This window comes from Bradyrhizobium sp. CAR08, assembly GCF_052871955.1.
Map to the genome: position 1 here is coordinate 112973 of NZ_JBIXJX010000017.1, position 40503 is coordinate 153475.

General features: G+C 63.9%; 34 protein-coding genes and 3 pseudogenes (1 of these 37 running past the window's edge). 24 read left to right on the top strand and 13 right to left on the bottom strand.

What is annotated here, in order from left to right:
• Window positions 1-307, bottom strand: partial view of a uroporphyrinogen-III synthase gene (locus tag ACIPUD_RS30410; RefSeq protein WP_446482142.1) — the 5' end (the start) only. It extends 533 nt beyond the left edge of the window; only the first 307 of its 840 coding nucleotides appear in the window; it begins with the start codon at window positions 305-307; its stop codon lies off the left edge, out of view.
• A gap of 141 nt (window positions 308-448) precedes the next feature.
• Between ACIPUD_RS30410 and purU the strand changes: the two genes are divergently transcribed.
• Entirely contained in the window at window positions 449-1312 is an 864-nt protein-coding gene (gene purU / locus ACIPUD_RS30415; protein WP_446482143.1) for a formyltetrahydrofolate deformylase, read from the top strand.
• Window positions 1313-1350: 38 nt separating this feature from the next.
• On the opposite strand, the gene ACIPUD_RS30420 is transcribed toward purU, so the two are convergent.
• Complete coding sequence (locus ACIPUD_RS30420; RefSeq protein ID WP_446482144.1) at window positions 1351-1635, bottom strand: hypothetical protein; 285 nt, start codon at window positions 1633-1635, stop codon at window positions 1351-1353.
• A gap of 525 nt (window positions 1636-2160) precedes the next feature.
• On the opposite strand from ACIPUD_RS30420, the gene ACIPUD_RS30425 reads away from it, so the two are divergent.
• From ACIPUD_RS30425 to ACIPUD_RS30450, 6 genes are all read left to right on the top strand, one after another.
• Window positions 2161-3351 (top strand): ABC transporter substrate-binding protein, encoded by a 1191-nt coding sequence (locus ACIPUD_RS30425; protein ID WP_446482145.1) that lies wholly within the window; start codon window positions 2161-2163, stop codon window positions 3349-3351.
• A 165-nt stretch (window positions 3352-3516) separates the two neighbouring features.
• A complete protein-coding gene (locus tag ACIPUD_RS30430) occupies window positions 3517-4386 on the top strand; it encodes a branched-chain amino acid ABC transporter permease (protein WP_007601971.1) in 870 nt (289 codons plus the stop codon).
• 8 nt (window positions 4387-4394) lie between these two features.
• Window positions 4395-5423: a branched-chain amino acid ABC transporter permease gene (locus tag ACIPUD_RS30435; RefSeq protein WP_085348722.1), complete on the top strand. Its 1029-nt coding sequence runs from the start codon at window positions 4395-4397 to the stop codon at window positions 5421-5423.
• Window positions 5420-6175, top strand: a complete 756-nt coding sequence (locus tag ACIPUD_RS30440; RefSeq protein WP_085394522.1) for an ABC transporter ATP-binding protein — start codon at window positions 5420-5422, stop codon at window positions 6173-6175. The genes ACIPUD_RS30435 and ACIPUD_RS30440 overlap by 4 nt, the downstream gene beginning before the upstream one ends.
• Window positions 6168-6884, top strand: coding sequence for an ABC transporter ATP-binding protein (locus ACIPUD_RS30445; RefSeq protein WP_247361668.1), 717 nt, complete (start codon window positions 6168-6170; stop codon window positions 6882-6884). The genes ACIPUD_RS30440 and ACIPUD_RS30445 overlap by 8 nt, the downstream gene beginning before the upstream one ends.
• Before the next feature lie 19 nt (window positions 6885-6903).
• The gene (locus ACIPUD_RS30450) at window positions 6904-8022 is read left to right on the top strand and encodes a cobalamin-independent methionine synthase II family protein (RefSeq protein WP_446482146.1); all 1119 of its coding nucleotides are present in this window, start codon (window positions 6904-6906) and stop codon (window positions 8020-8022) included.
• Between the two features lie 41 nt (window positions 8023-8063).
• Here ACIPUD_RS30450 and ACIPUD_RS30455 read toward each other — a convergent pair whose 3' ends face one another.
• The gene (locus tag ACIPUD_RS30455) at window positions 8064-9197 is read right to left on the bottom strand and encodes an acyltransferase family protein (RefSeq protein ID WP_446482147.1); all 1134 of its coding nucleotides are present in this window, start codon (window positions 9195-9197) and stop codon (window positions 8064-8066) included.
• Window positions 9198-9738: 541 nt separating this feature from the next.
• Window positions 9739-11452: pseudogene (locus ACIPUD_RS30460) on the bottom strand (caspase family protein).
• Between the two features lie 171 nt (window positions 11453-11623).
• On the opposite strand from ACIPUD_RS30460, the gene ACIPUD_RS30465 reads away from it, so the two are divergent.
• The 4 genes from ACIPUD_RS30465 (at window position 11624) to ACIPUD_RS30480 (ending at window position 17403) form a co-directional block, all read left to right on the top strand.
• Complete coding sequence (locus tag ACIPUD_RS30465; protein WP_018457294.1) at window positions 11624-12979, top strand: hypothetical protein; 1356 nt, start codon at window positions 11624-11626, stop codon at window positions 12977-12979.
• 60 nt (window positions 12980-13039) lie between these two features.
• Window positions 13040-14236: a methionine adenosyltransferase gene (gene metK, locus ACIPUD_RS30470; protein ID WP_204511798.1), complete on the top strand. Its 1197-nt coding sequence runs from the start codon at window positions 13040-13042 to the stop codon at window positions 14234-14236.
• Between the two features lie 126 nt (window positions 14237-14362).
• Entirely contained in the window at window positions 14363-15784 is a 1422-nt protein-coding gene (gene ahcY / locus ACIPUD_RS30475; RefSeq protein ID WP_007601979.1) for an adenosylhomocysteinase, read from the top strand.
• Between the two features lie 158 nt (window positions 15785-15942).
• A complete protein-coding gene (locus ACIPUD_RS30480; RefSeq protein WP_446482148.1) occupies window positions 15943-17403 on the top strand; it encodes a flavin-containing monooxygenase in 1461 nt (486 codons plus the stop codon).
• Between the two features lie 19 nt (window positions 17404-17422).
• Here the strand turns inward: ACIPUD_RS30480 and ACIPUD_RS30485 are convergent.
• A pseudogene (locus tag ACIPUD_RS30485) lies at window positions 17423-18660 on the bottom strand (YbfB/YjiJ family MFS transporter).
• Between the two features lie 33 nt (window positions 18661-18693).
• Window positions 18694-19404, bottom strand: a complete 711-nt coding sequence (locus ACIPUD_RS30490; RefSeq protein WP_247386237.1) for an SDR family NAD(P)-dependent oxidoreductase — start codon at window positions 19402-19404, stop codon at window positions 18694-18696.
• A 214-nt stretch (window positions 19405-19618) separates the two neighbouring features.
• Between ACIPUD_RS30490 and ACIPUD_RS30495 the strand changes: the two genes are divergently transcribed.
• The 3 genes from ACIPUD_RS30495 to ACIPUD_RS30505 all read left to right on the top strand — a co-directional run bounded on the left by ACIPUD_RS30495 (window position 19619) and on the right by ACIPUD_RS30505 (window position 21907).
• A complete protein-coding gene (locus tag ACIPUD_RS30495; protein ID WP_446482149.1) occupies window positions 19619-20542 on the top strand; it encodes a LysR family transcriptional regulator in 924 nt (307 codons plus the stop codon).
• A gap of 146 nt (window positions 20543-20688) precedes the next feature.
• Window positions 20689-20844 (top strand): hypothetical protein, encoded by a 156-nt coding sequence (locus tag ACIPUD_RS30500; protein WP_007612486.1) that lies wholly within the window; start codon window positions 20689-20691, stop codon window positions 20842-20844.
• Between the two features lie 133 nt (window positions 20845-20977).
• Entirely contained in the window at window positions 20978-21907 is a 930-nt protein-coding gene (locus ACIPUD_RS30505) for an aspartyl/asparaginyl beta-hydroxylase domain-containing protein (RefSeq protein ID WP_446482150.1), read from the top strand.
• Window positions 21908-21913: 6 nt separating this feature from the next.
• On the opposite strand, the gene ACIPUD_RS30510 is transcribed toward ACIPUD_RS30505, so the two are convergent.
• Entirely contained in the window at window positions 21914-22456 is a 543-nt protein-coding gene (locus ACIPUD_RS30510) for a Spy/CpxP family protein refolding chaperone (protein ID WP_446482151.1), read from the bottom strand.
• A 131-nt stretch (window positions 22457-22587) separates the two neighbouring features.
• Between ACIPUD_RS30510 and ACIPUD_RS30515 the strand changes: the two genes are divergently transcribed.
• Together ACIPUD_RS30515 and ACIPUD_RS30520 are read left to right on the top strand one after the other, a co-directional pair.
• Window positions 22588-23046 carry a YybH family protein gene (locus ACIPUD_RS30515; protein WP_446482165.1) on the top strand — a complete coding sequence of 153 codons (459 nt, stop codon included), beginning with the start codon at window positions 22588-22590 and terminating at the stop codon, window positions 23044-23046.
• A gap of 140 nt (window positions 23047-23186) precedes the next feature.
• Entirely contained in the window at window positions 23187-24527 is a 1341-nt protein-coding gene (locus ACIPUD_RS30520) for an MFS transporter (protein ID WP_247378041.1), read from the top strand.
• 65 nt (window positions 24528-24592) lie between these two features.
• Here the strand turns inward: ACIPUD_RS30520 and ACIPUD_RS30525 are convergent, their stop codons facing one another.
• The 3 genes from ACIPUD_RS30525 to galE form a co-directional block, all read right to left on the bottom strand.
• Complete coding sequence (locus tag ACIPUD_RS30525; protein ID WP_446482152.1) at window positions 24593-25294, bottom strand: fumarylacetoacetate hydrolase family protein; 702 nt, start codon at window positions 25292-25294, stop codon at window positions 24593-24595.
• Window positions 25295-25329: 35 nt separating this feature from the next.
• Entirely contained in the window at window positions 25330-27132 is a 1803-nt protein-coding gene (locus ACIPUD_RS30530; protein ID WP_446482153.1) for an ABC transporter ATP-binding protein, read from the bottom strand.
• A 118-nt stretch (window positions 27133-27250) separates the two neighbouring features.
• A complete protein-coding gene (galE, locus tag ACIPUD_RS30535; RefSeq protein ID WP_446482154.1) occupies window positions 27251-28264 on the bottom strand; it encodes a UDP-glucose 4-epimerase GalE in 1014 nt (337 codons plus the stop codon).
• 125 nt (window positions 28265-28389) lie between these two features.
• On the opposite strand from galE, the gene ACIPUD_RS30540 reads away from it, so the two are divergent.
• Window positions 28390-29427 carry a glycosyltransferase family 4 protein gene (locus ACIPUD_RS30540; protein ID WP_446482155.1) on the top strand — a complete coding sequence of 346 codons (1038 nt, stop codon included), beginning with the start codon at window positions 28390-28392 and terminating at the stop codon, window positions 29425-29427.
• A gap of 176 nt (window positions 29428-29603) precedes the next feature.
• Here ACIPUD_RS30540 and waaF read toward each other — a convergent pair whose 3' ends face one another.
• The gene (gene waaF, locus ACIPUD_RS30545; protein ID WP_446482156.1) at window positions 29604-30674 is read right to left on the bottom strand and encodes a lipopolysaccharide heptosyltransferase II; all 1071 of its coding nucleotides are present in this window, start codon (window positions 30672-30674) and stop codon (window positions 29604-29606) included.
• Window positions 30675-30847: 173 nt separating this feature from the next.
• Here waaF and rfaD point away from each other — a divergent pair, with 173 nt between their 5' ends.
• The 5 genes from rfaD to ACIPUD_RS30570 all read left to right on the top strand — a co-directional run bounded on the left by rfaD (window position 30848) and on the right by ACIPUD_RS30570 (window position 37612).
• Window positions 30848-31828, top strand: a complete 981-nt coding sequence (gene rfaD, locus ACIPUD_RS30550; RefSeq protein WP_446482157.1) for an ADP-glyceromanno-heptose 6-epimerase — start codon at window positions 30848-30850, stop codon at window positions 31826-31828.
• Window positions 31829-31839: 11 nt separating this feature from the next.
• A complete protein-coding gene (gene rfaE1 / locus ACIPUD_RS30555; RefSeq protein ID WP_446482158.1) occupies window positions 31840-33324 on the top strand; it encodes a D-glycero-beta-D-manno-heptose-7-phosphate kinase in 1485 nt (494 codons plus the stop codon).
• On the top strand, window positions 33321-34607 hold the full coding sequence (locus ACIPUD_RS30560; RefSeq protein WP_446482159.1) for an O-antigen ligase family protein: 1287 nt from the start codon (window positions 33321-33323) through the stop codon (window positions 34605-34607). The genes rfaE1 and ACIPUD_RS30560 overlap by 4 nt, the downstream gene beginning before the upstream one ends.
• 97 nt (window positions 34608-34704) lie before the next feature.
• On the top strand, window positions 34705-36615 hold the full coding sequence (locus ACIPUD_RS30565) for an SDR family NAD(P)-dependent oxidoreductase (protein ID WP_446482160.1): 1911 nt from the start codon (window positions 34705-34707) through the stop codon (window positions 36613-36615).
• A gap of 49 nt (window positions 36616-36664) precedes the next feature.
• Window positions 36665-37612, top strand: a complete 948-nt coding sequence (locus ACIPUD_RS30570; protein WP_446482161.1) for an NAD-dependent epimerase/dehydratase family protein — start codon at window positions 36665-36667, stop codon at window positions 37610-37612.
• On the opposite strand, the gene ACIPUD_RS30575 is transcribed toward ACIPUD_RS30570, so the two are convergent.
• Together ACIPUD_RS30575 and ACIPUD_RS30580 are read right to left on the bottom strand one after the other, a co-directional pair.
• Window positions 37600-38619: an MraY family glycosyltransferase gene (locus ACIPUD_RS30575; RefSeq protein ID WP_446482162.1), complete on the bottom strand. Its 1020-nt coding sequence runs from the start codon at window positions 38617-38619 to the stop codon at window positions 37600-37602. The genes ACIPUD_RS30570 and ACIPUD_RS30575 overlap by 13 nt on opposite strands.
• Window positions 38616-39575 carry a lysylphosphatidylglycerol synthase transmembrane domain-containing protein gene (locus tag ACIPUD_RS30580; RefSeq protein WP_446482163.1) on the bottom strand — a complete coding sequence of 320 codons (960 nt, stop codon included), beginning with the start codon at window positions 39573-39575 and terminating at the stop codon, window positions 38616-38618. Before ACIPUD_RS30580 ends, ACIPUD_RS30575 begins: the two co-directional genes overlap by 4 nt.
• A gap of 209 nt (window positions 39576-39784) precedes the next feature.
• Here ACIPUD_RS30580 and ACIPUD_RS30585 point away from each other — a divergent pair.
• Window positions 39785-40054 (top strand): annotated as a pseudogene (locus tag ACIPUD_RS30585) (UDP-glucuronate 5-epimerase); the annotation flags it as partial.
• Window positions 40055-40061: 7 nt separating this feature from the next.
• Window positions 40062-40503 (top strand): sugar phosphate nucleotidyltransferase (locus ACIPUD_RS30590; RefSeq protein ID WP_446482164.1); only part of this gene is annotated, 442 nt, incomplete at its 3' end.

Below are 40503 nucleotides of genomic sequence, written 5' to 3' on the forward strand. Positions count from 1 at the left end.
TCGGGCCGCGGGTGAATTTTCGCGATCGGGCGAGGGAAGCAACCAAGGTTTGGTCGAGACCACGGGTTCGCGCGAGCTTCATGATCCGCCGCAGGCCTTCGCCGGTCATCAGCACGAGATCGTCGAAGGGCTTGTCGATGGCGCGGCGGATCCAGGCCTCGACCGGGGCGGGGTCCGGTGCATCCTGGATGGTGAACATCGGGCATTGCACGACCTCGGCGCCTTGCTCGGCCAGCAGCTTCGAAAACTGCGCCTCCTCGCGCGTTTCCAGGATCAGGATGCGGGTGCCGTTCAAGCGGTCGGCCATGAGCCTACTCCGGTCAGTCAAAGCAATCGTACGTTCATCCTGACTCCACCGTCGGGATTGGCGCAAGGTGGGGTCGGTGATAGAGCAGGGCGCAAATCGCGGGGCGTTCCGCAGCCGCTGCCCAAACCTTCATCAAGGCCGATGCCAGATCATCAATATGTCCTGACCCTGTCCTGTCCGGATCGTCCCGGCATCGTCTCGGCGGTGTCGACCTTCCTGGCGAATTCCGGACAGAACATTCTCGACGCCCAACAGTTCGACGACATCGAGACCCACAAGTTCTTCATGCGGGTGGTGTTCACCGCTGCCGATCTCGCCGTGGAGCTGTCGGCGCTCCAGACTGGCTTTGCCGCGATCGCCGAGCGCTTCGGCATGGAATGGCAGATGCGCGATCGGGCTGCGCATCGCAAAGTGATGCTGCTGGTGTCGAAGTCCGATCACTGCCTGGTCGACATCCTCTATCGCTGGCGCACCGGCGAGCTGCCGATGACTTTGGCCGCAATCGTCTCCAATCATCCGCGCGAGGTCTATGACGGGCTCGATTTCGGCGGGGTTCCGTTCCACTATCTGCCTGTTACGAAAGAGACCAAGCGCGAGCAGGAAGCGCAGATCCTCGATCTCGTCGCCAGGACCGGGACGGATCTCGTCGTGCTCGCCCGCTATATGCAGATATTGTCCGACGATCTCTCGGCAAATCTGTCGGGACGCTGTATCAACATCCACCACTCGTTCCTGCCGGGTTTCAAGGGCGCAAAACCCTATCACCAGGCCCATGAGCGTGGCGTCAAGCTTATCGGCGCCACCGCGCACTATGTCACGCGCGACCTCGACGAGGGCCCGATCATCGACCAGGACGTCGAGCGCATCAGCCATCGCGACACGCCTGAGGATCTCGTCCGAAAGGGCCGCGACATCGAGCGCCGCGTGCTGGCGCGCGCGATCCGCTACCATCTCAACGACCGCGTCATCCTCAATGGCCGCAAGACCGTGGTGTTCGTGGATTGATTTCCTTCACTCTCGCCGCAAGCGGCGAGGGGGCGCGACTACCGCACCGCGCTGCCGGACGCCGAGCCCGTTGCGCCCTTCTGCGCCTGCTCTTCCTTCTCGCGATCCGCTGCCGGCATCAGTCGCCTGCGCTCGCGCTCCTTCATGTAGGCATCGTATTGCGGCGTGCCCGCCCGCGGCGGGGCGTCCGCCGGCAAGCCGCCGGCCCATTGCGGGACGTAGTCGCCCATGCCGGAGGAGAGCTTTTCGTTGACTGTGCCGCAGCCGGACAGGCCCGCGGAGAGCGCGAGGAGGATCAGGAGGGAACAAGAGGATCTGGTCATTGTAGGGAGGCGAGGTCAGTCGTGTTGGACGCCAGGTCAGGCTGTCGCCCGGAGAGTAGTCTTCAACAAGGTAAAAGAGACTTATTCGAGGTGGGTAATTGGATACCGGATTGTGCCGGCGCCAAGCCTTGCTATGTTCAAATTCTGCAAACAAAAGACGAAATCCTCCATCCACGCGACTGGCAGCGTTTCTAGACTGCGGCAAGGGGCTCGCGACAAAGTGGCTTGGTCGGAGAGGGGGGCTTTCTCGTTGACAGGTCCATTTTGTTTGTACAATCGTACAAAAGATAGCGATCGCAGTCACGATCCCGGGGTTACCCAGATGTGACCCGATATCGCTTCTGCCGTCGGCAATCGGAACGCTCGGCTTGCGCCGAATGGTCGCCAAACGTCCGATTGACAATAAGGGCGCGAAAGACGCCATGTTGCGCGCGGCATCACGCGTGCGTGAGCTAAAACTAAAGCCAAGGATCGGGCACTCGGTCCGGCGCACAAGAGATCAGGAATGAAGGGGAGGGACATCTGATGTTCGAACGGAAACAACTGTCTCGTAGGACTATTTGGGCCGCAGCAGCTACCGCCATCGCAGGCCTTGCGACCTTCGCTCCGGCCAAGGCCGAGGACAGTGTCAAGGTCGGCCTGATCCTGCCGATGACCGGCGGTCAGGCTTCGACCGGCAAGCAAATCGAGAACGCGATCAAGCTCTACATGCAGCAGAAGGGCGACACCGTCGCCGGGAAGAAAATCGAGATCATCCTCAAGGACGATGCTGCGATTCCCGACAAGACCAAGACCGCCGCGCAGGAGCTGATTGTCAACGACAAGGTCCATTTCATCGCCGGGTTCGGCGTGACGCCGGCCGCGCTCGCGGCGGCGCCCCTGGCCACGCAAGCCAAGATCCCGGAAGTCGTGATGGCGGCGGGCACCTCCATCATCACCGAGCGCTCGCCCTATATCGTACGCACGAGCTTCACGCTGGCGCAGTCCTCCACCATCATCGCCGACTGGGCGGTGAAAAACGGCATCAAGAAGGTGGCGACGCTGACCTCGGACTACGCGCCGGGTAATGACGCGCTCAACTTCTTTAAGCAGAACTTCACCGCGGGTGGCGGCGAAGTGGTCGAAGAGGTTAAAACGCCGCTTGCAAATCCTGATTTCGCACCGTTCCTCCAGCGTATGAAGGATGCCAAGCCTGACGCGATCTTCGTGTTCGTGCCGGCTGGCCAGGGCGGTAACTTCATGAAGCAGTATGCCGAACGCGGGCTCGACAAGGCCGGCATCAAGGTGATCGGACCGGGCGACGTGACGGACGACGACCTCCTCAACAACATGGGCGACGCCGTGCTGGGCACGGTCACCGCGCACCTCTATTCGGCGGCGCATCCCTCGCAGATGAACAAGGATTTCGTCGCGGCCTACAAGAAGGCCTACGGAAACCGGCCGGGATTCATGGCGGTGAGCGGCTATGACGGCATTCACCTGATCTACGAAGCGTTGAAGAAGACCAATGGCGACACCGACGGCACCAAGCTCGTCGAAGCCATGAAAGGCCAGAAGTGGGAGAGCCCGCGCGGCCCGATCTCGATCGACCCCGAGACCCGCGACATCGTGCAGAACATCTACATCCGGAAGGTCGAGAAGGTCGACGGCGAGCTCTACAACGTCGAGTTCGCGACCTTCGAAGCCGTCAAGGATCTCGGCAAGACCAAGAAGTGACGCACGAAAGTGCGTCATCTCGGCGCGCGCATTAGCGCGCATCGGGGATCTCGCCCTCCACTCTCGTCATGCCCGGGCTTGACCCCGGCATCCACGCGAGAGCCGAGCCAAGAACGTGGATGACCGGGACAAGCCCGGCCATGACGATAACGCCAAGCTGAGACGATGACCTCAATCCTCACCAACCTGTTCGATGGCGTTGCCTACGGCATGCTGCTGTTCGTGCTGGCTTGCGGGCTCGCAGTCACGCTCGGCTTGATGAACTTCGTCAACCTCGCCCATGGCGCCTTCGCCATGGCCGGTGGCTATGTCTGCATGGTGCTGGTCAACCGGATGGGCTGGCCATTCTTCGCGGCATTGCCGCTTGCATTCGTCTCCTCCGCTGCGATCGGCATCGTGCTCGAGCGCACGTTGTACCGACACCTCTATGCGCGCAGCCATCTCGACCAGGTGCTGTTCACGATCGGCCTCACGTTCATGTCGGTCGCGGCCGTCGACTACATCCAGGGCTCGTCGCGGGTCTTCATCAACCTGCCGGCGGCGCTCCAGGGTCAGTTCGACCTGTTCGGCGTTGGCATCGGCCGCTACCGATTGATGATCATCGTGATCTGCGGGCTGCTCACCATCGGTCTCCAAATGGTGCTGGCCAAGACGCGGTTCGGCAGCCGCCTGCGCGCCGCGGTCGACGATCCCCGCGCCGCGAGCGGCCTCGGCATCAACGTGCCGCAGGTGTTCGCCTTCACATTTGCTTTTGGCTGCGGCCTGGCCGGTCTCGGCGGCGCGCTGAGCGCCGAGATCCTCGGCCTCGACCCGTACTTTCCGCTGAAGTTCATGATCTACTTCCTGATCGTGGTCACCGTCGGCGGCTCGTCCTCCATCACCGGCCCGTTTCTGGCCTCGCTGCTGCTCGGCATCGGCGACGTTGCCGGCAAATATTACGTGCCGAAGATGGGACCTTTCGTGATCTACACCATGATGATCGTGATCCTGATCTGGCGCCCGAACGGTCTGTTCGGCCGCACGGCCGCGCGTTGAGTTCGCCGATGAGCGCCTCCTCCGACGTCGGCTATCACGCCCAGCGCCAGGCACGCTGGCACTATGGCGAGGCCGCTTTCTGGCTGATCGTGCTGGCCTGCGGCTTCGTATTTCCCTCGCGCTACTTGATCATGACGGATATCCTGCGGCTCGCGCTGTTTGCGATGTCGCTCGATCTGATCCTCGGCTACGCGGGCATCGTCTCGCTCGGCCATGCCGCCTTCTTCGGCGTCGGCGCGTACGCGGCGGGGCTTCTTGCGCTGCACGGGATCATCAACGAGCCCGTGCTTGCGCTTGTCGTCGCCGGCGTTGTCGCGATGGTGCTCGGCTTCGCTACCAGTTTCCTCGTGATCCGCGGCGTCGATCTGACGCGACTGATGGTGACGCTCGGCATCGCCTTGCTGCTTGAGGCATTGGCGGAACGCTTCTCCAACATCACCGGCGGCACCGACGGTCTGCAGGGTATCGAGATGCAGCCGATCTTCGGTGAGATTCCGTTCGACATGTTCGGCAAGACCGGCTTCTTCTATTCGCTCACCGTTCTGTTCCTGTTGTTCCTGTTCGCCCGCCGGGTCGTGCATTCCCCGTTCGGGCTGTCATTGCGCGCGATCAAGAACAATCCGCTGCGCGCGGCCGCGATCGGCATCCCCGTCAACCGCCGCTTGATTGCGATCTACACGCTCGCGGCGTTCTATGCCGGCATCGCAGGCGCGCTGTTCACCCAGACTACCGCGATCGCCTCGCTCGATGTGTTCGCCTTCGAGCGCTCGGCGGACCTGATGCTTGTGCTCGTGATCGGCGGCACCGGCTATCTCTACGGCGGGCTGATTGGCGCGGTGCTGTTTCGCATGCTGCAGGAATTGTTCTCGACCATCACTCCGCAATACTGGCAGTTCTGGATCGGCCTCGTGCTGGTCGTGATCGTCCTGGTCGGCCGCCAGCGCCTGCATCGCTGGATGCTGTATGTGCCCAATCTGGTCATCAGGCAGATAGCGGGGCGCAAGGCCGTCGTCGCCGTGCCGGAGAGCGACGCATGACCATCGTGCTCGAAACCCAGAATCTCGAAAAGCAGTTCGGCGGTCTGCGCGTCACCCGCGACTTGTCGCTAAAAATCGAACAAGGCGCCCGCCACGCGCTGATCGGCCCCAACGGCGCCGGCAAGACCACGGTGATCAACCAGCTCACCGGCGTGCTCAAGCCGAACTCGGGCCGCATCCTGCTCGAAGGCCAGGACGTCACGGATCTGCCCGTGCACAAGCGCGTGTTGCGCGGCCTGTCGCGCACCTTCCAGATCAACCAGCTCTATCCCGACCTGACTCCGCTCGAGACCATCGGTCTCGCTGTCTCCGAGCGCCTCGGCCATGGCGGCGACTGGTGGCGGCGGATGGGCACGCGCAGCGACGTCAACGGCGAGATCGCCGACCTCCTGACGCGCTTCCACCTGCTCGACGTCATGAACGAACAGACGGTGACGCTGCCTTACGGCAAGCAGCGCCTGCTCGAGATCGCGGTCGCGATCGCCGCCAAGCCGCGCGTGCTGCTGCTGGACGAGCCCGCCGCCGGCGTGCCCGAGAGCGAGCGCCACGACATTCTCGCCGTCGTCGGCAGCCTGCCGCGCGACGTTACCGTGCTACTGATCGAGCACGACATGGACCTCGTGTTCTCCTTCGCCGACCGCATCTCTGTCCTGGTCTCCGGCGCGCTGCTCACCGAAGGCCCGCCCGAGCAGGTCGCGCGCGACCCGCAGGTCAAGGCGGTCTATCTCGGCGAGGAGGCGGTCAATGTCTGACCTGCTCGCGATCGACTCGCTTCGCGCCGGCTACGGCGAGGCCGTGGTGCTGCCGAACATGTCGCTGCGTCTCGCCGAAGGCCAGGTGCTGGCGCTGTTGGGGCGCAACGGTACCGGCAAGACCACGCTGATCAACTCGATCGTCGGCGTCACCCGTCGCTTCTCCGGAACTGTCAGGCTCGCCGGTACCGACGTCACGACCTTGCGGCCCGACCAACGGGCGCGCTCCGGGATCGGCTGGGTGCCGCAGGAGCGCAACATCTTCCGCTCGCTCACGGTGGAGGAGAATATGTCCGCAGTGGCCCAGCCCGGTCCCTGGACCGTCGAGAGGGTCTACGAGATGTTCCCCCGGCTGAAGGAGCGGCGGAGCAATTTTGGCAACCAGCTCTCCGGCGGTGAGCAGCAGATGCTGGCGATCGGCCGCGCGCTGACCCTCAATCCGAAAGTGCTTCTCCTGGACGAGCCGACCGAGGGCCTTGCCCCCATCATCGTCGAGGAGCTCTTGAAAGCGATTGGGACCATCACGCGGGCGGGCGGCATCTGCTCGATTATCGTCGAGCAAAATGCCCAAAAGATTCTGGGGCTGGCCGACCGTGTTGTGATATTGGAGCGCGGAACGATCGTCCACGACGCCCCGAGCGCCGCGCTGAAGGCCGACCCGTCGGTCCTCGAGCGCCACCTCGGCGTTGCAGGGGCGGCGGCCCACTAAAAAAAACTGGGAGTAAGAAATGCAGCGAACCAAAGCCCCCTTCCGCGCCGACGAGGTCGGCAGCCTCTTGCGTCCCGCCAAGATCAAGGAAGCCCGCGCCAGGCTGGAGAAGGGCGAGATCTTGGCCGACGATCTGCGCAAGATCGAGGATTTGGAGATCGAGAAGGTCGTGCATAAGCAGGCTTCGCTCGGCCTGAAGCTCGCAACCGACGGCGAATTCCGCCGCTCCTGGTGGCATTTCGACTTCCTGGCCAAGCTCACCGGCTGTGAAATGTTTCACCCCGACACCGGCATCCAGTTTGCGGGCGTCGAGACCCGGCACGACGCGGTGCGCGTGATCGGCAAGCTCGGTTTCCCCGATGACCACCCGATGCTGGATCACTTCCGCTTCCTGAAGAAGGTTGCCGACCAGGCTCACGTCACCGCCAAAATGACGATCCCGTCGCCGGCGGTGCTGCACTTCCGTGGCGGCCGCAAGGCGATCTCCAAGGACGTCTATCCCGATCTCGATGCCTTCTACGAAGACCTCGGCAAGACCTACCGCAAGGCCGTGAAGGCGTTCTACGACGCCGGCTGCCGCTATCTCCAGTTCGACGACACCGTGTGGGCCTATCTCTGCTCGCCGGACGAATTGCAGAAGGCGCGCGAGCGGGGCGACAATCCCGAGGGTCTCCAGCAGATCTATGCGCGCGTCATCAACTACGCGCTGGCCGAGAAGCCCGCCGACATGGTGGTGACGACGCATGTCTGCCGCGGAAATTTCCGTTCGACCTGGATTTCTTCAGGCGGCTACGAGCCGGTTGCCGAGACCATGCTCGCCGGCACCAATTACGACGGCTATTTCCTCGAATACGACAGCGACCGCGCCGGTGGTTTCGAGCCGCTGCGCTTCCTGCCCAAGGGCAACAAGGTCGTCGTGGTCGGCGTCATCACCTCGAAGTTCGGTGAGCTCGAGAACAAGGACGCGATCAAGCGGCGTCTCGAGGAAGCCGCCAAGTTCGCCCCGCTGGAGCAGCTCGCGCTCTCCCCGCAATGCGGCTTTGCCTCAACCGAGGAAGGCAACATCCTCTCGGAGGAGGAGCAGTGGGCCAAGCTCAGCCTCGCGGTCGAGATTGCGAAGGAAGTGTGGGGGCAGTGATCGGGTGCAGCCGCGTCTTTGCGTAAGCGAGACGCGTTGTGTCAAAGCTGCTCGATCCGCGACATCAGAGCGGGGCCGGACTTGTCCGCCCCGCTTATTTTTTGCGTCGAAGGGTACTGCGGATCAGGCGCTGCGCCGGCGCCTCGAACCAGCGATAGGTAAGGTGCGAGGCCACGAGTGTCGGCAGCACGAAGGCCACCCAGAACAGATGGTCGCCGTAGGGAATCGGTCGCTGCATGGCCACGCAGGCGAGTGCGATGGCGAGCTGAATCGGGAAGTGCAGAAGATAGCAGGAATAGGTCATATTGCCGGCCATCTCGAGTAGTGCCTGGACCCGCCGCGGCAAGGTGAGTTGGCCGGAACAGCAGAAGGATCGGTGTATAGATCAGCAGCAGCGGTCCGGCGGCTGGGGCGAGCTCGATGCCCGCCAGCCAGATCGCCGCCGGGACTGCGATGGCGGCGAACGCGGCCGTTGCTTCCAATGTCCGCCGATGCCCGGAATCGACGACGGCCTGCCGGGCCATGGCGGCAAGTCCGCCTGCATAGAAGAAGGCGAGGCTGGTCCCGACCTGCGTTCCGATCGTGATCGAGGCAAGGATCACGACCAAATTGAACAGCGGCGATGCCGTTACAAAGCGCAACGCCATGAAAAAGGTCGCATAGTCCATAATCTCGACTGAGACCGACCAGATGGGCCCGTTGAAGCTTTCGCTGCGCGGCGGCAGCCAGTCGCTCGCCATGAAGAGCTGTGCGAGGAAGTGCGGGAGATCGTTGTTCGGATAGACGAAGTAGACTCCATGCTGGGCGAAATAGACCGGTTGCAGCACCGCGACCAGCAGCAACGTTGCGATATGGAGCGGATAGAGGCGCAACAGCCGGTTCACGAAGAAGCTTCGGCCGTCGACCGTGCGATCGGCGATAATGGTGCGATACTTCCAGAAGAATATGAAGCCCGAGACGCACCAGAAGAACCAGACGCCGTACTCGCCGGCCTCATAGAAAGGGAACAGAACGCGGTAGAACGGCAGCTCGCTTCTGGTGAGCTTGACGGCGGGCTCGGCGACAAGGGCAAAGTGCTGATAGTGCCATAACAGCACGGCGAGGGTCGCAAGGAAGCGTAGGCCCTCCAATCCCAGGAGCTTCCGGGCCTCCGGCAGTGGCAATGTTTTCGGCATGATGAATACGGCCTTCGGCTACCTCGGCCGCATCATTGATCCCAGCATCTCGTGGAGATCGTAGGTCATGACCGCGAGCAAGGCTGCGAGTGCGAGATAGGCGCCGCCATATTCGAGCTTGGTCTGGAGCGGGACACCGTAATAGGCGACGTTCTCGGGTGCATGCGGATCATATCGCCACGCGCCGAGGAGCTGCGGGGCGGAGCGCCTTGTGAGAAAACCGGCTGTAATCCGAACACGACAAACAGGACGATGCCGGCGGCGGCAACGAATTTTCTCACAGAATTCCCCAGCAACCAGTCCACCGCCTGGTCGGTGGTGCAGTCATTATAAGATAACGATAGGCTGTGGGAAAGAGCAGCCGCAGGTTGCGTTCGACTATCTCGCGCGCTGTTGTAATTTTGGCGCGTCGGCGCGGGATGTCAGCAGGATCAAAACCGCAACTTTGGCCGCAAGAGCCTCGCGATGTGCGGGACTGCTTGTTCCCGGATGCTACGCTCGCCAGGGTAAAGGCAGTTTGCCGGGACGATGCCAATTCGCATCATTTCTCCGCCAGATAGACCTCTCCCAGCAGCGACGAGTTCGACCACGGCACCTGCTTGCTCTTCGTGGTCGAAACCACCTCCGCCCGCACACGTGTCAGCATCTGCTGCACCTCGAGACCGGGCGTGCCGATGTGGCGGGAGAGGGCAGCGGAAAACGGCGAGTTGGCGCCTTCGCCGTCGAGAGCGACCTGGCCCGGCGCAGTGGCGAAAGCGATCAGCGTGCCGGCGCCGAGCATCGCGCCGGCGCCCAGGCTCGGTGGCGCTGCGAGGCCCGAGGCAGCTTCGATGGCGCGGTTGGTGCCGGCTGATGCGACCTGCTGTGCCATCGGATTATTGCGGCAGGCATCGAAGATCAAAATGTTGGTGCGGACCTGGTCGTCGAGGCCGACCATGATCGTGTCCATGTCGATCATCGCGTCCGTCATCCTCGCGCCCGGCTTGAGTTCGACGTCGACGGGAATGAGATAGTTGCGACCGTCGACCTGCACGCCGTGGCCCGCATAGTAGACTAATACGACCTGCGCCCGCGCCGCTTCCCGCAAGAAGTCACGCGTCATCTTCTGCATCGCCGCGCGGTCGAGATCGACGCCTTCTGATACCGTGAAGCCGATATCGCGCAAGGCCCTGGCAATGGCGCGCGCGTCATTGGGCGGATTGGGGAGCGCCTTGACATGCGAATAGGCGCCATTGCCGATGATCAGCGCCATGCGTGCCGCGCGCGGCCGGAGCAGGCGAGGGGGGCGGCGCGGCACCGGTCTGCTGGGGAGCCGGTGCCTTTCCCGGCTCGGTCGGTGACGGCGCATCGCGCGGGATCGGTGTGCTTGCGTCGGTGATCAGCGACAGCCGCACCTTTGCGGTGGCTTGATTGGCCTTGCTGCCGGCATCGGACGCCGCGATCGCCAGCGTCGCCTTGTAGTCGTCGCTCGCGTGCGCGTAATTCCCTTTCGCCTCATAGGCCAGCGCGCGATGGGTGTAGCCTGAGATCAGCACGCTGTTCGGCGGAGTCATGATGTTGACGGGCGGCTTCTCTTTCGCGAGCCGAATCGCTTCGCTCCCGTCGGCAATCGCGCGATCGTAATCGCCTCTGACACGCCAGATCGCGGTCCGGTTGATCAGCGGCTGCGGCAGCGTCGGGTCGAGCCGGATCGCCTGGTTGATGTCGGTCAGCGCGCCGTCGAGATCGCCGAGCGCCTCCTTGGCGATGCCGCGGTTCTGGTACGAGAACGCCGATTTTGGATTGGCCTTGATCGACATGTCGTAGTCGGCGATCGCCTTGGCGTAATCGCCTTTGCCGCGCCAGGCATTACCGCGATTGTGGAAGATTGTTCCGTCAGGCGGGCCGAGCTTCAGCGCATCGTCGAAATCAGCGACCGCGATCTCGTACTCGCCTCGGTCGTAATACGCCGAGCCGCGTAGATTGTAGACTGCCTGGCTCGGCTGGAGCCGGATCGCTTCCGTGGCGTCAGTGATGACCTTGGCGTAATCGCCCTTCTTATTCCAGCCCACCGCGCGCCAGAAGTAGACCGTCGCGAGCTGCTCGCCTTTGAACAACTTCAGCGAAATGATATTGCTGCAGGCGTCGATCATCTGGTCTGCCGGCATGGTGTCGGTGGTGCAGAGCGGCCCAAGCTGGTTGCGCGCCTGCGCAAAAGCTGGCGCCGACCACAGGGTTGCGGCGAGCAGGCAGAGCGCGACGAGCAGGCGACGCATTGGCGGTGGTCCCGTAGAGGAGAGGCGTCTGTTGGTTACCCGGCAAGGGAAGGTGGTTCACGGCTCCCTGTTGTACAAACGGCAAACAGGGTGGCTCTATCGCTATTCCCTCGGTGGGCAGATTTTGCTAGGAGGCACTACCCAATCCCTCTGCCCACTGCGTCCCACTCCATGAAGAATGACGAAATCCTGAGCCAAATCACCGAGTTCTGCCGTAAGGCGGACATGGCGGAGTCGACGTTCGGCCGGCGCGCGGTGAACGATGGGAAGCTCGTGCACCGCTTGCGCGAGGGCAAACGCATCACGATCGATACCCTGGACCGGATCCAGGCCTACATGGCCGCATCGATGGCCGGCGGCGTGCCGCCGCCGCGGGGGCTTCAGGTGCCGCCGGAAAAGCGCGATCCGCGCGGCAATTTCCGCTTTTTCGAGAATCGCCAGAAATACCTGCTGTTCGTGCACACTTGCAGTGAGAAGCGGGTGGTCGCCGAGCGCGTGGCGCTGGAGCTTGCCAGCATCCATCCCCGGCCCCCGGCGTTGCGCGTGTTCGATGCCGGCGTTGGCGACGGCACGGTACTGGCGCGCGTGCTGCGCTCGATGCATCAGCGCTTTCCGCACATGCCGTTCTATGTCGCCGGCAAGGAACTCAGTCTCGAGGACCTCCGCCTGACGCTGGACAAGGTGCCGGATCGCATTTTCGAGCACCCGGCCTCGGTGTTCGTTTTTACCAACATGCTCTACGCGGAGGCGCCCTGGCTCACGCCGGCATCGCCCGCGGCGGCCGCCGCGACCGTTTGGCACGAGGTTCCCCTGCGGGGGGCTTCCTCCGGTGAGTTCGAGACGCAAATCGCGGAGTTGAAGCCGTTTTTGGAGCAGAACTGGCGGGCGGCGGTCAGCCCGCGCACGGGGATGCCGCTCTATGAGCGGCCTGTCGTGCTGGTGCTCTACCGTGAAGATCAGCGTTTTCTGCTCGATTCGACCATTCCCCGGCCGGGCCAGGCCGAGGCCAATTTCGACCTCGTTATTGCATCCCAGCCATACCGGGCGCTTTCCTCGGTCAATTTTCGGGCAAAACGGATCATTGCGCCCCTGGCGCGGGCCTTGCGGGCAGGCGGCCGCCTGATCGGAATTCACTCCCACGGCCAGGATCCGGGCATGGAGATGATCCAGGCGATCTGGCCCGGAGAAAATCCTTTCTCGGTGAGCCGTCATGAGCTATTGCGCGCGGTGAAGTACGAGCTCGGCTCGGTGGGCCGCGACCTAAATTTTAATGCTTACGCAGATAACCGCTCGATCTTCAGGTATGATATGGAAGCGCTGCCCAACGAGGTGACAGGCACTATCGGAACCTCGACGGCCTTTGCAGCCTGGAATGCGGCGGTGTATGTCGCTCAGATTGAGGACGACCGGTTGACGGAAATGACTCAAAACGGCCGCACCCTGGATGCCGCCAGGGACGTGCTGCGAAAGTACAATGGGCTCTGGTTTCTCGACGAATCCTACGTCATCTCGCGCCGGCGTGATTGACATCATTCAAAGCTAAATATCGCAACGCCCGCCAGCTAGCGGCGGAACAAGGGGTTACTGATGCGCGCGTCCTATCTCTTCACCAGCGAGTCCGTGTCCGAAGGCCATCCGGACAAGGTGTGCGACCGGATCTCCGACGAGATCGTCGATCTGTTCTACCGCGAAGGACCGAAAGCCGGCATCGATCCCTGGCAAATTCGTGCCGCCTGCGAAACGCTCGCGACCACCAACAAGGTCGTGATCGCCGGCGAGACCCGCGGTCCCGCATCCGTCACCAACGAGCAGATCGAAGGCGTCGTTCGCGCTGCGATTAAGGACATCGGCTACGAGCAGGAAGGTTTCCACTGGGAGAAGGCGGACATCGAGATCCTGCTGCATCCGCAGTCGGCCGACATCGCGCAGGGCGTCGATGCGCTGCAGCCGGGCGAAGTCAAGGAAGAGGGCGCTGGCGACCAGGGCATCATGTTCGGCTACGCCACCAACGAGACGCCCGATCTGATGCCGGCGCCGATCTTCTACGCCCATAAGATCCTGCGCCTCATCTCGGAAGCGCGGCACTCCGGCCGCGAGAAGGTGTTGGGCCCGGACTCGAAGAGCCAGGTCACCGTGCAGTACGAGAACGGCAAGCCGGTCGGCGTGCGCGAGATCGTGGTGTCGCACCAGCATCTGGTCGAGGACATCTCGTCCAAGCAGATTCGCGACATCGTCGAGCCCTATGTGCGTGAGGCGCTGCCGAAGGATTGGATCACGGCGAAGACCATCTGGCACATCAACCCGACCGGCAAGTTCTACATCGGCGGTCCCGACGGCGATTCCGGCCTGACCGGCCGCAAGATCATCGTCGACACCTATGGTGGCGCGGCTCCGCACGGTGGCGGCGCGTTCTCCGGCAAGGATCCGACCAAGGTCGACCGCTCCGCGGCTTACGCTGCCCGCTATGTCGCCAAGAACATCGTCGCGGCCGGTCTTGCCGACCGCTGCACGCTGCAGCTCGCCTACGCCATCGGCGTGGCGCGTCCGCTGTCGATCTACATCGACACCCACGGCACCGGTAAGGTGTCGGAGGATCAGCTCGAGAAGGCCGCGGCCAAGGCGATGGATCTCACCCCGCGTGGCATCCGCAGCCATCTCGATCTCAACCGCCCGATCTACGCGCGCACCTCCGCCTATGGCCATTTCGGCCGTACTCCCGACAACGAGGGCGGCTTCTCCTGGGAGAAGACCGATCTCGTCGAAGCGCTCAAGCGCGCGGTCTGATCACCGACGACATTTCGGGGCGCCGCGACAGCGGCGAACCCGGAATTCCTAATCGATCGCATCGAGATTCCGGGCTCGCCCTCCAGGGTGACCTGGGATGACCAATTCAACAACAGGACGCCCGCAATGAACGCGAAGCCCGGCTTCACAGATTACATCGTCAAGGACATTTCGCTCGCCGATTTCGGCCGCAAGGAGCTCTCGCTCGCCGAGACCGAGATGCCCGGCCTGATGGCCACCCGCGAGGAGTACGGCCCGAAGCAGCCGCTGAAGGGCGCCCGTATCGCCGGCTCGCTGCACATGACGATCCAAACAGGCGTGCTGATCGAGACGCTGGCCGCGCTCGGCGCCGACATCCGCTGGGTCTCCTGCAACATCTATTCGACGCAGGACCACGCCGCGGCGGCGATCGCAGCCGCCGGCATTCCGGTGTTCGCCGTCAAGGGTGAGAGCCTTACCGAGTACTGGGACTACACCGCCAAGCTGTTCGACTGGCACGGCGGCGGTCACCCGAACATGATCCTCGACGACGGCGGCGACGCCACCATGTACGTCCATCTCGGCCTGCGCGCCGAGAACGGCGACACCAAGTTCCTGGACAAGCCGGGTTCGGAAGAAGAGGAAGTCTTCTTCGCGCTTCTGAAGAAGCAGCTCAAGGAGAAGCCGAAGGGCTACTTCGCCGAGATCGCCAAGAGCATCAAGGGCGTTTCCGAAGAAACCACCACGGGCGTGCATCGTCTCTACGACATGCAGAAGGCCGGCACGTTGCTATGGCCCGCCATCAACGTCAACGACAGCGTCACCAAGTCGAAGTTCGACAACCTCTATGGCTGCCGTGAATCGCTGGTCGACGGCATTCGCCGCGGCACCGACGTGATGATGTCCGGCAAGGTTGCGATGGTCGCGGGCTTCGGCGACGTCGGCAAGGGTTCGGCCGCCTCGCTGCGCCAGGCCGGCTGCCGCGTCATGGTCTCCGAAGTCGATCCGATCTGCGCGCTGCAGGCGGCGATGGAAGGCTATGAAGTCGTGACCATGGAAGACGCCGCGCCCCGCGCCGACATCTTCGTCACCGCGACCGGCAACAAGGACATCATCACGATCGAGCACATGCGCGCAATGAAGGATCGCGCTATCGTCTGCAACATCGGTCACTTCGACAATGAGATCCAGATCGCGGGTCTGCGTAACCTGAAATGGACCAACATCAAGCCGCAGGTCGACGAGATCGAATTCCCCGACAAGCATCGCATCATCATGCTGTCGGAAGGTCGCCTCGTGAACCTCGGCAACGCGATGGGCCATCCGTCCTTCGTGATGTCAGCCTCCTTCACCAACCAGACGCTGGCGCAGATCGAGCTTTTCGCCAACAACAAGGACGGCAAGTACAAGAAGGAAGTCTACGTGCTGCCGAAGTCGCTCGACGAAAAGGTCGCGCGCCTGCACCTTGCCAAGATCGGCGTCAAGCTCACCGAGCTGCGCAAGGACCAGGCCGACTACATCGGCGTCAAACAGGAAGGTCCGTACAAGTCGGACCATTACCGCTACTGATCCGCTGATCGTATCTATTTTCGATGCAAAGCCCCGGAGCGATCCGGGGCTTTATTGTCTTGAGCGTGACGCACGCGTCTCCTCGAGGTTGTGTCAGGCCGATTGCCAGTTGACGAGCAATGATCCCGGTCAGACAATCCTTGGCAGCGGAGGAAACAATGGCTCAAGACCATTTCGACGTGCTGATCGTCGGTGCCGGCCTGTCCGGGATCGGCGCGGGCTATCATCTTCAGACCAAATGTCCGACCAAGAGCTACGTCATCCTTGAGGGACGCGACTGTATCGGCGGCACCTGGGACCTGTTTCGCTATCCCGGCGTCCGCTCCGACAGCGACATGTTCACGCTCGGCTATTCCTTCAAGCCCTGGACCGATCCGAAGGCGATCGCCGACGGCGCGCAAATTCTCAGCTACGTTCGCGAAACCGCAGCCGAGAACGGCATCGAGAAGCACATCCGCTTTCACCATCGGGTCAAGCGTGCGGCGTGGTCGACGAGTGACGCGCGCTGGACCGTCGAGGCCGAGCGCATCACCGGCGAGGGCGTGGCACAAACCGTGCGCTTCACCTGCAATTTCCTGTTCATGTGCTCGGGCTATTACAAATACGAGGCGGGCTACACGCCGGAGTTTCCGGGGGTCGCGGATTTCGCCGGCCGCATCGTGCATCCGCAGAAATGGACCGACGACATCGACTGCGCGGGCAAGCGCGTCGTCGTGATTGGCTCGGGCGCGACCGCGGTGACGCTGGTGCCGGAACTCGCCAAGACGGCCGCGCAGGTCACCATGCTGCAGCGCTCGCCGACCTATGTGGTGTCGCGCCCTGCACAGGATCCCGTCGCCAACAAATTGCGGCGCAATCTGCCGACGCGGCTTGCCTATCACCTGATCCGCTGGCGCAACGTGATGTGGGGGATGTTCTTCTTCCAGCTCAGTCGGCGCCGCCCTGCGAAGGTGAAGGAGCTGGTTCTCAAGGGCGTGCAGATGGCGCTCGGCCCCGACTACGACGTCGCGACCCATTTCACGCCGCGGTACAATCCGTGGGACCAGCGGCTCTGCCTCGTGCCGGATGGCGACCTGTTCAAGGCGATCCGCGAGCAGCGCGCCTCCGTAGTCACCAAAGAGATCGACACGTTCACGCACGATGGTATCCGCCTGAAGGACGGCAGCGAGCTTGCGGCGGACATCATCGTGACCGCGACGGGACTGGTGCTCCAGGTCGTCGGCGGTCTTGACATCAGTGCCGACGGCCGCGCCCTCGATTTCGCCAACACGCTGACCTACAAGGGCATGATGTATGCCGACGTGCCCAACATGGCTTCTGCGTTCGGCTACACCAACGCATCATGGACGCTGAAATGCGACCTCACCTGCGAATATGTCTGTCGGCTCATCAACTACATGGACCGGCACAATTTCCGGCAGTGCATGCCACATAATGACGATCCCACGATCACGGCGCAGCCGTCGCTCGATTTCACCTCGGGTTATGTGCAGCGCTCGGTCGCAAAGATGCCGAAGCAAGGCTCGAAGCAGCCGTGGCGGCTCTACCAGAACTACGCGCTCGACATCGTCTCCTTGCGGTTCGGCCGGATCGACGACGGTGTGATGCAATATTCCTGATCGCGACGACCGCGACGTTCTAAGCCTTGCGCGTGGCAAGCGGCAGTGCAAGATCAATCGCGAGTGCAAGCACCACGGCGCCGCCGCCCAGCGCGAACAAGACGAGATAATCGCCGCCGGTCTGTGCGTAGATCCAGGAGAAGCCGTAGGCCGCGGCCCCGCCTGGAACAGCGCAAAGCTGGTCGCGGCATGGCTCCATGTCGTGCGCTGCTGCTCGGCAGAAAGTGGGACCAGCTCATGGATGCGTCCGAGCACGAGCGGTACGATGCCAGGTGTGAAGCCGCCGACCACCACGCTCGATACGATCAGCGGGAGAGGCGCGGTACTGACGATCGGGAGCAACACGGCGGCCGCTTCGATCAGGAAGGCGGCGCGCAGCGCCGGTCTAAACCCAGCGCGGTCCCCGAGATGACCGGTGACCACCGGGCCGACGATTGCGCCAAGGCCATAGAGCACCCAGTAGTGCGATCCCGCAACAATACCCTGGCCGAGGCCGCGCGCGACGAAATCGACGATGAAGACCATGTGCGGCACCAGCGCCACCGCGTTGAGGCCGTATTGGACGAGCAAGCCGCGAGCAGCGGGCGAAGCGTGCTTCGCCCGCTGCGATGACACGGTATCGGCCTTGGCCTCAGCGGGCCAGTTCCACCAACTCACCAGCGTGAGCGTGCCCGCGAGCACGCCAAGACCATACCAACTCTGTTGCAAGCCTTGCTGCAGCAACAGCGGCACCAGCGTGCCGGATGCGGCGACACCGAGCCCGACGCCGGCAAAGATCACGCCGCCGACGATGCCGCGCCTCGCCGCCCAGATATGCGGTAGAATGACGGAGGCCGCCAGTACCATGATGATTCCGCCGGTGAGCCCCGACAGGAAGCGCCAGGCGAAGAACCAGGTGAACGACACCGGGGTCGAGCTGGCAAAAAAGGAGAGGGTCGCGAGCAACATCATCGCCCGCAAGCCGCGAACGGCGCCGATGCGCGCCGCCACGGTCCGCGCCGCGAGCGCGCCGGCAAGATAGCCGGCAAGGTTCGCTGCACCGAGATAGACGACGTCGGACGAGTCGAACCATTTTGCGGCGATCAGGGCCGGGATCAGCGGCGTGTAGGAAAAGCGCGCGAGGCCAAGCCCGACCAGCGATGCGGACAATCCTGCTACCGCATATCGCCAGGTTTGCTGTGAGGAAGACTGTGATATCGAACCCGACCGCTGATGCGGTCGGGTGCGGACTTGCTGCTTGGCATCTGCGTCTGCCATGTCGTCCTCGTGCACGCGAAGGCGCGGCTGCGTTCAGTGGCCGGCGCTCTGGCCGCCGTCGACATGCAGGATCTCGCCGGTGACGAAGGAGGCACTCTCGAGATAAAGTACGGCATCGACGATGTCGGACATCTCGCCCATATGGCCGACAGGATGCAGCGCATCGAGCTGGGCGTGCGTCGCGACGGGGTGCATCGGTGACTTGATGATGCCGGGTGACACCGCGTTCACGCGGATACCGCGCTTGGCATATTCGATCGCGAGCGACTTGGTCGCGGCGTTCAGGCCGCCCTTGCTCAGCGAGGCCAGCGCCGAGGGCACGTTCGAATTGGCCTGGTCGACTAGCGTGGTTGTGATCTGGACGACGTGGCCGGACCCCTGCTTCTCCATCTCGGCGATGGCGAGCTGCGTGACGTGAAAGAAGCCCGCGACGTTGGTGCCCATCACCGCCGCATAGTCCTCCGCCGTGTACTGCGTGAACGGCTTTGCGACGAAGATGCCGGCGTTGTTGACCAGCGTGTCGACGCGGCCGTAGCGGGAGATGGCGTGCGAGACCACGCGCTCGGCCGTGGCCCTCTCGGAAATGTCGCCGGGAACGGCGAGGACATCGTCATCGCCCGACGGCTTGATGGAGCGCGCCGTCGCGACGACACGATAGTTGCGATCGCGAAAACCCTGGACCAGGGCGGCACCGATGCCCTGCGAAGCACCGGTGATGATGGCAACCTTCTGTTCGATACCCATGATGGGCTCCTGTTGTTGGCTTTCAGAACCTGCGCCAGCAGCGGCTGGCTTAGTCGATGAGGTACGCTGCACCGGGCCGGCTGCGAATACGCGCTGTCCGGCAGACACTCTTTCGCGGCGCGAACGAATGCCGGGCGGGCTCCCGGCGGTGGTTGTCGCAGCGGGAGCGAACGCCTAGCTTGCAGTCGGAGCTCGATGGGCTGGCGGGAAACCTATGGATCGTCTGGATGCGATGAAGGTGTTTGTCCTTGCGGTGGACGAGGGCAGCCTCGCCGCCGCCGGCCGCAAGCTCGGCCGTTCGCCGGCGGCGGTGAGCCGCGCCATTGCATTCCTGGAGCAGCGGGTCGGTGCCGAGCTGCTGCACAGGACCACACGCTCCATCAAGCTGAGCGAGGAGGGCGAGCGCTATGTCGCGGTCTGTCGCCGCGTGCTCACCGAGTTGGAGGAGGCCGACGACATCGCGGCCGGGCCGCGCACGGCGCCCCGCGGCTTGCTCACGATCACTGCGCCCGTGGTGTCAGGTGAGATGGTGCTGCGGCCGATCCTCGATGCGTTTCTCGACGCCTATCCGACCGTCTCGGCAAAACTCCTGCTGTTCGATCGCGCGGTCAATCTGATCGAGGAGGGGGTCGACGTCGCGCTTCGCATCGGTCATCTCGCGGATTCGGCAATGGTCGCGATGCGAGTCGGCGAGATCAGCCGCGTCGTGGTAGCATCACCGCGCTATCTGAAGCAGCATCCGCGCATCACCGAGCCCGGCGACCTCGCCAAGCACCAGATCGTCGCGATGGCGCACCTTCCCAATTCCTGGACCTTTGCACCGCAGGCCGGGTCGTCGGCCGCCCGCACGGTGCAGTTCACGCCGCGGCTCGTCGTCAACAGCACCTATGCGGCGGTGGCCTCGGCCGTCGCCGGCCGCGGTGTGGCGCGAATGTATTCGTACCAGGTAGGTGAGCAGGTTGCGCGCGGCGAACTCGAGATCGTCCTGGCCGGCCACGAGGATCCCGAGATGCCCGCGCATTTGATCTGTCCGCAGGGCCGGCTCTCGGTACCGAAGGTGCGGACCTTCACGGACTTTGCGGTGCCGCGGCTGAAGAAACAGTTTGCTCGGCTCAAGAGCGGCATCACTGCCCGGTGAGCCGCTGCGGGCACGGGCAATGCGTTGTTTTGCGTATACGGCAGGTCGGGTGAATCGGCCATGTTGCCCGAACGGTTAACGCCGGATTAACCGCGGAGTCCTAGCCTGTCTCGGCCGGGGTTACTTGCAAGGCCGAGGTGAGCCCAATGGAAGCCCAGAGAATCGCGGTCGACGCCGTCGTCGCGTTGACCGATTGCGACCGCGACGCCGTCATCGCGTTCATCCGCCGCCTGTATCTTGCCGGCGTCACCGACCCCAAGCGCCTGACCTTCAAGGGCCTCCAAGCCCTGTCACGGGCCTGATTCGGCTCGGTTCGGCCTGAAGTTCCCAGCCCTGATCTCCGGAGCGTGATTGCGACCCACCGGCGAATATCTTGCCGCTCGGGCCGCGTCGGGATAGATCACGTCCCCGGTTGATCACCGGGGAACGGGGGAGATGTTAAAACAGTTTTTTGCGCCGCAACTCGTCATTCTCTATGTGCTGGCGGCATCGACGATCTACGTTCATTTCCGCGGCAAGCAGCGGCTGCGCTTAGCGCGCCAGCTCGGGGACCACTCCACCTATCTCGCGCCCTACAATGTGTTGATGTACGCGGCCTCGGCGGTGCCGAACAAGCCGGTGATCCCGGTGGAGCAGTTTCCGGAGCTGAAAGCCCTCAGCGAAAATTGGGAGACCATTCGCGACGAGGCCGTTCGCCTGTTCGACGAAGGCTTCATTCGCGCGGCGGCGAAGAACAACGATTGGGGCTTCTATTCGTTCTTCAAGAGCGGCTGGAAACGCTTTTACCTGAAATGGTACGATGACTTCCTGCCTTCGGCGCGCACGCTGTGCCCGAAGACGGTGGAGCTGCTCAACTCCATTCCGAGCGTGCATGGTGCGATATTTGCGATGCTGCCGCCGGGCGGCAAGCTCGGCGCCCACCGCGATCCCCTCGCCGGTTCGCTGCGCTACCACCTCGGTCTTGTCACGCCGAACTCGAACAAGTGCCGCATCCTGATCGACGGCGTCGAATGCGTCTGGCGCGACGGCGAGGCCTTTATGTTCGACGAGACCTTCATCCACAGTGCGGAGAATGCCACCGACGTCAACCGCATCATCCTGTTCTGCGACGTCGAGCGTCCGATGAAATACGGCTTCATGACCGCGATCAACCGTTGGGTCAGCCACCACATCGTCAAGGCCTCTGCAACCCAGAACGTCGACGGCGAGAGCGTCGGCCTGCTCAACAAGGTGTTCGGCAAGCTCTATGAGATCCATCTTGCGAGCCGCAAGGTCAAGGAATGGAATCGCAACGTCTACTACACGCTCAAATATTCGCTGACGGCGCTGATCCTCGGTCTCATCGTGCTGTCGGCATTGCGGTGATCGCCTTTAGTGACGGTGCTTGTGTTGTTCGGAGCCATCAGGGCGCTGGTAACCGCGCAGCTCCGCGTATCGCTGCATTTGGCTCTGATCGAGCAAGGCAGTTGTCGATAGATGGTATTTGAGGTGGCTTTCGCGGAGCAGTGCCTGGGTTTCCGAAATGGCCACGAGGGCCGCCTTGAGTGACTCCGATGTCACGACGCGGGCGGAGAAGAGGCGGTCCAACTCCGTTTCCTGCTCGACCAGCTTGTCACCCAGCGGGACCGCCTCTTGCTTCATGGCGTCGAAGAGCCGCTGAACCTGGATGCGCTGATCCGCGGTCAAATCAAGCCGATCACCGAACTCGAGAACATGGCTCGGACCGGGATATCCATTGAGCTCGGCGGCAAGCGCCAGGCCCATGCCACGTCCGGCTCGAAGATCGTCGATCTGCTGCTGCGACAGCGCCTTGACGGGGCGATGCTCAAGGCCGGCATAGGGCTGACTGGACTGCGCACTGGCAACATTGCACGAGACGATAAGCGTGGCCGCAAGCAGGAGAAGGCGTCTCATGAGTCTGGCTCCATGAAATCGGCCCGGCTCGTCGATCGATCTCCACCGGTGCTCTCCACATATCTTGCTGGACGGTTCGCCTCATGGCAACAAAGATTGCCGCGATTGAGTTGCCGAACATGGAGCAGACGATGGCCTCCTTGCCGACCGCGAATACCGAGATCACGCAGTTCTTTCGCCACTGGCTGGAAACCTTCGCGGGCTATGTCCGCGAGGTCGACTATGCTTCGGCGCGGCCGCTCTTCCACCCGGATGTGCTGGCCTTCGGCACGCACAATGACGTCATTCCCGGCCTCGACCAATGGGTCACCACGCAATGGGACAACGTCTGGCCGAAGACGTCCGACTTCCGTTTCGTCATCGACCAGGCCTCGGTCCTGGCATCGTCCGATGGCACGATAGCGACCGTGATCGTGCCGTGGACGAGCACCGGCTATCATCCCGACGGCAGCGCGTTTCCGCGTCCCGGCCGCGCCACGATGGTGTTTTCAAGACATGGCGATGGTTGGCTATGTGTGCATTCCCACATGTCGCTCAATCGCGGTGTCCCACAGGCAAGCCACGCCAATCGGCCGGTGAAGGCTTGGTAGTGCCGCCGGGCTTGTGGGCCGACTAAAGTTTTACCCTCTCATTCCAGCTCGGTTGGAACCCTTGGAACCCAATGTGGTTTTTTCAGCAACAATAACAGGTGAAACCACGCAAGCGGGGGCCTATCTGAGGATGCGCTCCCATGGCAACCCTTGATCTCGACGCCACCCGACTTACCGCCCCCGAGCATCAGCGCCAGCTTCGCCGCGCCGTGATCGCCTCCACAATCGGGACTGCGATCGAGTGGTATGACTTCTTTCTTTACAGCACCGTCACGGGTCTGGTTTTCGCAAAGCTCTTCTTCCCTCACTCCGATCCCTGGGTAGGCACGCTGGAGGCGTTTGCGATCTACGCGGTCGGATTCGCCGCGCGGCCCGTCGGCGCGGCAATCTTTGGCCATTATGGCGACCGCATCGGACGTAAATCCACGCTGATCGCGACCTTGCTCTTGATGGGACTGGCGACCGCTGCGGTGGCCGTGGTGCCGACCTATGCCAGCATCGGTATCTGGGGCGCCGTGATCCTGACCGTGCTGCGGTTCATTCAGGGCGTCGGAGTCGGTGGTGAGTGGGGCGGCTCGGTACTGATGTCGATGGAATGGGCGCGCAACGACCGATCCCGTGGATTGATCGCATCATGGCCGCAGTTCGGTGTGCCCTGCGGGCTTTTCCTCGCCAATCTTGCCGTGCTGGTGTTCAGCCAGATGGCGGGTGATCAGTTCCTGGCATGGGGCTGGCGTATTCCCTTCGCGCTCAGCATCATCCTGGTCGGCGTGGGCCTCTATATCAGGCTCGGCATTCTCGAAACCCCGGTGTTCTCCAAGCTCGTGGCCGAACGCCAGGTCGATCGCACGCCGATGCTCACGGTGATCCGGGAATACCCGAAGGAGATCCTACTGTCTGCCTTTGCGCGCATGTCGGAGCAGGCGCCGTTCTACATCTTCACGGCCTTCGTGTTCTCCTATGGCATCGGCACCCTGCACGTATCGCGCGACTTCCTGCTGACCGCGGTGCTCTCGGCCTCGGTGCTGTCGTTCGTGTCGATCCCGCTGTGCGGACATATCTCCGATCAGATAGGCCGCAAGAACATGTATATGCTCGGCGCTGCCGTGACGGGCATCTTCGGCTTCGTCTATTTCGCCATGCTCAATACGGGGTCGCTGACCATCATCTTCCTCGCGATCATCCTGTCGCTGATTCCGCACGACATGCAGTATGGACCGCAAGCCGCCTTGATCGCAGAGAGCTTCACCGGACGCCTGCGCTATAGCGGCTCCTCGCTCGGCTATCAGCTCGCATCCGTGATCGCCGGCGGCCCCGCACCGCTGATCGCCACCTGGCTGTACGGCACGTTCCACTCGGCGACTGCGATCGCGATCTACATCGCGATTTGCGCGGTCGTGACGCTGGTCGCGACCGCGATGATGACCGATTACACCGGAAAGGACATCAACGCGGCGGGGGCGTACGAGCGACGAACTTGAATCCGCAAAAAAGCCCCGGGACGCGATGCCCGGGGCTTTGCTGTCCCGTGATCTCGAGCTCGGCCTTATTCCGGCTGACCGATGCTCACCTTCAGCGTACCGACGCCGTCGACGCCGCATTCGAGCTTGTCGCCGGGCTGGAGCTGCGACACGCCGGCCGGCGTGCCCGTCATGATGATGTCGCCGGCGGCGAGCTTCACCTGCTGCGAGAGCTGCCAGATGATCTCAGGCACGTTCCAGATCAGCTCGGTGAGGTCGCCCTTCTGCGCTTCCTTGCCGTTGACCGTGAGCCAGATCTTGCCCTTGGCGGGGTGACCGATCTTCGATGCCGGCTGCACCGCGGAACAAGGCGCCGAATAGTCGAACGACTTGCCGACCTCCCACGGACGCTCCTTCTTGCGCGAGGCGATCTGCAGGTCGCGGCGGGTCAGGTCGATGCCGACGGCATAGCCGTAGACATGGTCGAGCGCTTTCTCGGCGGGAATGTTGAGGCCGCCGCTCTTCATCGCGACGATCAACTCGACCTCGTGATGAAGATCCTTGGTCAGCGGCGGATAGGGAATGGTGGCGCCGTCGGGCACCAGCATGTCGGCGTGCTTGGCGAAGAAGAACGGCGGGGCGCGCTCGTCATTGCCCATCTCGCGGATGTGCTCGAGATAGTTGCGGCCGACGCACCAGATGCGGCGCACGGGATAACGGCCGCTTTCCCCGACGACGGGAAGCGAAGCCTGGATCGGAAGCGGGATGACGTAGGAGGCGGCGTTCATATAGCGATCTCGCTGCTCTTGAGGTGAAGGGAACTCTATGCGGTTGCGCTGATCGGCGCCAGAGCACCGGCGTCGTGATGTTGCAGGCGGAAGAACGACGCGTAGCGGCCGCCGCGGCGGAGCAGCTCGTCATGCCGGCCCTGTTCGACGATCTCGCCGCCCTCGACCACCAGGATCGCATCGGCGTGCATGATGGTGTGCAGGCGGTGCGCGATCACGATGGTGGTGCGGTTCTGGCAGAGATGCTCGATCGCCTCCTGCACCTGCCGCTCGGACTCGGAATCGAGCGCGGCGGTGGCTTCGTCAAGCAGGATGATCGGCGCGTTCTTGATCAGCGCGCGCGCAACCGCGATGCGCTGGCGCTGGCCGCCGGACAGCTGCGTGCCGTGCTCGCCGACGGGCGTGTCGTAGCCGAGCGGGAAGCCCATGATGAAATCATGCGCGCAGGCCGCCTTGGCGGCGGCGATGATCTGGTCTTCGGTCGCGCCGGCGCGGCCGAACGCGATGTTGCTGCGGATGGTGTCGCGGAACAGATAGACGTCCTGACCGACATAGGCGGTCTGGGCCCGCAGCGATTTTCGCGAGACCGCGCCGATCGACTGGCCGTCGATCACGATGTCGCCTTGCGTCACCTCGTAGAAGCGCAGTAGCAATCCCAGCACGGTCGATTTGCCGCCGCCGGATGGGCCGACCAGCGCAGTGACCTTGCCGGGTTCGGCAACAAAGCTCATGCGGTTGAGGACGGTCTCACCGTTGCGATAGGAAAAGCTGACGTCGCGCAGCTCGATGCGCGCAGTCGACAGTTTCAGCGCCGGCTTGTCGTCGTCAGAATGCTCGCTCGCGGGGCTGTCGACGACTTCCAGCAGCATGCGGGCGCCGACGAGCTGGCTGTTGAGGTCGATGTTGAGCCGCGCCAGCCGCTTGGCCGGCTCGGTCGCCATCAAGAACGCGGTCATGAAGGAAAAGAACGCGCCGGGCGTGGCATTGAGGGCGACTACGCTATAGCCGCCGTAAAGCAAACAGCCGGCGACCGCGAAGCCGCCGAGCATCTCCATGAGCGGATTGGAGCGGTTGGCGACGCGGGCCATCTTGTTGGCGTTGCGCTCGACGATCGCGATGTTCTCGTCGATGCGATTCTGCATGGTGTCTTCGAGCGTGAACGCTTTCACCGTGCGGATCCCCTGCAGCGATTCCTGCATCGTCTCCAGGATGTCGGCGGTGCCGGTGAACTGGTTGTAGGCGAGGCCCTTGATGCGCTTGACCAGCTTGCGCAGCACCAGCATCGCCGGCGGCACGGCGACGAGGCCGATGAACGACATCACCGGATCCTGCCACACCATCACGCCGATCATGGCGAGCAACATCATGAGGTCGCGCCCGACCGCATTGACCAGCATGTTGAGGACATCGGTGATGGACTTCGCGCCGGCCGTCAGCCGCGCCAGGAATTCCGACGAATGCCGCTCGGAGAAGAATCCGACGCTCTCGCGCATCAACTTGGCGAACAGCTGGCGTTGGTTGGTGGCAAGGATGGCGTTGGAGATCTTGGTCAGGATCACCATGTGGCCGTAGGTCGCCACGCCCTTGATGAAGAGCAGGATCACGGTGATGCCCGAGAACATCGCGATGCCTGGGATGTTCTTGTCGACATAGGCCTGGTTGATGACCTGGCCGAGCACGTAGGTCGCGCCCGCGGTCGATCCGGCGGCAAGCGCCATCAGCGCGAAGGCGACGACGTAGCGCCGCCAGTAGATGATGCCCTGTTCCGTGACCAGGCGGCGAATCAGCACCGCTGCCGCATAGGGATCGTCGGTGATTTTCTTTGGAAACTGAGCCATCCGCAGTCCATTGACGGCACAGGAATAAGCCTGCCCGCGCGTCAGGGATCGAACGGCCTCTGTGCCCGCTAAGCCAGCGCTTTTCAAGCCCAATTAAGGGCTTGCGCTGGAATGGAATCTAGGCCGAGGCGGCGTGGCGGAGCTCGCCGTGGCGCTCGCGGAACAGCTTGTCCTCCCACGCCAGCGCATGCGCGGCGATGGTCTCGAGGTCGTCGTATTGCGGCTTCCAGTCGAGCAGGCCGCGGATCCGGCTGGTGTCGGCGACCATGGTCATGATGTCGCCGGGCCGGCGCGGGGCGTATTGCACGGCGAAGCTGCGGCCCGAAACACGGCGCACCGCGTCGATGGTCTCCAGCACCGAGTAGCCGCGGCCATAGCCGCAATTGAGCGTCGTCGAGGCGCCGCCGTTGCGCAAATAGGCGAGCGCCGAGCGATGCGCCTGCGACAGGTCCGTGACATGGATGAAGTCGCGGATGCAGCTGCCATCCTGGGTCGGATAGTCAGTGCCGAACACGTCGATCTTGGCGCGCTGGCCGGTCGCGGCTTCCACCGCGATCTTGAGCAGGTGCGTGGCGCCGACGGTGGCCAATCCAATGCGCGCCTGCGGATCGGCGCCGGCGACGTTGAAATAGCGCAGGGTGACGTACTGCATGCCGTAGGCGGCGGCGACGTCGTGCAGCATGATCTCGGTCATCAGCTTCGACGAACCGTAGGGCGACAGCGGCCGTGTCGGCGCATGCTCGGGCACCGGCACCTGGTCCGGATCGCCGTAGACCGCCGCGGTCGAGGAGAAGATGAAGCGGTCGATGCCGCGCTTGACCGCGACGTTGAGCAGGTTGCGCGCGGTCGTGAAATTGTTGCGGTAATAGCCAAGCGGATCGCGCATCGAATCCGGCACGATCACCGAGCCCGCGAAGTGGATGATGCTCTCGATGTTGTGCTGGGCGATCACGCCTTCGAGCAGGTTCTCGTCGCCGGCATCGCCAATGAACAGCGGCACCCCTTCGGGCAGATAGGCCGAGAAACCGGTGGAGAGATCGTCGATCACGACGACGTCCTCGCCGGCTTCCGCCAGCGCCAGAACCGTGTGGCTTCCGATATAGCCGGCACCGCCGGTGACAAGCACAGTCATGATCTCACCCGTCTTCGATCAACGCTCCAAGCTAACGTTTACGTGGTGAAGAGTGGGTATCGGCGCGGCTGAACTGGTCACTATGCTTAATGTTGCGTATAGGGACTTTCGAAACGGAGCGTAGCGTGGCGAATTTCCCAACCGATCTCGAAGTGATCGTGCCAAATCTGCACAGGCGCTATTCCGGGGTCACCGCGACCAACCGGATGGTGGCGCCGCGGCTGGCGAAGCTGTTTCGCGCCGCGTGGTTCGGCTCCGACGCGCCGGAGGGGATCGCGCGCCTGAACGGTGCCGATCTCCTGAGATTTTGGCGCCGCAGCGCGCCGCTGATCTGGCACGCGCGCCGCAACAACGAGATGATCGCGGGCGTGCTGTTGCGCGCGCTCGGCTGGCCGCTCAAGCTCGTCTTCACCTCGGCGGCGCAGCGCCATCATAGCTGGATCACGCGCTGGCTGATCCGGCGCATGGACGCGATCATCGCGACATCAGATCTTTCGGCCTCGTTCCTGAAGGTTAAGGCGACGGTGGTTCCGCATGGCGTCGACACCTCCGTCTATGCGCCGCCGCTCGACCGCACTGCTGCCTTCGCGGAAACCGCGTTGCCGGGCCGCTATGCGATCGGCTGCTTCGGCCGGGTACGCGCGCAGAAGGGCACCGATGTGTTCGTCGATGCGATGTGCCGCTTGCTGCCGCGCTATCCGGATTTCACCGCAGTCATCGTCGGCCAGGTCACACCCGAGCAAGCTGTTTTTGCAAACGACCTGAAGAAGCGGATCGAGGCCGCCGGCCTGCAATCGCGCATCGTCATCACTGGCGAACTGCCGATCGAAGACGTGCAGCGCTGGTATCAGCGGCTGACGATCTACGCCTTCACCTCGCGCAACGAAGGTTTTGGCCTGACATTGATCGAAGCGATGGCGGCCGGCAGCGCGCTGGTCGCCGCGCGCGCCGGGGCGGCCGAACTCGTGGTCGAGGATGGCGTGACCGGCGTGCTGATCCCGACCGGTGATGCGGACGCGCTGGCTGCAGCGGTCGAACCGCTGATGCGTGACGTGGGCGCCGCGATCGCTATGGGCGCGCGCGGGCGGGCACGGGTGCTCGCGGAATTCAGCCTCGATGCGGAGGCCTCACGGATCGGGGACGTCTATCGGCCGCTGCTTTGAACATCGCCTTCAGGGCAGCAAACAAAAAACTCGAAAATAACCCCATGCACAGTAGTCTAGGCCAACGAAATCAACGGCTTGGCCGGCATCCCGAAGCTGCGAATTTTACGAAGTCGATTTGACTCGTCGAGCAAAACACCGGTATGATGTCGTCATCGGCGTAGCCTCGACGGCCTTCACGTCGAAGCCCTTGTCCCCACCTCACCCAGCACCCGCTGCGCAATCTCCACCACCTCGCTCGCCGCGATATCTCGCATGCAGCGGTGGTCGTTCATCTTGCAGATCGTGCTCTGGCAGGGTTGGCAGGAGAGCACGCTCTTGTCCTGCACCACGGTCGCGGCGAGGCCGTTGAGGGGGGCCCAAAGATAGGGGCTGGTCGGCCCGAAGATGCCCATGGTCGGCGTGCCCAGGGCGGCTGCGATGTGCATCAGGCCGGAATCGTTGGAGATCGCGACGCCGGCTGCAGCCATGGCCAGCACGCCGTTGCGCAGATCATTGCCGGTGAGGTCCCGGACCCCCGGGCCGCCAGCCGCGACGATCTCCTGAGCCAGGCCCTTTTCCCCGGGGCCGCCGACAACCCAGACCTCAAGGCCGCGCTCGGCGAGCAAGCGGGCGGCTTCCGGATAGTAGGTCCAGCGCTTTGAAGCGCCGACCGAGCCGGGAGCCAGCGCCACGGCGGCGCCGGCGCTGAGGCCGTAGGCCTGCCGCCAGCGGACGATGTCCTCGGCCGGGACCCGCAATTGCGGCACCGGCCATTCCGGAGGCAGCGGGGCGCCATCGGGCTGGGCGAGGGCGGCGTTTTTGTCGATGAAGCGAGGCAGCTTCTTTTCGCCCCAGCGCCAGCGGTTGAGCAGGCCGAACCGGAACTCGCCGACGAAGCCGACCCTTTCCGGAATGCCGGCCAAAGCGGGCGCAATGGCGGCCTTCCAGGTCCGGGGTAGCACCAGGGCGGTGCCGTAGTTTCGCTTGTGCAGGAGCTTCGCCAGGCCGAGCTGGCGGCCCACGGCGAGCCGGCCGCGCGGCAGGTCCCAGACGATCGCTTCGCGCACGCCCGGCATGTAATCGACCAAGGGCGCGCACAGGGAGGTCGTGAGCAGATCGACCGGCCGGTTCGGCCAGCGCTCGTTGAGGACCCGGACGACGGTGTGATTCCGGACGAAATCGCCGATCCACATGTAGGGGACGATCAGGATCGGGCGCGTGTCGCCCCGATCTGCCTCGCCACTAAGTTGCGAATCTTGGTTCATTCGTTAAAAGGGCCGGGGTGCGCTGATGTGGCGGTTCGGTTAGCCGCTCCGGGCCGGCAGGTAAAGCCGGCTGAGTGGCCATCCCAAAACCGCTTACACTTTGGCGGATCATGCGCTAGGGCAGAACCGGGCCGCAAAACTTCGGGCAGGCGGAATCTGGCAGGGAAGTTGGAATGTTGCTGGTGACCGGCGGGGCCGGTTTTATCGGATCGAATGTCGTCGCCGCGCTGAACGAGGCCGGCCGCAGCGACGTGGTCGTCTGCGATTTCCTTGGCAACGAGGGCAAATGGCGCAACCTCGCCAAGCGGCAGCTCGTGGATATCGTGCCGCCAGCTGAGCTGCCGGACTGGCTGAAGGGCCGCAAGCTCGATGCGGTGATCCATCTCGGAGCGATTTCCGCGACTACCGCGACCGACGGCGACCTGGTGTTCGAGACCAACTTCCGCCTGTCGATGCGCCTCCTGGACTGGTGCACGGCGAATGCGGTGCCGTTGATCTACGCCTCCTCGGCGGCGACCTATGGCGACGGCGAGGCAGGATTTGACGACGATGCCTCGGTCGCTGCGTTGAAGAAACTGCGCCCGATGAATCTCTACGGCTGGAGCAAGCACCTGTTCGATCTCGCCGTCGCCGAGCGCGCTGCGAACGGCGAGAAGCTGCCGCCGCAATGGGCCGGACTGAAATTCTTCAACGTGTTCGGCCCCAACGAATACCACAAGGGCTCGATGATGAGCGTGCTGGCGCGCCGCTTCGACGACGTCAAAGCGGGCCGCGTCGTGCAATTGTTTAAGTCGCATTGCGAGGGCATCGCCGACGGCGATCAGCGCCGCGATTTCATCTATGTCGACGACGTCGTGCGCGTGATCATGTGGCTGCTGGCAACGCCCTCGGTGTCCGGGCTGTTCAATGTCGGCACCGGCAAGGCACGCAGCTTCAGGGACCTGATGCTAGCGGCTTATGCTGCGCTCGGCGCCAGCCCCAACATCGAATACATCGACATGCCCGAGCAGATCCGCGGTAGCTACCAGTACTTCACCCAGAGCGAGGTCGATCGCCTCCACCGCGCCGGCTACAATGGCGGTTTCACGACGCTCGAGGACGCGGTGAAGGCCTATGTCGGGGATTATCTCGACCGGCCCGACCGCTTCCGCTGAGGTCCATCACCATGCCGACGCCCATTCTCGATTTCGATGCCCTCGCGCAAGCCATCTCAGGCTGCACGGTGCTGTGCATCGGCGACATCATGCTGGACGAGTTCGTCTATGGCGAGGTGTCGCGGATATCACCGGAGGCGCCGGCGCCTGTCATCGCGGCCCAGCGCAGCGAGATCCATATCGGCGGCGCCGGCAATGTCGCGCGCAACGTCGCCGCGCTCGGCGCGCGCTGCATCTTCGTCGGCCTCGTCGGCGAGGACGACGCGGGCAGGCAGCTCGCCTCGACGCTTGCGGAGCAGGGCGCCATCGAAAGCGTGCTGGTGTGCGATCCCTCGCGTCCGACCACGCGAAAAGTGCGTTTCGTCTCCGAGCATTTTTCCACGCACATGCTGCGTGCGGATTGGGAGCAGGCACAGCCTGCTTCCGATACGATGGAGACCAAGCTGATCGAAGCAATCCTGCCGCAGATCGCGCGCGCCGACATCGTGCTGCTGTCCGATTACGCCAAGGGCGTGCTGACCGCCCGCGTCATCCGCCACACCATCGACGCCGCGCGAAAACTCGGTAAGCCCGTGATCGTCGATCCCAAAAGCCTAAACTGGGCGATCTATCGGGGCGCCACGCTGCTCACGCCCAATCGCAAGGAATTCTCGGAAGCGACCCGAAGCCGCGCCGACACGCCGCAGAGCATCGTCGATGCCAGCGAGGACATGATGCGGCTCGCCGATTGCGAAGCGATCCTGGTCACCCAAGGCGAGCACGGCATGACGCTGGTGCCGCGCAACGGCGAGGCCGTTCACGTTCCGGCATTTCCGGTCAAGGTGCGCGACGTCTCCGGCGCCGGCGACACCGTTGCCGCGGCGCTCGCGGTCTCGCTCGCCACGGGCGCGGACTGGGACACGGCGCTTCGCATGGCCAGTGCCGCGGCCGCCGTCGCCGTCGGCAAGCAGGGCACCGCCAGCGTGAGTGCGGCCGAGCTGAAACGAAAAATATTGCCGCATGCCTATCTCGCGGCCGAGGAGAAGATCGTGCTCGAGCCCGGCGCGCTCGACGCGCAGCTCGCGGAATGGAAGAAGCAAGGCCAGCGCGTCGGCTTCACCAATGGCTGCTTCGACATCCTGCATCCCGGCCACGTGAAGGTGCTGACAGCGGCGCGCTCCGCCTGCGACCGCCTGATCGTGGGGCTGAACAGCGACGCCTCGGTGCGGCGGCTGAAGGGCGCCGACCGCCCCGTTCAGGACGAGCGAGCGCGTGCGGAAGTGCTGGCGGCGCTCGAAGCCGTCGATCTCGTCGTTATTTTCAATGAGGATACGCCGATCGACCTGATCACTCGCATTAAGCCGAGCGCGCTGATCAAAGGGGGCGATTACACCCGCGAGCAGGTGGTCGGCCATGAGGTCGTCGAAGCCGCGGGCGGGACGGTGGTGCTGGTTGACATTCTCCAGGGCTTCAGCACGACGGCGCTGGTTCATCGCGCGCGGGGAGAGGGCAAGTGACGACGCTCCCGGGGCAGACGACCGGCCAGGTGCTGTGGCGGCGTCTGCGCAGTCCGGCGGCCTGGTCCGAGACGGTCGATCTGTTTGCGATCCTGACTGCGGCCTCGCTGCCATGGTCGACGTCGCTTGCGGCGATATTCAATGTCCTGATGCTGCTCTGCATGGTGCCGTTCCTCGACGTCCGTGAGTTCCTGCAATCGCTCAAGCGTCCGATCTGTGCGGCGCCGATTGCGCTGGTCCTGCTCGCGCTGGTCGGGACGCTGTGGTCGGACGCGGCCTGGGGGGCGCGCTTCTACGCAGTCAATCCGACCGTCAAGCTGCTGGTGCTGCCGGTCCTGCTCTATCATTTTGCGCGCTCGCCGCGCGGACATTGGGTGTTCGTCGCCTTCCTGGTGTCCTGCGCGCTGTTGTCGGTGATGTCCTGGCTCGTCGCTTTCTACCCAGACCTCGCGCTCAAATCCGACCGCGTCGAGCGCGGCATCTTCGTCAAGAACTACATCGACCAGAGCCAGGAGTTCACGCTCTGCGCGGTCGCGCTCGCCTATCCGATCGTGCAGTTGCTGCGCCAGAAGCGCTACTGGATCGCCGGGCTGCTCACGGCGCTTGCGCTCGCCTTCTTCGTCAACATGGTGTTCGTGGTGGTATCGCGCACCGCGCTCCTCACGATTCCGATCCTGTTTGGTGTGTTTGCGTTGCTTCATCTGAGATGGCGCAGCATCGCGATCATCTCCGCGGCCCTGCTCGTGGGCGCGGTTCTCGCCTGGCAGGCCTCCCCGCAATTGCGCAAGACCGCCGACAGCTTTGCCAGCGACTACACACGCTATGTCGAAAAAGGCGCGGCGACCTCGGCCGGCTTGCGGCTCGAATTCTGGCGGAAATCCCTCGGTTTCTTCGCGGAGGCGCCGATCAAGGGGCACGGCACGGGCTCGACGCGTGGATTGTTCGAGCGGGCCGCGACGCCTGGCGATCAGAACCTGGCGTCCGCCGAGGTGATCGGCAACCCGCATAACCAGACGCTGAACGTGGCCGTGCAATGGGGCATCATCGGCGTCGCCGTTCTTTACGCCATCTGGATCCTGCATCTGATGCTGTTTCGCGGCGACGGGCTCGCAAATTGGGTCGGCCTCCTGGTCGTGGTCCAGAACGTCTTCACCTCGCTGTTCAACTCCCATCTGTTCGACTTTCACGAGGGCTGGATGTACGTCATCGGTGTCGGCGTTGCCGGCGGCATGGTGATCCGGGCCCAGCGCGGCACTCCCAAAGGTGGGGGAGCTAGTCCCTGAGCGGCCAGCGCGGGCACGTCTTGTGCTGGCAAGTCCTGTCGAGATGGGCTATCAGCGCGGTCAGGTTGCACCTCAACGGATTTTCATCGGCCGGCGGATGACGCGTCTTTCGCACCTCACCTTGCGCAATTTCCTGATCGCGCTGCACGACCTGCTTGTGACCACGGCGGCACTTTTTGCCGCCTTCTATGTGCGATTCGAGGGTGGCAACGGCTTTTTCCAGCGCTTGCCGCTCCTGTTCCAGATCCTGCCCTACTTCCTCGCCTTCAGCGTGGCCGTGTTCTTCCTTTTCAACCTGACCACGACGAAGTGGCGCTTCATCTCGATGCCAGACGCGCTGAACATCATCCGCGCGGCGACCGTGCTGACGCTTGCCCTTCTTGTGCTGGACTACATCTTCGTCGCGCCCAACGTCCGCGGCAGTTTCTTCGTCGGCAAGGTGACCATCGTCCTCTACTGGTTCCTCGAGATCTCCTTCCTCAGCGCGCTGCGCGTGACCTACCGCTACTTCCGCTATACGCGGGTGCGGCGTCGTGCGAGGACCGATGATGCTGCGCCGACGCTGCTGATCGGCCGGACCGCGGATGCCGAGGTGCTGTTGCGCGGCATCGAGAGCGGGGCGATCAAGCGGATCTGGGCGGTCGGCATATTGTCGCCCTCGCGCGCCGATCTCGGCCAGCTCATCCGCAACGTGCCGGTGCTGGGCGGCATCGATGACGTCGAGGACGTCATCGCCGATTTTGCCAAGCGCAACAAGGGGATCGGCCGCCTCGTGATGACGCCGTCGGCGTTCGAGCCGGAGGCCCATCCGGAATCGATCTTGATGCGGGCGCGCAAGCTGGGCGTCATCGTGAGCCGTATGCCCTCGCTTGAGAGCGGAGAGACGCCGCGGCTCACCCCGGTCGCTGTCGAGGACCTTCTGCTGCGGCCGAGCGAGACGATCGATTATGCGCGCCTGGAAGCGCTGATCAAGGACAAGGCCGTGATCGTCACCGGCGGGGGCGGTTCAATCGGGTCCGAAATCTGCGAGCGCGTGGTCGCCTTTGGCGCGGCGCGCCTCCTGATCCTGGAGAATTCCGAGCCGGCGCTCTATGCGGTCACCGAAGCGCTCGCCGCGCAGGGCACAGGTGCTGCGATCGAAGGGCGCATCGCCGACATCCGCGACCGTGAGCGCATCATGCGTCTGATGGCCGAGTTCAAGCCGGACATCGTATTCCATGCCGCCGCGCTCAAGCACGTGCCGATCCTCGAGCGCGACTGGAGCGAGGGCGTCAAGACCAATATCTTCGGGTCGATCAACGTTGCCGACGCGGCGCTCGCGGCCGGCGCCGAAGCGATGGTGATGATCTCGACCGACAAGGCGATCGAGCCGGTATCGATGCTCGGCCTGACCAAGCGGTTCGCCGAGATGTATTGCCAGGCGCTCGACCATGAGCTTGCGGCAGCGAGCGGCGGCAGATCGCCGATGCGGTTGATCTCGGTGCGGTTCGGCAACGTGCTGGCGTCGAACGGCTCGGTGGTGCCGAAGTTCAAGGCCCAGATCGATGCCGGCGGTCCCGTCACGGTCACGCATCCCGACATGGTCCGCTATTTCATGACCATCCGCGAGGCCTGCGATCTCGTCATCACGGCGGCGACGCACGCGCTCGGACCGTCGCGGCCGGACGTCTCGGTCTACGTGCTCAACATGGGACAGCCGGTGAAGATTGTCGATCTCGCTGAGCGCATGATCCGCCTCTCGGGTCTTGAGCCGGGCTATGACATCGATATCGTCTTCACGGGCATGCGGCCGGGCGAGCGGCTGTACGAGATCCTGTTCGCCTGCGAGGAGCCGACCAGCGAGATCGGCATCGCCGGCATCATGGCGGCGCAGCCGAACGAGCCCCCGATGCAGACCCTGCGCAAATGGATCGCGGCACTCGAGCAGGCGATCGCGCGGGACGACCGGGCCTCCATCAGGACCATTCTGAAGGATGCGGTTCCCGAATTCGGGTCGACCGCAGCCTGACCATGCTGGTCGAGGGATTGTTGCGCAACGCTGTTCTGTCGGAGCCACGATGAGCGAGATAAAGCCGGTCGCGCTGGTGACGGGAGCGAGCGGCTTCATCGGCCATCATGTCGCGCGCGCGCTGACACGCGAGGGCTGGTCCCTCCGCCGCGTGGTTCGCCGCCCTGAAGGGGCTGACGACGAGGTCGTGATCAGATCGATCGGCCCGGAGACCGTCTGGCAGGCCGCGCTCGACGGCGTCGACTCAGTCGTCCATCTTGCCGCGCGCGTCCATCACAAGCACGAGGAGCATGCGGTCCAGCTCTACCGAGACGTCAACATCACCGGCACGCTGAATTTGGCGCGCAGTGCGGCGACGGCCGGCGTGCGCCATTTCATCTTCATCAGCACCGTTCTCGTGCACGGTCGCAGCAACGACGGCCGCGCGCCGTTCAGCGAGGACGATGTCCTGACGCCGCGCGGTCTCTACGGCATGTCCAAAGCCGAAGCCGAAGCCGGCCTGAGAACGCTGGCCCGCGACGGCGACATGAAGATCTCGGTGATCAGGCCGCCGCTGATCTATGGCGCGGGCGCCAAGGGCAATTTCCCGCTGCTGGCGCGCGCGGTGAGCCTCGGACTGCCGCTGCCCTTTGCTGCGATCCGCAATCGCCGCAACTTTCTTTCCGTGCAGAACCTGTCGTCATTCATCCTGCAACGGCTCTCTCATCCCGACCCCGCGAGCAATTTCGAAATCTTCCTGCTGGCCGACCGGGAACGGGTCTCGACGCCCGAATTCATCGAGCGCCTGGCGAGAGCCTCCGGCAAGAGCCCGCGGCTGTTCGGCCTGCCGCCAAACCTGCTCGGCACCGCCCTTCGCGTGATGGGCCGGCAGGATATGCATGACGGCCTGATCGGCTCGCTCGAGCTCGACATTTCCAAGGCGATCGCGACCGGGTGGCAGCCGCCGGTGTCTCTCGACGAGGGGCTGCGGCTGGCGTTGGCGGCTCAGGACGCCTGAGGGCGGGAGAACCGCCGCAGCACAACGCCGATCGCGCTAGCGCCCGCCAGCAGCGCGATGAACGTGATCGTCACCGAGCCGGCGCGAGCGGTGACGATGGCAAGCCCCGCGAGTACGAGATTGAGCGCGAACACCTCGCCGATCACGCGGGAGACCGTGAAGCCGTGGTCGGTGGCGCGCTGGTAGAAATGCGAGCGATGCGCCGACCAGAATTGCTCGCGCCTGGCGATGCGCCGGAACAGCGTGACGGTGGAATCCACGAGGTAATAGGCCGGCAGCAACAGCGCCGCGGCGGGCTGCCCGCGCCAGGCGAGCTCGAGCAGGCACCAGCCGAGCAAAAGGCCGATCGGCAGGCTGCCGACATCGCCCAGGAAGACTTTCGCGACCGGCTTGTTGAATGGCGCAAAGCCGAGCATGGCGCCGCACAGCGCCGCGGCGATCAGCGCGGCCGGCCACGACAGATCGCCGAGCAGTCCCAGCAGCAGCAGCGCGGCGGTGACGGGCACCACTTCCGCCACCGTCATCAGGTCGAGCCCGTCCATGAAATTGACGAGGTTCACGAACCACACGCCCGCCAGCAGGATGAGTCCGCGCTCCAGTGCGAGCGGCAGCGCCGGCACGATGCGCGCGGTCTCAGGCGTGGTGAACACGACGGCGCCGACGGCTGCGGCCTGCAGCACGAGCCGTACCAGCACCGGCAGCGACTTGATGTCGTCGGCAAATCCGACCACGGCGATCAAGACCGTTGCAGCGATCAGCGCCGGCGGAATCGCGATGTTCGCCCAGACTGCCCAGGCTGATGCGACCAGCAGCGTCGCTGATATCACGGCGATGCCCGCACCCTGCGGGGTCGGGATGCGATGAGAGGACCGCGCGTTGGGCCGCGCCAATGCGTAACGCTGGAGCAGGGGGCGGCTGCTCCAGGTGATGACACCCGACACCAGCGCGGCAATCGCAACCTCAAGCAGCGAGGGGACGGCGCCGAGCGCGTCGACGGCCGCGTTCACTGCGGCACTCCGAGCGGCGCCGATCCCTGCGCGGCTTTCTCGGCGCTGAGGATCCAGACCAGGCCGCCGATCGCGCCGACGATGAAGTACACGGCGCCGAACAGCAGCGAGACGTTGACCCCCTCGTTTGCGGCCAGCCCCGCGAAGCCAAACGCGAGGCCCATGGTGGCTTCCCGCACACCCCAGCCGGCGATCGAGATCGGCATCATCGTGATCAGCATCACCGGCGGCACGAGCATAAAGACGTCGCTGAATCCGACCGGCGCGGCGATCGACTGCACGACGCACCAGGCGACCACGACGGCCAGCACATGCACGGCGAGCGACAGGACCACGACGGCCGGTCCGCGCGAGCGGCTGAAGATCACGCGGTTGGCGATCACGGCACAGGCGTGGATGTGATGCGTGGCCCACCAGGTTTTCAGCCAGTGCCATTTCAGCGCGCCGAAGACCAGAAAGCCGAGGCCACCCGCGAGCGCCGCGAGGTCGACGAGCAGCAGCGCCGAGCGCCCGTGCGGATCAGCGATGAGGCCGTAGCTCCAGGGCAGGCTCGCGACGATCATGATCGCGAGCGCGATCAAACCGATCGCGCGGTCGACGAAGATCGAATAGGTCGCAGCGCGCCAGCCGGCGCCGGCGCGCGCGACGAGCCACAGCCGGACCGCATCGCCGCCGATCGCCGAGGGCAGGGTCTGGTTGAAGAACGATCCGATCACGTTGTAGCGCATGGCCCGGCCGAGCTCGAGCGGGGCGCCGCATGCGGCGCTGATCTCGCGCCAACGCAACACGCCGACGAAGATTTGCAGGAACGTGACGGCGATCGCCGAGCCGATCCAGAACAGGCTGGTCACGGTGAAGCGCGAAAACAGTTCGGACAGATCGACCTTGCGCAGCGCCAGGTACAGCAGCGCTCCGGAAATCAGGATCTTGGCCGTCGACAGCAGGATTCGGCGCATTTCGCCCGCATGAACAAGGTTTTGAAGCAACCCGACGCAAGGCGCCGAATTCGGCCGCTTTGGTATGGTTTTGGCGCCGATCTTGCAATAGCGGTGATCAGGAGCCCGCATGCAGGGCGGCCGGCTATTGCGGCCCCGTCGATGCGGAGGCTAAAGAGGCGCCGCTGGCGAAAGATCGGGCGAAGCGGTCCTTGGGAACAGGATGAGGGATCACCGCAGATCGTCCGGCTGCCGCAAATGCGCCGTCTAAGGTCTACAATGTCGGCAACCACCACCCGGAAGAGCTGATGCACGTCGTCGGACTTCTGGAGCCGGAGCTGGGTCGGACGGCGATCAAAGAATTGCTGCCGAGAGACCTTTTGGAAACGTTCGCGGATGTCGAGGATCTGATGCGCGATAGCGGCTTTGCACCGTCAACGCCGATCGCGCACGGAATTCGTAATTTTGTCACCTGGTATCGGAACGACCTCAAGGTTTGAAATGACGATGGACAAACGCATTATCCCCCTGATCATGTGCGGCGGTGCCGGAACGCGGCTGTGGCCGGCTTCGCGCGAGGTGCGCCCCAAGCAGTTCCTGCCGCTGTTCGGCACCCGCTCGACCTTCCAGGACACGCTGCTCCGCGTCTCGGAGGCTTCGCTGTTCGATCGCCCGATCGTCATCACTAATGCCTCCTACCGTTTCATGGTGCTGGAGCAGCTCGCGGAAATCGGCATCGAGGCTGACGTGATCCTCGAGCCGATGCGGCGCGATTCCGGCCCGGCGATCGCCGCCGGCGCGGTGTTTGCGCAGAACCGCTCGAGTGAGGCGATCGTGCTCGCGCTCGCCGCCGACCACGTGGTGCAGGACAATGCCGCGTTCGTCGCGGCGTGCCGCCAGGGCCTCACCGCCGCGAGCGCCGGGCGCATCGTCACCTTCGGCGTCAAGC

What these genes read in the sequence shown, in the direction of transcription:
- ACIPUD_RS30520 (WP_247378041.1), top strand. Translation starts at nt 23,187, where the DNA reads ATGGCAACCCTTGATCTCGACGCCACCCGACTTACCGCCCCCGAGCAT.
- ACIPUD_RS30570 (WP_446482161.1), top strand. Translation starts at nt 36,665, where the DNA reads ATGAGCGAGATAAAGCCGGTCGCGCTGGTGACGGGAGCGAGCGGCTTC.
- ACIPUD_RS30525 (WP_446482152.1), bottom strand. Translation starts at nt 25,294, where the DNA reads ATGAACGCCGCCTCCTACGTCATCCCGCTTCCGATCCAGGCTTCGCTT.
- ACIPUD_RS30435 (WP_085348722.1), top strand. Translation starts at nt 4,395, where the DNA reads ATGAGCGCCTCCTCCGACGTCGGCTATCACGCCCAGCGCCAGGCACGC.
- ahcY (WP_007601979.1), top strand. Translation starts at nt 14,363, where the DNA reads ATGAACGCGAAGCCCGGCTTCACAGATTACATCGTCAAGGACATTTCG.
- ACIPUD_RS30430 (WP_007601971.1), top strand. Translation starts at nt 3,517, where the DNA reads ATGACCTCAATCCTCACCAACCTGTTCGATGGCGTTGCCTACGGCATG.
- ACIPUD_RS30455 (WP_446482147.1), bottom strand. Translation starts at nt 9,197, where the DNA reads ATGCCGAAAACATTGCCACTGCCGGAGGCCCGGAAGCTCCTGGGATTG.
- galE (WP_446482154.1), bottom strand. Translation starts at nt 28,264, where the DNA reads ATGACTGTGCTTGTCACCGGCGGTGCCGGCTATATCGGAAGCCACACG.
- ACIPUD_RS30510 (WP_446482151.1), bottom strand. Translation starts at nt 22,456, where the DNA reads ATGAGACGCCTTCTCCTGCTTGCGGCCACGCTTATCGTCTCGTGCAAT.
- metK (WP_204511798.1), top strand. Translation starts at nt 13,040, where the DNA reads ATGCGCGCGTCCTATCTCTTCACCAGCGAGTCCGTGTCCGAAGGCCAT.
- ACIPUD_RS30480 (WP_446482148.1), top strand. Translation starts at nt 15,943, where the DNA reads ATGGCTCAAGACCATTTCGACGTGCTGATCGTCGGTGCCGGCCTGTCC.
- waaF (WP_446482156.1), bottom strand. Translation starts at nt 30,674, where the DNA reads ATGAACCAAGATTCGCAACTTAGTGGCGAGGCAGATCGGGGCGACACG.
- ACIPUD_RS30505 (WP_446482150.1), top strand. Translation starts at nt 20,978, where the DNA reads ATGTTAAAACAGTTTTTTGCGCCGCAACTCGTCATTCTCTATGTGCTG.
- ACIPUD_RS30515 (WP_446482165.1), top strand. Translation starts at nt 22,588, where the DNA reads ATGGCCTCCTTGCCGACCGCGAATACCGAGATCACGCAGTTCTTTCGC.
- ACIPUD_RS30445 (WP_247361668.1), top strand. Translation starts at nt 6,168, where the DNA reads ATGTCTGACCTGCTCGCGATCGACTCGCTTCGCGCCGGCTACGGCGAG.
- ACIPUD_RS30500 (WP_007612486.1), top strand. Translation starts at nt 20,689, where the DNA reads ATGGAAGCCCAGAGAATCGCGGTCGACGCCGTCGTCGCGTTGACCGAT.
- purU (WP_446482143.1), top strand. Translation starts at nt 449, where the DNA reads ATGCCAGATCATCAATATGTCCTGACCCTGTCCTGTCCGGATCGTCCC.
- ACIPUD_RS30420 (WP_446482144.1), bottom strand. Translation starts at nt 1,635, where the DNA reads ATGACCAGATCCTCTTGTTCCCTCCTGATCCTCCTCGCGCTCTCCGCG.
- ACIPUD_RS30465 (WP_018457294.1), top strand. Translation starts at nt 11,624, where the DNA reads ATGAAGAATGACGAAATCCTGAGCCAAATCACCGAGTTCTGCCGTAAG.
- rfaE1 (WP_446482158.1), top strand. Translation starts at nt 31,840, where the DNA reads ATGCCGACGCCCATTCTCGATTTCGATGCCCTCGCGCAAGCCATCTCA.
- ACIPUD_RS30440 (WP_085394522.1), top strand. Translation starts at nt 5,420, where the DNA reads ATGACCATCGTGCTCGAAACCCAGAATCTCGAAAAGCAGTTCGGCGGT.
- ACIPUD_RS30490 (WP_247386237.1), bottom strand. Translation starts at nt 19,404, where the DNA reads ATGGGTATCGAACAGAAGGTTGCCATCATCACCGGTGCTTCGCAGGGC.
- rfaD (WP_446482157.1), top strand. Translation starts at nt 30,848, where the DNA reads ATGTTGCTGGTGACCGGCGGGGCCGGTTTTATCGGATCGAATGTCGTC.
- ACIPUD_RS30495 (WP_446482149.1), top strand. Translation starts at nt 19,619, where the DNA reads ATGGATCGTCTGGATGCGATGAAGGTGTTTGTCCTTGCGGTGGACGAG.
- ACIPUD_RS30450 (WP_446482146.1), top strand. Translation starts at nt 6,904, where the DNA reads ATGCAGCGAACCAAAGCCCCCTTCCGCGCCGACGAGGTCGGCAGCCTC.
- ACIPUD_RS30425 (WP_446482145.1), top strand. Translation starts at nt 2,161, where the DNA reads ATGTTCGAACGGAAACAACTGTCTCGTAGGACTATTTGGGCCGCAGCA.
- ACIPUD_RS30530 (WP_446482153.1), bottom strand. Translation starts at nt 27,132, where the DNA reads ATGGCTCAGTTTCCAAAGAAAATCACCGACGATCCCTATGCGGCAGCG.
- ACIPUD_RS30580 (WP_446482163.1), bottom strand. Translation starts at nt 39,575, where the DNA reads ATGCGCCGAATCCTGCTGTCGACGGCCAAGATCCTGATTTCCGGAGCG.
- ACIPUD_RS30565 (WP_446482160.1), top strand. Translation starts at nt 34,705, where the DNA reads ATGACGCGTCTTTCGCACCTCACCTTGCGCAATTTCCTGATCGCGCTG.